Here is a 55481-nt window from a genome sequence, read left to right on the forward strand (position 1 = left end):
GGGCGCCCGGTGTTCTGCACCGGGCGCCCCCGCCCTCGTACTGCCTGCTCGTCCGCGTGGCGCGGGCCACGCGGGTCACGCGATGTGGTCCTCCTCCAGCTCCGCGAAGTGTTTTTCCTGGAAGTCCATGACCATGCGCTTGGCCTCGGCGTCCGGCAGGGTCCGGCCGTACGTCGCCTCGACGTTGGCGCCGAACTCGCGCGGAGTCGGGTAGCCGCTGCCGCTGATCGACTGTTTGAAGACCTGGTAGTAGGCCTCTTCGTCCGGGAGCGGGGCCTCCGGGGTGCCGCCGCCCTCGCCCAGCTCACGGGTGCGCCCGGGGCCGACCGGGATGGGGAAGGTGCCGGTGTCCTCCGGGGACGGCTCCTGCACCGGGGGTGCCTCCTCGAACTGCCCGCGGTACTGCTCGGCCCGCTCCTGCTCCGCCATCCACGCGGCGTACTGCGGGTCGTCGGCGGGGTCGTAGGAGGGGTCGTAGCCGCCGTGGTACTCGACGGACTGCGGGTCCCGGGCGTGCAGCCACGAGCTCTGGTCCGGGGCGGGCGGCTGCTGCTCGTACGGCGCGTTCGGGCCGTGCTGCTCGTACGGGGGCATGGACTGCGCGTCCGAGACGTCCCGGGGGTCGCGGGCGTCGCGGAAGGCCCGGGGGTCCTGGGCGTCGCGGTGGCCGCCGTCGCGGTGGTCCTCGTCGTGCGCGCCGCCGTCGTCCTCGTCACCGAAGGTGCCGTGGTTGTCGCGGCCGCCGCGGTTGCCGGGGCCGCCCGTCAGCTCGGGGCGCTGTTCGGCGGGCGGGGCCGCCTTCTGCAGGGAGAGCGCCGGTGTCCCGGTGGACGGACCGTCCACGGCGGCCCGGTGCTCGGGGGCCGGCGGGATCACCGCCGGTTCGATGCCGGCCGCCGCCAGACCCGCCGGGGCCGTCTCGGCGAGGGGGACGCCGAACTTGGCCAGGCGCAGCGGCATCAGGGACTCCACCGGGGCCTTGCGGCGCCAGCTCCGGCCGAAGCGGGAGCGCATCCGGGCCTGGTAGACGAGGCGTTCCTGCTCCAGCTTGATGACCTGCTCGTAGGACCGCAGTTCCCACAGCTTCATCCGCCGCCACAGCAGGAACGTGGGTACCGGGGAGAGCAGCCACCGGGTGAGGCGGACGCCCTCCATGTGCTTGTCCGCGGTGATGTCGGCGATCCGGCCGACCGCGTGCCGGGCGGCCTCCACGGACACCACGAACAGGATGGGGATCACACTGTGCATCCCCACGCCGAGCGGGTCCGGCCAGGCGGCCGCGCCGTTGAAGGCGATCGTCGCCGCCGTCAGCAGCCACGCCGTCTGACGCAGCAGCGGGAAGGGGATACGGATCCAGGTCAGCAGCAGATCCAGGGCCAGCAGGACGCAGATGCCCGCGTCGATGCCGATCGGGAACACGTAGCTGAAGTTCCCGAAGCCCTTCTGCAGGGCCAGTTCGCGCACGGCCGCGTAGGACCCCGCGAAGCCGATGCCGGCGATGACCACGGCTCCGGCGACGACCACGCCGATGAGAATCCGGTGCGTCCGTGTCAGCTGAATGGGCGCGGCCACCCGTACTCCCCTCCTCAAGCGTGTTGTTGCGCGCAACAGAGTGGCACATGTGTGCGGAGAACGAGTGGCCGGTTCCGTATCAGGGCTTCACCGTCCGCCTTCGGGCCCGGCTTCGGGCCCGTCGCCGTGGCCGCCGGACCTCAGTCCTCCGCCGGCGCCGAGGAGGACGCCGGCTTCGACGGCGAACCGCTCCCGGCGGCCCCGCCGGAGCTCTTGCCGCCGTCGGACTCGTCGGTCACGGTCTTCACCGCTTCCTTCGCCGCCTTCTGCGCGTCCTCCATCAGGTCGTCGGCGCTCGGCGCCTTGTCGCCGGCGAGACCCGCCCCGTTGTAGTCGAGGGTGACGACCACGTTCTCGACGCGGGCCACGACCGTCTGCTGCTTGAAGGTGCCTTCCTTCTTCTTCAGGTCGTAGCGCACGGCCGTCGCCTCGTCGCCGGTGCCCGTGACGGGTTCGGACTTCGTGCCCGTGGCGCCCTCGGCGGCCTGCACGTCCTTGACCTGCTTGTCGTAGTAGCCCTTGGCCAGTTCGTCGCCCGCGCCACGCGTGGTGTCCGACTCGAAGCGCAGCATCGACACGCTCAGCCAGCGGAACTGCGAACCGTCCACACCGTTGTTGGTGAGGCTGTCCCAGGAGCAGCCGGCGCGCGTCGAGATGTCGTCGGACAAGCTCTCCTTGCCCGGCTTCGCCTTCGGTACGAGGTCGTCCAGGGTCTTCTTCGACAGGACGTCGCACGCCTTCGGCAGGTCCTTGTACACCGCCGCCCGCACCGTCGGGGAGGGGCTCGCGGACGCGGACGCCGTCGCCGAGCTGTCGGCCGCCTTGTCCTTGCCGTCGTCGGAGCCGGAGTCCGAGGAGCAGCCGGCGACGATCAGCATCGCGGAGACGGCCGCCGCGCCGACAAGGACGCGGTGGCGGCGCTTCGCTCTCCCCCGCTGTCTGGACGGCGTGGGCGGTGCCCCCATGTCTCGCTGTGTTCGTCGCTGCATGGTTCCTTCACTCATGACGCTTGTGTTCCCTGCGGTCAAAACGGGGTCCAGGGGGTCACGGTACGCGGTGAGCCATCCGGGTGGTCTTCCTTCGGATGCTTTGCGCAGGGCTGTGAAGGAGGCGTGTACGGGACTCAGCCGCCCAGCGAATCGGCCAGCAGGGAGGCCAGTTTCCGCGCCCTGTCCTGCATTTCCCTGCTGTCGGGGACGGTGCCGACGGTCGCCGGCTGCTCCGCGTACTCGATCGTCACGATCACGTTGGACGTGCGGAACGCCACAGTCACCGAGCGCTGCTTGACGGTCGATCCGGAGCTGCTCAGCTCGTCGTCGATGAAGGCCTCGTCACCGAATTCGTCCAGGAGGCGGGGCTGGAGGTCGGTGAGCGGGGCGGACGGCGACGCGGGGGAGGACTCACCCTCGGACGGTGAGCCGGAGCCGGAGGGCTTGGTGACCGCCGCGGCGTCGGCACGGGAAGAGCCGGAGGGTGCGGAGGAACCGGAGGGGCGGGCCGAAGGGGACGAGGACGCGTCCGGATCGGTGGACGGGCTGCCGCCGTCCTTGCCGGCGTCGTCGTCCGTGTCCGCGGAACCGGACGCGGTGGCCGTCGGCTCCGGAAGGTCCGCCGCCGTCCGCTTCGTCGCGAAGAGCTCTTCGGCCTGGCTGTCGTCGCTGACGGAGTTGTCGTAGGAGACGACCCGTTCGAGGTCGATCACCAGGCGGTTGGTGGCGTCGGCCGACTCCACCTTCCAACTGCAGCCCACCTTGCGGTCGGTGTCGTAGGTGAGCGTCGCCTGGCCCACGTACGCCTTCTTCCGCTGGGCCTCGTCGGTCAACTCCCTGATGCCGGGGAGCAGTTCGTCGAGCGTCCTGGTGCCGACCGCGCCACAGGGCTCCGGGAGCGTGGCGTACCTGCCGGGCTGGGCCGCCTGCGAGGCCGCACTGGCGCTGCCCGGGCCGGAGTCGTTCGCCTGGCTCCCGTCGTCCGAACTGCCGGTGCATCCGGCCAGCAGGGCCGCGAGGAGCGCGGCGACGCCGGGTACGTAGGCCCTCCGCTGCACGGCCGGGCTCCTCTCGACGGTGGGCGCGGGCCTCGGCCCGCCGGGTCTACCAGTGTCCCCGCTGGTTAATCGCTTGCCGCACGGGGGCACCCCCGGCAGACAATGTGTATCGCACGCACTGCCGTGAACGCCGGTCCGAAGTCCCTTTCGTCGATCCTGGCGCCGGTTTTTGCGCTTTCGGACTTCTATTGCTTTTCGGGGGAATGAGGAAAATATGTCGTACGTGGAAATGCCGGGTGCGAAGGTGCCGATCCGCATGTGGGCGGACCCGGCGTCGGTGGAGGAGGTCGCCCTCCAGCAGCTGCGGAACGTGGCGACCCTGCCCTGGGTCAAGGGCCTCGCCGTGATGCCGGACGTGCACTACGGCAAGGGGGCGACGGTCGGCTCGGTCATCGCGATGCAGGGTGCGGTGTGCCCGGCGGCGGTGGGGGTCGACATCGGCTGCGGAATGTCGGCGGTGAGGACGTCCCTGACGGCGAACGACCTGCCGGGCGACCTGTCCCGGCTGCGTTCGAAGATCGAGCAGGTGATCCCGGTCGGGCGCGGGATGCACGACACCCCCGTGGACCCGGCCCGCCTGCACGGGTTCGCGACCGGCGGGTGGGACGACTTCTGGGGGCGCTTCGACGGGGTGGCGGAAGCGGTCAAGTTCCGTGAGGAGCGGGCCGGAAAGCAGATGGGAACGCTTGGGTCCGGGAATCACTTCGTCGAGGTGTGCACGGATACGACCGGTGGTGTCTGGCTGATGCTGCACTCCGGTTCCCGGAACATCGGCAAGGAACTCGCCGAGCACCACATCGGTGTGGCCCAAAAGCTCCCGCACAACCAGGGGCTGGTCGACCGCGACCTCGCCGTCTTCGTGGCGGACACCCCGCAGATGGCGGCGTACCGCAACGACCTGTTCTGGGCGCAGGAGTACGCGAAGCGGAACCGTTCGATCATGATGGCGCTGCTGAAGGACGTCGTCCGCAAGGAGTTCAAGAAGGCGAAGCCGACCTTCGGGACGGAGATCAGCGCGCACCACAACTACGTGGCTGAGGAGCGCTACGACGGCATGGACCTGCTCGTCACCCGCAAGGGCGCGATCCGCGCGGGCTCCGGCGAGTTCGGGATCATCCCGGGCTCCATGGGCACGGGTTCGTACATCGTCAAGGGCCTCGGGAACGCCGCCTCCTTCAACTCGGCGTCCCACGGTGCCGGCCGCCGGATGAGCCGCAGCGCGGCGAAGCGGCGTTTCTCGACCAAGGACCTGGAGGAGCAGACGCGGGGCGTGGAGTGCCGCAAGGACTCCGGTGTCGTGGACGAGATTCCGGGCGCGTACAAGCCGATCGAGCAGGTCATCGAGCAGCAGCGGGACCTGGTGGAGGTCGTGGCGAAGCTGAAGCAGGTCGTCTGTGTGAAGGGCTGAGCAGGTCTCGGCGCCGCCCTCACCGCTCCCGGTGGACCTTGCTGTTCGACGCCTGGGCGCGCGGGCGAACGACCAGCAGGTCGATGTTGACGTGGCTGGGGCGGGTCACCGCCCAGGTGATGGTGTCGGCGACGTCCGCCGCGGTGAGGGGCTCGGCGACACCCTCGTACACCTGGGCGGCCTTCGCCTCGTCGCCGCCGAAGCGGGTGAGGGCGAACTCGTCGGTCTTCACCATGCCGGGCGCGATCTCGATGACGCGGACGGGCCGGCCGACGATCTCCAGGCGCAGGGTCTCGGCGAGGACGTGGGCGCCGTGCTTGGCGGCGACATAGCCGGCACCGCCCTCGTAGGTGGCGTGCCCGGCGGTCGAGGACACGACGACGACCGTGCCGTCGCCGCTCGCCTCCAGCTTGGGCAGCAGGGCCTGGGTGAGGTTGAGGGTGCCGATGACGTTCGTCTCGTACATCGTGCGCCAGTCCTCCGGGTCGCCGGTCGCGACCGGGTCGGCGCCCAGCGCGCCGCCGGCGTTGTTGACCAGGACGCCGATGGTCTTGAACGCGGTGGCGAACTCGTCGACGGCCGCGCGGTCGGTGACGTCGAGCGGGTATGCGGTCGCCACGTGGCCCGCCGCGTTCAGCTCCTCGGCGAGCGCCTCGATCCGGTCCTTGCGGCGGGCGGTGAGGACGACGCGGTATCCGGCCTCGGCGAGTCCGCGTGCCGTGGCGGCGCCGATCCCGCTGCTCGCGCCGGTGACGACGGCGATACGCGACGCTGCGGACGGTGTTGCGGCGGCCATGGGGCTCCTTCGTGCGGGTGACTGCGGTGCCGGGCCCGGCCAGGATATGCGGGAGCGGGCGGTCCGCCGGGGTGGCCCCGGTCCGCGCGGGCATCGGGTGCGCGGGTGCGGGTGCGGGGGTGTGAGGCTGCGTCGGGTGTGCGGGTGCGGCTGCGTGAGGGCGGTGCGGTGCGTGCGGTGGGCCCGTGGGGTCAGCCGTGGCGTGCGGTGGGCCCGTGGGGTCAGCCGTGGCGCGGGGCCCACATGATCACGGCCATCCCGGCCAGGCAGATCAGCGCCCCGGCGATGTCCCAGCGGTCCGGGCGGTAGCCGTCCGCGACCGCGCCCCACAGGAGTGAACCGGCGACGAAGATGCCCCCGTACGCGGCGAGGACCCGGCCGAAGTGCGCGTCGGGCTGGAAGGTCGCGACGAATCCGTACGCGCCGAGCGCGAGCACACCGCCGGCCGCCCACATCCAGCCGCGCTGGTCCCGTACGCCCTGCCAGACCAACCAGGCGCCGCCGATCTCCAGGATCGCGGCGAGGACGAACAGGGCGGCGGAGCGGGCGATCAGCATGCGGGCAGCTTCGCACGCCGGTTTTCGGAATAACGGGAGCGGGGGCTCCGTTCACCGGTATAGTTGAACCGTAAACAACCTGGAAGGTGAGTGGCCATGCAGTTCGGGATCTTCAGCGTCGGCGACGTTACGCCCGACCCCACCACGGGGCGTACCCCCACCGAGCGCGAGCGGATCAAGGCCATGGTCGCCATCGCGCTGAAGGCGGAAGAGGTGGGCCTGGACGTGTTCGCCACCGGCGAGCACCACAACCCGCCGTTCGTGCCGTCCTCGCCGACGACCATGCTCGGCTACATCGCCGCGCGCACGGAGAAGCTGATCCTCTCCACGTCGACCACCCTGATCACCACCAACGACCCGGTGAAGATCGCCGAGGACTTCGCGATGCTCCAGCACCTGGCCGACGGCCGGGTGGACGTGATGATGGGGCGCGGCAACACCGGGCCGGTCTACCCCTGGTTCGGCAAGGACATCCGCGAGGGCATCAACCTCGCCATCGAGAACTACGCCCTGCTGCACCGCCTGTGGCGCGAGGACGTCGTCAACTGGGAGGGCAAGTTCCGCACCCCGCTGCAGGGCTTCACCTCCACGCCCCGCCCGCTGGACGACGTACCGCCGTTCGTCTGGCACGGGTCGATCCGCTCGCCCGAGATCGCCGAGCAGGCCGCCTACTACGGCGACGGCTTCTTCCACAACAACATCTTCTGGCCGGCCGACCACACCAAGCGGATGATCGAGCTCTACCGGGCCCGGTACGCGCACTACGGACACGGCACGCCCGAGCAGGCGATCGTCGGCCTCGGCGGGCAGGTGTTCATGCGGAAGAACTCGCAGGACGCGGTGCGCGAGTTCCGTCCGTACTTCGACGTCGCCCCCGTCTACGGGCACGGGCCCTCGCTGGAGGAGTTCACCCGGCAGACCCCGCTGACCGTGGGCTCCCCGCAGCAGGTCATCGAGAAGACGCTGTCCTTCCGCGACTACGCGGGCGACTACCAGCGCCAGCTGTTCCTCATGGACCACGCGGGCCTGCCGCTGAAGACCGTGCTCGAGCAGCTCGACCTGCTCGGCGAGGAAGTCGTGCCGGTGCTGCGCAAGGAGTTCGCCAAGGACCGCCCGGCCGACGTGCCGGACGCCCCGATCCACTCCTCGCTGCTGGCCGGCCGGGAAGTGAGCACGGTATGAGCGTCGTCGTCGTATCGGCCGGGCTGAGCGTGCCGTCGTCCACCCGGCTGCTCGGGGAGCGGCTGGCCGCCGCGGCCACCGGGCAGGCCCCGGCCGACGTACGGGTGATCGAACTGCGGGACCTCGCGGTCGACATCGCGCACAACTTCACCAGCGGCTTCCCGGCGCCGGCGCTCGCCGACGCGATGGACGCGGTGGCCGGGGCGGACGGGCTGATCGTGGTCACGCCGGTGTTCTCGGCTTCGTACAGCGGGCTGTTCAAGTCGTTCTTCGACGTGCTCGGCGTACGGGACCGGGAGGCGCTGGCCGGCAAGCCGGTGCTGATCGCCGCGACCGGGGGCACGCCCCGGCACTCGCTGGTACTGGACCACGCCCTGCGCCCCCTCTTCGCCCACCTGCGCGCGATCGTCGTCCCCACGGGGGTGTACGCCGCCTCCCAGGACTGGGGCGACAAGGGCCTGGACGCCAGGATCGAGCGGGCGGCGGGCGAGCTGGCCGCCCTGGTGGGCGCGCTGCCGGCCGCCCCCGGCGGTACGGGCGGTGGCGCGATCAGTGTCACGCGCGGGGGCGCGGCCGACGACAAGTTCGACGCGCGCAACGTGGTGCCGTTCGAGGAGCAGCTGGCCGCGCTGCGGTCAGCGGGCTGAGCGCACCAGGGCGCTGAACGCGCTGAACGCGCCGAGTGCAGAACTCCTGGCGGTCTTCCCTGGACAGTGGCCGTCGGGTGAGGCGACCGGTTCCGTCCGGTTCCGGTCGCTCGCGAGGTTCCGGTCGCGGGCGGGGACGCCTGCGACCGGACCGCGAATCGGACCGCGAATCGGACCGCGAATCGGACCGCGAATCGGATCACGGGTCGTACGGCAGTCCGGGTGAGAGGACGGCAGGAACGAGAAGGCGGCGGCGTCCGGGCCACCGGTCGTTCACCGGGGCGGCGGTGCTTGGCAGACTGGTCCCGTGCCCCCTACCGCGTCCCACACCCCCGCCGTGCTGCTCGCCGAGGACGACCGTGCCATCCGCAACGCCCTGGAGCGCGCCCTGACCCTGGAGGGCTACCGGGTCACCGCGGTCGCCGACGGCGTCGAGGCGCTGGCGCAGGCCCACCGCAGCCGGCCCGACGTCCTCGTGCTGGACGTGATGATGCCCGGCATCGACGGGCTCCAGGTGTGCCGGGTGCTGCGCGCCGAGGGCGACCGCACCCCCGTACTGATGCTGACGGCGCTGGTGGAGACCGCCGACCGGATCGCGGGGCTGGACGCGGGCGCCGACGACTACGTCGTCAAACCGTTCGACGTCGAGGAGGTTTTCGCCCGGCTGCGTGCCCTGCTGCGCCGGGCGGCACCCGAGCCCGCGCCCGAGCCCGCGCCCGCACCCGCGCCCGTCGAGTCGTCGACGCGGGAGGCGGTGCCCGAGACCCCCGGGACACCCAGGAACTCCGGGACGCCCGAGACGCCGGAGGGGCGGCCGGACGATCCGGCGGCAGGGCGGTTCGTCGACGCGGCCGGGCTGCGCATGGACCCGCGGGCGCGCCGGGCCTGGCGGGGCCGGCGGGAGCTGGAGCTGACCCGAACCGAGTTCGAGCTGCTGGAGCTGCTGATCCGTAACGCGGGCATCGTCCTCGACCACTCGACCATCTACGACCGCATCTGGGGCTACGACTTCGGCCCCGGTTCCAAGAACCTCGCCGTCTACGTCGGCTATCTGCGCCGCAAACTCGACGAACCCGGGGCGCCGCAGCTGATCCACACGGTGCGCGGGGTGGGTTACGTGCTGCGGGAGGACTGAGTGGCGCGCGGCACGGCTGACGCCCCGGGCGTCTCACGTACTCCGGATGTCTCACGTACCCCGGGCGCTTCGGGCACGTCACGTACTCCGGCCACGTCGCGCGCTCTGGGTGCCCCGGCCGGACGGCGTCGGCTGCGGCTGCTGTCGCTCGGCGCCAAGTTCGCGGTGGCGTTCGCCGCCGTGACGGCCACGGTCACCGTCCTGGTCGGCATCCTGTCGTACAGCACCGCCGCCCGGCTGCTGCGGGTGGACCAGCAGATGGTGTTCGACGAGGTCGTGCAGGACCTGCGCGGCGAGGTCCGGGCGAACCGGATGTCACCGGCCGACTTCTCCTCCGCCGCCCCCGGCCACGACCTGGTGCGGCCCGCCCGGACGGACGTCCAGGTGCTCGGGCCGGACGGCCGGATCGTCGACCCGGGCGACCCGGGGCTGCCGGTGGTCGCCGCCGACCGCGCGGTCGCGGGCGCCGCCACGGCCGGGCGGGTGGTCGAACACGCGGACGTCGACGTCGGCGACGACATCTACCGCGTCGCGACCGTCGCGCTGGGCGACGGCCGGGGCGCGGTGCAGGTCGCGCAGGAGTTCAGCGACACCGAGGACCTGCTGCGGGCCCTCCAGCGGCGCACGCTCGGCCTGATGGCGGTGGTGGTGGTCGCGGCAGGCCTGTTCGGCTGGTGGCTGGCCCGGCGGATCACCCGCCGCCTGGTCGCCCTCACCGCCGCCGCCGAGGGCGTCGCCCGCACCCGCAGGCTCGGCATCCAGGTTCCCGTCACCGGTCACGACGAGGTGGGGCGGCTCGGCCGCGCCTTCGACCGGATGCTCGGCCGGCTCGCCCAGTCCGAGGACGACCAGCGCCGGCTCGTCCAGGACGCGGGCCACGAACTGCGCACCCCGCTCACCTCCCTGCGGACCAACATCTCCCTGCTGCGCCGCATCGACGAACTCCCTCCCGGCACCCGTGAGGAACTCGTCGCCGACCTCACCCAGGAGGCCCGTGAGCTGACCGACCTGGTCAACGAACTCGTCGAACTCGCGGCCGGCCAGTCCGGCACCGAACCGCCGTGCCGGGTCGACCTCGCCGACATCGCCGAGGACGTGGCCGAACTGGCCCGGCGCCGGGGCGGACGTGAGATCACCGTCCACGCGAGCGGCGACACCACGACCGACGGACGGCCCGGAATGCTGACACGGGCGGTGTCCAACCTGGTCGAGAACGCCGTCAAGTTCGACCGGAACGGCACCGCGCCCATCGACATCACGGTCGCGGGACCCGCGCGGCCGGGCACGGTACGGGTGGAGGTCCGCGACCGGGGGCCCGGCATCGCCGCAGGCGATCTGCTCCGCGTCTTCGACCGCTTCTTCCGCGCCGCCGACGCCCGCTCCCTCCCCGGTTCGGGCCTCGGCCTGTCCATCGTCCGAGAGGTGGCCCTGGCCCACGGGGGCGCCCCCTACGCCCGCCGCCGGCCCGGCGGCGGAACGGTGATCGGCTTCACGGTGGGCGGCGGCCCGCTGACGGACCCCGACGACGAGGAACCGGGCCCCTGACGCACCGGTGCCGTGCCGTGCGGTGCCGGTGCCGTGCCAGGGCCGGAGCCAGTGCCATGCCGCCGCCCCCGCCGCCGCGTACGGACCCTCGGAGGTGAGCATGTATGCGGACGGGGCGCTGCGGACGCGTCCCGGAAGGGGAGGAGCGGCGACGTGCTGACCGATGAGGAGACCGCCGCGCTGGCGGCGATCGACGAGGCGGCCCTGGGGCGGACCCTGCTGGAGCTGATCGGTGTGCCGAGCGTGACCGGGAGCGCCGCCGAGTCCGAACTCCAGCACCAGCTGGCCGGCCGGCTGGAGTGGCTGGGGATGGAGGTCGACCTGTGGTCCATGGACCTGCCCGCGCTGCGCGCCCACCCCGGCTTCCCGGGCATGGAGGTGCCCCGCGAGGAGGCGTGGGGCCTGGTCGGGACCACCCCCGACGGCGGTGACGGGCCGACCCTGATCCTCCAGGGCCATGTCGACGTCGTACCGCCCGGCGACCTCGAAGCCTGGGGGGAAGGCGACCCGTTCGTACCGCGCGTGACCGGGGACGTCGTGCACGGGCGCGGTGCCTGCGACATGAAGGCGGGACTCGCCGCACACCTCGCCGCCCTCGCCGCGATACGGGCGGCCGGGATACGGCTGCGCGACCGGGTCGCCGCCCACTTCGTCGTCGGCGAGGAGGACGGGGGCATCGGCGCGTTCGGCACCCTGGAGCGCGGACACGGGGGCGACGCCTGCGTCATCGCCGAGCCCACCGCCGGCACCCTGATCACCGCGAACGCGGGCGCCCTGACGTTCCGGCTCGCGGTGCCCGGCAAGGCGGCGCACGGCAGTGCGCGGGAACAGGGGGTGAGCGCGGTCGACGCGTATCTGCCCCTGCACCGGGCGCTGGCCGGCCTGGAGGCCGAGCGGAACCGGAACCCGTCCCCCCTGCTCGCCGAGTACCCGATCCCGTACGCGCTGTCGGTGGGCACCGTACGGTCCGGGGACTGGGCGAGCAGCGTGCCGGACCTGCTGGTCGCCGAGGGCCGGCTCGGCGTACGCCTCGGCGAGGACCCGGCCGAGGCGCGCGCCGACCTGGAGCGGTGCGTGGCGCGGGCCTGCGCAGCCGACCCCTGGCTGCGCGACCACCCGGCGACGGTGACCTGGCCGGGCGGCCGGTTCGCGAGCGGCCGGTTGGAGGAGGGGCATCCGCTGCCGGACGTCGTCGGCGCCGCGTACACGGACGCGACGGGCGGCCCGGCCCCCCGGCAGCGCGGCGCGACGTACGGCAGCGACCTGCGGCACTACACCGGCGCGGGGATACCGACGCTGCAGTTCGGGCCGGGGGACATCGCGGTGGCGCACAGCGCGCGCGAGCAGGTGTCCCTGCGGGAGACGGTGGCGGCGGCCCGGACCCTGGTGCTCACGGTGCTGCGCACGGTGGGGACCAAGTGACGTGAATTCCCGGGACGGTGCCGCACGCCGGGTGGAGGAGGGGTGTCGCGCCAGTGGCCGTGGTGGCGGCCGATGCGCGCGCGGGTGCCGATGATGCGGAAGCCGGCCCGCCGAGGCCCGCGAGACAGGGCGGGTCCGGCCGGTAGCCGGTGGTCAACAGGGTGGTGTCCACCTCCTCGCGTAGCCCGTCCGGCCAGGTCGCCTCGGCGCCGTCGATGTCGGTGAACAGCTCCCGCCGGTCCGACGCACCCTGGGTGGGCGCGGCACGGTGACGGCCGTCGTCAGTGACCGGTCGGGCCGGCGGAGTGCGGACGGGCAGAGGCCGTTCGTCCCCGGGCGGACGCTGCCCGGGGCATGCCCTCCGCACCGACGGCGGGGTGATGCCGCGACCGGCCGGGCGGTTTGTGGTCCGCCCGGCCGGTCGCGCCGCGGTCCCCCCGGCGCGGGGCGGTCAGCCCATCTGGTCGAGCGCCTTCTGGAAGGCGGCCCCGTGCCGGGCCTCGTCCGCGCCGGTGTCGCGGAAGAAGCGGGCGGCGGCGGCGTCACCGACGGCGGTGGCCCGCTCGGCGAACCCCGGGTACACCGTGGTCGCCCCGTGGCGCTCACCGGTGACGGCCATGCGCAGGTTGTCCCTGGTGTCGCGCACCAGACCGGCCAGCACCGCCTCGCCGGCGAGGTGCTCATGCAGCTCCACCATGGCGGTGCCCTCCCACAGGCGGGCCAGCGCGGCGTTGCCGGTCTGCTTGGCGTGGGCGGCGAAGAGCATGTACTTGGCGTGCGCGAGGCCCTCGCCGTGCAGGGCGGTGTCCAGGTTGGCCTTGGTGCGGGCGGCCTTCACCTTCGGCAGCCCGGCGGGCACCGACACCATGTCGGCCTTCGGCGGTGCCGGGACGGTGCCGCGGCCGCTGGTCACGACCGCGAGGGCCGTGCGGAAGGCGTCGCGGTGACGGCCCTCGTCCGCGGCGATCTCGCTGAACAGTTTCGCGGCCTCGAGGTCCCCGTCCTGGCGGGCCTGCTCGGCGAAGCCGCGGTACATGACCTCGTGCTCGTAGGTCTCGCCCTCGATGGCCTGGCGCAGGTTGGCCGCGTTCGATCCGACGGTTCCGGCCAGGGTGGCCGCCTCGCGCAGGTGTTCGTCCAGCTCGGTCTGCGCCGTGCTGGACAAGAGCTTGCCGACGGCGGGCAGGCCCTGGCGGTCGGCCTCGGCGGCGAAGAGGCCGTAGATGGCGTGGGCGTACGCCGCGTCCCTCATCGTGGTGGTCAGGTCGGCGATGGTCTGCGCGTGCAGGGCCCGGGCGTCGGTGTGCGGCGCCGGGGGCGGTGCCCCCCCGGCCGGGGCGGCCAGGGCCGGCGCCGCCGGCGCGGTGGTGGCGGCCAGCGCGCACAGACCCACTACGAACGTACGTGTCGAATGACGGAACACGATGTCCTCCTTCGGGGGCCTCTTGGGTGACAGCGCCCCCGCCTCATACGACCCGTTCTCGTACTCCGCTGCTCCCTTGAAGTAATCCCTTCGGGTGACTTACGGAGCGTGACCGGGATTCGGCGCGGCACGCCTCGCGGGCGTGGTATGCCTGCGCCCGAAAGAACTCCGGAACAGGCACTCCTCCATGGGGACCCCTGCCGTGGGGTTGCCGCTGTTGCCCTCCGCAGCGGCCATTCGGGTGGTGAGCCGGGCAGCCCGGCGGTTCAGGCAGGGACCGGACCGAACCGGGCGCCACCAGTACCGCCGCCCCGGCCCGGGCCCTCCACCGGCACTCTGCGTGACGCCTCCGTCCGGGGCCGCGAGTGAGGCCCGCAGAGCACCATGACCCCGCAGAGCACCATGACGTGGCCGACCCGCGTCGAAGGCGACCGGGTTCTTCTGCCACGCCGGGCGACGTACGGAGCCGGGACGGTGCGAGGCGGCTGCTGGGACCCATGGCGACCGGCGCGACGGTGGTTGCGGCACTGACAGCGGCTTGCTGATCAGCCGTCGCGGTCGTCGTGCAACAGGCCGCCGCCTCGGTACCCGAGAACACGTCCCCGCGCCCGAGCCTGTTCCTGGACCTGCCGCGCGGACCGCTGTGGCCGGCCGGGGCCGCCATGTCCGTCTTCTCCTACGTCGTCCAAGACATCGCTCTGGCGTTCGGTTCGCTCGCGCTCGTGCTGCCGCCGGCGGCGAGGGACCTCGTCTTCGCCCCGCCCATGGTCGCCCGGCACCGCGAGAAGCGGCTCACCCGCAGGGTGGTTCGGCCTGCCGGTGTGCACCGCGGCACGGCTGCCTGACGACCCCTCCCGCACATGACGGAGGCGGGACCCGAAGCCCCGCCCGAAACCAGTGGAACCCCAGGTCAGGGCCACACCAGGCAATACGGCTGGTGCCCCGCCTCATGCAGCCGGTGGCTGAAGTCCTGCCACTCGTGCAGCAGCTGGTAAACGTTGAACGCGTCGCTGGGGCCGCCGCGGTCGGGGACCGTGGACCAGATGAAGGCGGCCGCGCCCACCGTCTCCTCGCCTATGTCGCGGAGGGGGTCGACAGCCGTCATCGGGAGCTTCACGACCGCGTAGTCGGGATGCAGGACGACCAGCTCCAGCGGCGGCACCTTGTGCAGGGGGACACCCTCTATGCCGGTGAGGACCATGGCGGCCATCGTCTCCGGCTTGATCTTGGTGAACATGCCGCCCATGCCGAGCTCGTCGCCGCCGAGCTCCTCGGGTCGCATCGAGATCGGGACGCGGGCGGCGGTGGCGCCGTCCGGCGCGCCGAAGTACTTGTAGGTCACCCCCACTCGACCACCATTCCTGCTCCCCGCACTCGACGGGTCGATCGACTCGGCCCCGCCCGGAGCACCGTGTGCCCGACGGGCCTCGTCCACCTCTTCCGCCTCGCGCCGGTGCCTTCCCCGCCGGGAACGTCGAGGACCGAGGTCGTCAGTCCCCTCGCCCAGTCCGCCACCGCGATGCATATCTCCACCCGACTGCTTTTCTAGGCGCGTGGCCCCGCCGCGCAACCCGATCATCGTGTCAGTGACCTCCCCCACGGCCGCCCGCCGAAACGTGCGGTGCTGCATCTGCCCGCGGGTCCTGCTCAGCGCCCGGCCTCCCCGGGCCGGGTGAGCTGTGTGCACTCCGACGCCAGTTTCGCAGATCACGGGCGATTCGGGACCGGATGCCCTTGCGGGAGGCCGAATACCCGAGTCCGTGAACGGCCGCGCGGGGCGGACCGTACGAAACAGGCGTACGAAATGGTCGTACGAATGGGTGGTACGAGCAGGTGGGGCCGGATTACTCACCCGGCCCCGCCGAGGGTTTCGGGCGAGAGCCGTCGGCCCCGCCCCGAGCCCCGGCAGTCGCCGGCCTCCGGTTCCCCGCCCGCGTCTGGCCTACCCTGAACAGGTCACTCGTAGCCCGAGTCCGAGATGTCGGAGATGCCGGAGAAGTCGCAGGTCATGAGCGAACTGCCCTACCCGTACGAAGCCCAAGCCTCGCAGGCGCTGTTCGATCGTGCCGCGGCCGTCACTCCCGGTGGCGTGAATTCGCCGGTGCGTGCCTTCGGGGCCGTCGGCGGCACGCCCCGGTTCATGGTGTCCGGCACCGGCCCGTACCTGACCGACGCCGACGGGCGGGAGTACGTCGACCTCGTCTGCTCCTGGGGGCCGATGATCCTCGGGCACGCGCACCCCGAGGTGATCGCCGCCGTGCAGGACGCCGTCGCGCGCGGTACCTCCTTCGGGACGCCCGGTGAGGGCGAGGTCGCGCTCGCCGAGGAGATGGTCGCCCGGATCGAGCCGCTGGAGCAGGTCCGGCTGGTGTCCAGCGGCACCGAGGCCACCATGTCGGCCATCCGGCTCGCCCGCGGCTTCACGCGGCGCGCCAAGGTGATCAAGTTCGCCGGGTGCTACCACGGCCACGTCGACGCGCTGCTCGCCGCCGCCGGATCGGGCGTCGCCACCTTCGCCCTGCCGGACACCCCCGGTGTCACCGGCGCCCAGGCCGGCGACACGATCGTTCTGCCCTACAACGACCTCGACGCCGTGCGTGCCGCCTTCGCCGCGCACCCCGGTGAGATCGCCTGTGTGATCACCGAGGCGTCCCCGGGCAACATGGGCGTCGTACCGCCGCTGCCCGGGTTCAACCAGGGGCTCAAGGACGCCTGCGCCGCGAACGGCGCGCTGTACATCTCCGACGAGGTCATGACCGGGTTCCGTACCAGCCGCGCCGGATGGTTCGGCGTCGACGGCGTACGGCCCGACCTCATGACCTTCGGCAAGGTGATGGGCGGCGGCTTCCCGGCCGCGGCCTTCGGCGGGCGGGCCGACGTCATGGCGCACCTCGCCCCCGCCGGGCCCGTCTACCAGGCCGGCACCCTCTCCGGGAACCCCGTCGCCACCGCCGCCGGGCTCGCCCAGCTGCGGCTGCTCGACGACGCCGCGTACGCGAAGGTCGACGCCGTCTCGGAGCGGATCCGCTCCCTCGTCACCGAGGCGCTCACCAAGGAGGGCGTCGCGCACACGCTGCAGAACGCCTCCAACATGTTCTCCGTCTTCTTCACCGACCAGCCGGTGAGGAACTACGAGGACGCCAAGGCGCAGGAGTCGTTCCGCTTCACCGCCTTCTTCCACTCCCTCCTCGAGAACGGCGTCTACCTGCCGCCCTCGTCCTTCGAGTCCTGGTTCGTGTCCACCGCGCACGACGACCGGGCCGTCCAGCGGATCGCCGACGCCCTCCCCGCGGCGGCCCGAGCGGCAGCGGAGGCGACGGCATGAGCGACGGCACGGGCAACGGCACGGGCGCGGGGAGCACGGGGAGCGGGGACCTCACCGTCGTCCACCTCATGCGGCACGGCGAAGTCCACAACCCGGAAGGTGTCCTCTACGGCCGGCTCCCCGGCTACCAGCTCTCCGAGCTGGGCCGGCGGATGGCCGACCGGGTCGGCGAGCACCTCGCCTCCCGCGACATCGTCCACGTCGGAGCCTCCCCGCTGGAGCGGGCCCAGGAGACGGCCCAGCCGATCGCCAAGGCCCACGGCCTGGACATCGCCACCGACAGCCGGCTCCTCGAGGCCGAGAACGTCTTCCAGGGCAAGACCTTCGGCGTCGGCGACGGCGCGCTGCGCCGGCCCGAGAACTGGAAGCACCTCGTCAACCCGTTCAAGCCGTCCTGGGGCGAGCCGTACGTCGAGCAGGTCGTCCGCATGATGGGCGCGCTCGACGCGGCCAGGGACGCGGCGCGCGGTCACGAGGCGGTGCTGGTCAGCCATCAGCTCCCGATCTGGATCGTGCGGTCCTACGTCGAGAAGCGGCGGCTGTGGCACGACCCGCGCAAACGGCAGTGCACCCTCGCCTCGCTGACCACCTTCACCTACCTGGGCGACAAAATCGTTTCCGTCGGCTACAGCGAGCCGGCCCGCGATCTCGTCCCCGCCCATCTCCTCGCCGGCGCCAAGCCGGTGAAGGGCAAGGGCGGTGCCCCCCAGGGCAAGGCCTTCGGGGCGTAGCCCGCCCTGTCCCGGCGTGCGGTGCGCGGCCCACCCGGGCGGGCCGCGCACCTGACGGCCCGGCACACCCTCGTGACGTTCGTTGCGGAACCTTCGCACGGGGCGGGGAACTTTTGTTCCCGTCGTGTCCTCTGAAGGAGTGGACACCAGAGGACGTGACGATCGGGGATGTCATGCGTGCGCTCACCCGCAGGGGAATGCTCGGACTCGGCGCAGGGGCCGCCGCGGCTGCCTCGCTGGCCGGCTGCGGCGGCAGCACAGGATCGGGCGGCACAGGATCGGGCGGCTCGGGGCGTACGGGCGGTTCCCGGGGCGGCGACCGCCCCGGGAAGCCCAAGCCGACGAAGACCGCCCGGCCGATCGGCGACGGCTCCACCGCCTTCACCGGCAAGCAGCCCCACCAGCCCTCCCGGCCGGTGCCGCTGGAGCCGGGTCAGACCCCGCCACAGTTCGTCGTCTTCTCCTGGGACGGAGCCGGCGAGGTCGGCAACGGGCTCTTCCCGCGCTTCCTGGACCTCGCCGAGGAACACGACGCGCACATGACGTTCTTCCTCTCCGGCGTCTACCTGCTGCCCGAGTCGAAGAAACGGCTGTACGACCCGCCGAACAACCCGCGCGGCGCCTCCGACATCGGCTACCTCACCGACGACCACATCAAGGACACGCTGAAGAACGTCCGCCGCGCCTGGCTCGAGGGCCACGAGATCGGCACCCACTTCAACGGCCACTTCTGCGCCGGTTCCGGCAGCGTCGGCAACTGGACGCCGCAGCAGTGGCGCAGCGAGATAGACCAGGCGAAGTCGTTCGTGAAGGAGTGGCGGACCAACTCCGGCTGGACGGACCTGCCGTCGCTGCCGTTCGACTACGACAAGGAACTCGTCGGCGGCCGCGCGCCCTGCCTGCTCGGCCAGGACAACCTGCTGACCGCCGCCCGCGACCTGGGCTGGCGCTACGACGCCTCCTCGCCCGGCGGCCTTCAGGTCTGGCCGTCCAAGCGCCAGGGCGTATGGGATCTGCCCCTGCAGCAGATACCGTTCCCCGGGCGGTCCTTCGAGGTCCTGTCGATGGACTACAACATCCTCGCCAACCAGTCCGTCAACTCCACCAACGCGCCCGCGCGCCACCACCCCGCCTGGCGGGAACAGGCCACCCAGGCACTCATATCGGGATTCAAGCGGGCATACGAGACGAACAGGGCGCCCTTCTTCGTCGGCAACCACTTCGAACAGTGGAACGGCGGCATCTACATGGACGCCGTCGAGGACGCCCTCAAGCACATCGCACGGGAGAAGGAGAAGGGCGCCGACGTCCGCATGGTCTCCTTCCGGCAGTTCACCGACTGGCTGGACGTGCAGAAGCCCGAGGTGCTGGAGCAGTTGCGCACGCTGGGGGTCGGGCAGGAACCGGCCGGTGGCTGGAAGGGCTTCCTGGGCGGCTCCGGCGGTACGGGCGACTCCGGCGACACCGCTGGGGCAGGGGCCGGGACGGGCGCGGGGACGGGAGCCGCGAGCGGCGCCTGATATGCGGATTTCCGCCCGCAAGGGGGGTGCCCAAGATCCCCGGAACGGACATGCGAAACTTTTCACATGAGTGCCGCCTGCCGCGCCCCCCAGCGCTCGAACCGCGCCACCGGCGTCCGTGACGCCGGCGTCCGTGACACCCGCGAGCGTGCCCCGCGCGCCCGCGCCCGCCGCCGTGCCGCCCTGACCGCCGGCGCCGCGGTGGCCGCACTGCTGCTCACCGCGTGCGGTTCCGGCGGAACGTCCGGCGGGGGCGGCAACACCAACTTCGTCACCGGCACCGACGGCATCGCCACGGCGGCCAAGGGCGAGCGCGCCGCCGCGCCCGACCTGTCCGGCAAGACCCTCGAGGGCGAACACCTCGACGTCGCCGACTTCCAGGGCAAGGTCGTCGTCCTCAACATGTGGGGCTCCTGGTGCAACCCGTGCCGCGCGGAGGCCAAGTACTTCGCCAAGGTGTCCGAGGACTACGCCGGCCAGGACGTGCAGTTCGTCGGTATCAACACCCGCGACAGCAGCACCGGCTCGGCGCTCGCCTTCGAGAAGGACTTCGGCATCACCTACCCGAGCCTGTACGACCCCACGGGCAAGCTGATGCTCCGCTTCGAGAAGGGCACACTCCACCCACAGGCGATCCCCTCCACCCTGATCCTGGACCGGGACGGGAAGATCGCCGCCCGCTCGCTCACCGCGCTCAGCGAGGAACGGCTGCTGAAGATGCTCGAGCCGGTCGTCGCGGAGAAGTGACGTGACCGTCCTCACCACGCTCGCGGCCGGGGCGGGCGCCCTCTCCGCCGGGACGGGGCACCTCGCCGCCGACCCGGCCTACAACGGCACGGTGCTCAACGGCGCCCTGCTGGTGGCGCTGCCCATCGCCCTGCTCGGCGGGCTCGTCTCCTTCTTCTCGCCCTGCGTCCTGCCGCTGGTCCCCGGTTACCTCTCCTACGTCACCGGCGTGTCCGGCACCGACCTGGCCGAGGCCCGGCGCGGCCGGATGATCGCCGGCGCCTCGCTCTTCGTCCTCGGCTTCACCGTCGTGTTCGTCTCCGGCGGGGCCTTCTTCGGCTACTTCGGGCAGACACTGCAGGAACAGTCGGGCATCCTCACCAAGGTGCTCGGCGTCCTCATGATCCTCATGGGCGTCTTCTTCATGGGGATGATGCCCTGGCTGACCCAGCGTGAGTTCCGTTTCCACAAGCGTCCGGCGGCCGGACTGGCCGGCGCGCCCGTCCTCGGCGCCCTCTTCGGCATCGGCTGGACGCCCTGCATCGGCCCCACCCTCGCCTCCGTACTGACGCTTTCCGCACAGCAGGAGAGCGCCGGACGCGGGGCCGTGCTGACCGTCGCGTACTGTCTGGGGCTGGGTCTGCCCTTCGTCCTCGCGGCCGTGGCGTTCCGCAAGGCGCTCGGCGCCTTCGGCTGGGTCAAGCGGCACTACGTCTGGGTCATGCGGATCGGCGGCACGATGATGATCGTGACCGGAGTGCTGCTGCTCACCGGCGTGTGGGACAGCCTCGTGATCGAGATGCAGACCTGGTCCAACGGCTTCACTGTGGGGATCTGACGGCGATGAGCACGACATCCGAAACCGGGCCGGGACACACCCCGGCGGGATCCGAGGGCGACGCGGCCGACCACGCCGCCCGGGAGCAGGAGCGGGAACTGGGCGAGGCGGGCTCCCAGCTGTCCACCGCGCCCAAGGAGGACCTGCCGAACCTGCCGAACCTGCCCGCCCTGGGCGTCCTCGGCTGGGCCCGCTGGTTCTGGCGGCAGCTCACCTCCATGCGGGTCGCGCTGCTGCTGCTCCTGCTGCTGTCGCTCGCCGCGATCCCCGGGTCGCTCGTCCCGCAGACCGGAGTCGACGAGACCCGGGTCGCCGACTTCCGTGAGCAGCACGAGTTCCTCGCGCCGGTCTACGACAAGCTCGGCCTGTTCAACGTCTACAGCTCGGTGTGGTTCTCGGCGATCTACATCCTGCTGTTCATCTCCCTCATCGGCTGCATCGCGCCCCGCACCCTGCAGTTCGTGGGCCAGCTGCGCGGGCGCCCGCCGGGTGCCCCCCAGCGCCTGACCCGGCTGCCCGCGTACACCACCTGGCGCACCGAGGCCGACCCCGAGCAGGTCCGTGAGGCCGCGCTCGCGCTGCTGCGCAAGCGCCGCTTCCGTGCCCACCTCGCCGGTGACGCCGTCGCCGCCGAGAAGGGCTATCTGCGAGAGGCGGGCAACCTCGCCTTCCACCTCGCCCTGATCGTGATGCTGATCGCCTTCGCCTGGGGGCAGTTGTTCAAGTCCGAGGGCAACAAGCTGATCGTCGAGGGCAACGGCTTCGCCAACACGCTCACGCAGTACGACGACTTCAAGTCCGGCAACCTCTTCGACGTCGCCGACCTGGAGCCGTTCAGCTTCGAGGTAAAGTCCTTCACCGGCACCTACGAGCGCAGCGGCCCCAACAAGGGAACACCGCGCACCTACGAGACCGAGCTCGTCTACACCCAGGGCGCGTACGGCGAGGAGAAGACGACCACCGTCAAGGTGAACGAGCCCCTGGTGATCGGCGACTCCAAGGTCTACCTCGTCAGCCACGGCTACGCGCCGGTGGTCACCGTCCGCGACGGCGACGGCAAGGTCGTCTTCAAGGACGCCGTGCCGCTGCTGCCGCTCGACGCCAACGTCACCTCCTCCGGTGTGGTCAAGGTCCTCGACGGCTACCGCAACGCCGAGGGAAAGAAGGAGCAGCTCGGCTTCAACGCCTTCTTCGTGCCCACCTTCGGAGGCTCTCAGAGCGGCACGATGCTCTCCCAGTTCCCGGGCCTCGACTATCCCGTACTCGCCCTGTCCGCCTACCACGGCGACCTGAAGGCCGACTCCGGCATTCCGCAGAGCGTGTACCAGATGGACAAGACCAAGATGAAGGAGTTCAAGGACTCCGACGGCGAGCTGTTCAAGAAGATGCTGACGCCCGGCGAGACCATGACCCTCCCGGACGGGGCCGGCTCGGTCACCTTCGAGAAGGACGTCAGGGAATGGGCCGGCTTCCAGATGGTCCAGGAGCCGGGCGGCGGCTGGGCCCTCGGCGGCGCCCTCGTCGCCATCGCCGGTCTGGCCGGCTCCCTGTTCATCCAGCGACGCCGGGTGTGGGTGCGCGCGGTCGAGGGCCCCAACGGCGTCACCGTCGTCGAGATGGCCGGGCTCGGCCGCAGCGAGTCCGCCACCGTGCCCGAGGAACTCGGTGACCTCGCCGGAACCCTCTACGACCAGGCCCCGGGCGCCCCGGAGCCGGACCCGGATCCCGACCCGGATCCCGACCCGGCCCCGGAGTCTTCCTCCGACGCGTCGGACTCCTCCGAATCCCCCGACCCTCAAGCCGTACCTGCCGAAGGGGCTGAGAAGCCGTGACTCTCGCCGCCGCAACCGACCTGGTCGCCGCCACGAGCCTGGCCGCCGCGAAGAACGAGAACCTCGCGGAGATCAGCAACGTTCTGATCTACTCCGCGATGGCGGTCTACACCCTGGCCTTCTTCGCGTACATCGCCGAATGGATCTTCGGCAGCCGCAGCAAGGTCGCCCGCACCGCCGCCGCGCTCACCTCCCGTGGGGAGGCGGCGAAGAAGGCGCCCGCCGTCACCGTGAAGCAGGAGGGCGGCACCGCCGTACTGGAGCGACCGAAGGTCGTCGTACGGGCCGCGGCCGGCGCGCGGGACGTGCCCGACGGTCCGGGAGCGCACGGCGGGGACGCGCAGGGCGACCTCTACGGGCGGATCGCCGTCTCCCTCACCGTGCTCGCCTTCCTGGTCGAGTTCGGCGGAGTGCTCACCCGGGCGCTGTCCGTGCAGCGGGCGCCCTGGGGCAACATGTACGAGTTCAACATCACCTTCACCACGGTCGCCGTCGGCGTGTACCTCCTGCTGCTGGCCCTGAAGAAGAACGTGCGCTGGCTCGGCCTGTTCCTGGCCACCACGGTCCTCCTCGACCTGGGTCTGGCCGTCACCGTCCTGTACACCGAGAGCGACCAGCTGGTCCCCGCGCTCGACTCGTACTGGCTGTACATCCACGTCTCCACCGCGATCCTGTGCGGCGCGGTCTTCTACGTCGGCGCGGTCGGCACGATCCTGTACCTGTTCAAGGACTCCTACGAGAGCAAGCTCGCGCGCGGTGGCAAGCCCGGCAGCTTCGCCACCTCGGTCCTGGAACGGCTGCCCGCCTCCGCCTCGCTCGACAAGTTCTCCTACCGCGTCAACGCGGCCGTCTTCCCGCTGTGGACGTTCACGATCATCGCGGGCGCCATCTGGGCCGGCGACGCCTGGGGCCGCTACTGGGGCTGGGACCCCAAGGAGACCTGGTCCTTCATCACCTGGGTCGCCTACGCCTGCTACCTGCACGCCCGCGCCACCGCCGGCTGGAAGGGCCGCAAGGCCGCCTACCTGGCCCTGCTCGCCTTCGGCTGCTGGCTGTTCAACTACTACGGCGTGAACATCTTCGTCTCCGGCAAGCACTCCTACGCCGATGTCGGCATGAGCGCCCTCACCGCCATCGGCTTCTGAGCGGCACAACGAGGCACCGCCCGCGAAGGCCGGTTCCCCCGCCCCGATCACCGGGCACGGGAACCGGCCTTCGTCACCTCCCGATGTCCTCGTTCCACACCTCGGGGCGCCGCGCGATGAAGTCCCGCATCATCGCGGCGCACTCGGGATCGTCCAGCAGCACGATGCCTACGCCGTGCTCGGCCAGCCAGTCGTGCCCGCCGTGGAAGGTGGCCGCCTCGCCGATCACCACCCGCGAGATGCCGAACTGCCGGATGAGCCCGGAGCAGTACCAGCACGGCGACAGGGTCGTCACCATCGTCGTCCCGCGGTACGAACGCTGCCGTCCCGCCGCCCGGAAGGCGGCCGTCTCCGCGTGCACCGACGGATCACCGTCCTGCACGCGGCGGTTGCGGCCCCGGCCGAGCAGGGTTCCGTCGGCTCCGTACAGCGCGGCGCCGACGGGGACACCGCCCTCGGCGAGACCGGCACGGGCCTCCGCGACGGCGGTGGCGAGCCAGGCACGGGCCGTTTCCGCATCGATCGACTCCATGGCAGCCAGTCTCCCCGAACCCGCTTGCTTTCCCCGGCCGGCGACGGGCCGGCCGGGCGCCGGAAGTCAATCCCCGGCAGAACCCCCGGCAGAACCCCCGGCAGAACTCCTGGCAGTGACCAATCCCAGGTAGGCGTGGAGGGCCCCAGCGCCCTCCAGCATCGCCAGGGTGCGCGCGGTGAGCGCCTCGCCGCGCGCGACGAGGGCCACCCGCAGCTCCTCGCCGCTGCCCTCCCGGCGCAGTCCGTCCAGCACCGGGAGGATCCGGTCGAACGGGTAGTGGCTGTTGCGCAGGGTGTGGACGAGCCGGGCGTCGCGGACGTCGGCGGGGCCGAACAGGCGGTACCCGGTGCCGAGTTCCCGCCGGGGCGTCAGCAGCTCGGCAGCCTCCCACACCCGCAGCGCCGACGTCCGTACGCCCAGCAGCTGGGCCACCTCGCCGATGCGCAGCGCCGGGCGGGACGACGCGGCGGGCTCGGCACCGGCCAACGCCCGCAGGGCCTCGTCCGCGGCACGCAGCGCCACCCGCTCCTCGTGCAGCGCGGCATGCGCGGCGTCGACCAGCGCCAGCGCGCCCGGCACGTCCCCGCCGTGCACGCACCGCATCACGGGCGTCGCGGTCACCGGTCCGTACCGTTCCTAGAAACTGAGCGGGAGTGAGTCCTGTTGCCAGAACTCATGCTCAGCCGAACGCCCCGAACGGTGTTGGGCGTTCTGGTCCACCGTGTTCTCGCCGCGTCCGGCACGCACGGATCGCGTCCGTGGTCCGGGAACGCGGGGACGGTTTCCCTCACGCCCCGGGGTGCCCGGTCCGGCCTGGACGGTCCGATGCCCCGCACGATCGCTCTGGTCGTGCGGGGGCGGTGCCGTCCGTCGCCGGATCGGGTGCCCCAGGGCGCGCCTGCCGATGGCGATGCTTGCCGCATCGTGGCGGGTCATCGCGCGTTTGCTGCCGGTGAGGGGCTTCTGCCAGTGCTGGGCGCCCCACTTGGATGTGTATGCCGGGTCGACGGCGACCAGGGCGAGGCCGTGTTCGGCAGCCATGTTGACCAGCCGGGCCTTGAGTCTGCCGGTGGGGATGCCAGACACGAGTTGCCGGAAGGCCCGGCGGCGGCCGTGCTTCTCCCTGGTCTTTCCGTCGGAGAAGTCGAGGTCTTCGACCGCGATCGATTTCAAGCCGCGGGCCAGGGCCCAGTGGATCATCTGGGTGAGGGCGTGGCGGAGCTGGGCGTCGCGGTGGTCGGCGCCGCCCGACAGGTCGTAGAAGAACCGGTGAGGGTTGCCGACGGGATTACCGTGCGCGTCGAGGCGGTAGACGGCCAGGTGGTCGGCGTTGAAGTCTGCTGCTGCGACGCCGCCTGCGACGGCCGCGTCGATAGGAACGGCCTGGGCAGCGGGGCGCTTCCAGGAGGCGGTCAGGTACCAGCGGGCCCGGCCGGTGTCGTAGTGGATCTCGTAGGCCACGGCTCGGCCGGCCGTGACGCGGTCGGCCCATTCCTCGCCCCGGTGCCGGAATCGCACCCGGGCGGTGAGGACGTACCGGCCGCGCGGCGCGTTGGCCAGATGTGCCAGCGGCGCCGGGAGCTTGAGGGACACATCACCGTCGGGGTCGACGCGGATCGTCTCGTTCCCGAACGTCTTCCCGCTTTCGCCGTCCGCGCTCAAAAACCAGCGCGCGGCCTCCCAGCGCGCACGCCATTCGGCCGTGGTGAGTCCGGCGTCGTCGAGGTGGTGGCGTGTGTTCGCCAGGCGCTTGCCGCCCCGCACCACGTGCACGGTGCCGGTCTGCCAGTCGGCCTCCACCGCGGCGTGCCGGTCCTGAAGGACTGCCAGGCGGCGAGACTTGTGGAACCACTCGCTGCGGGACCGGTATCCGCCCGGGGCACGCTTGGTGCCCCTTTCGCCGAGTGGCAGGGACAGGCGATGCCTCAGCATCCCGATACCGGCGTCCAGGTTCTGCAGGTGCGCAAGCTGCCCGCGGCGGGCGAGCGCGTACTGGTCGTGCGTGGCCTTCGTGACCGCACCGGCCCACCGGGACGACGACTCGGCCGTGAGGTTCCGCTTACGGGTGGCCCACTGCTCGCTGTCACGGCGGTCGAAACCGGGCGCCGTGTAGGTGCGCAGGTCGCGGGTGGCGAGCGTGCCGAGGTGCACGCCGACCGAACGCAGGACCTTCTCGTCCTGTCCGGTCAAGCCCTTGAGCCGGTCGCGGATCGCCACGCCTGTCGCATCGGCTGCGACGAACGGCGCCCGGATCGGCCGGAACGGCACCCCGGTCCTGGTCAAGACGCCGCCGCCTCCAGCGCCTTCTGTGCCCGGTTCCGTGCCGAGCGGCGCCCGTACAGGCGGGCGCAGAACGAGGTGAGCACCTCCACCATGTCCCGTACCAGGTCGTCATTGACCTCGCCGTCGTCCAACACCACCAGACGACGCCCGGACGCCGACAGGGCGGCCTCCACCAGCTCGGTGTTCATCCGCCCCAGCCGGTCCTTGTGCTCCACCACGACAGTGGTCACGTCCGGGTCCGCCAACAGGCGCCGCACCTTCACGCGGGAGCCGTTCATCCCGGAGCCGACCTCGGACTCCACCCGCACCATCCGGTGCCCGGCCTGCACCGCCCACGCCGTCAAACGCGCGGTCTGCCGCTCCAGGTCTGCCTTCTGGTCATGCGAAGACACCCGGGCATACAGGCCCACACCCCCGATGGCCTGCGGAGCCGTATGTGCCTCCACATTCACCAGGATCGTGCGCGAGCCCACACGCCGCGCAGGCACCGGCAGGGTTCCCTCACGAAACCACCGCCGCGCCGTCTGCGGATGCACACCCTGAGCTTTCGCCCACTCGGTCAGGTTCACGCCGCCGAAAGTACGGAACACTCACTCATGAACGCTAATAAACAATCATGTATCACTAGAAAGAGTGCAGTTCGAACCCCTTCGTCAGCGCCCGGAACGCCAGCAGCGCCTGCCGGTGCGCCTCCTCGACACCCGGTACCCGGACTCGGTCCGCGGGGCGGGCGGCAGCACCCCGGACTCCTCGTAGTTCCGGATCTGCTGCGTCGACAACCCCGCCAGCCGAGCCAGATCAACAGACCGAAACCGAACCTCCCCCTCACTCGAGTGGGTGAACCTCGCCGCTCGGACTGGATCTTGCACCCTCCAACTCCCTTACGCTCAGCGCATCCAGGCCCGCACGAGATGCGCCGGCCTGCGCCGCAACCGCCGAACGACTGTCGCCCGGCCCTGATCCGAACGGACACCATGGTCAGCTCTTCCCACGAGGCGATGCACCGCATCTTCCAGCACGACCCCGGCCTGTTCAGCCGCGTCTCGCACTTCCTCGGGGTGGACGTACCCACCCCCGTGAAGGCGACCGTCCTGCCGACCGACCTCACCGACACCAGGCCCGTGGAACGCAGGGTGGACACGCTGCTGCGGCTGGAGACCGCGGAGCAGGGCGCGTTCCTCCTGGCCGTGGAGGCCCAAGGCAAGAAGGTCCCGAACAAACCGGCCGACTGGGCGTACTACACCGCCCACCTGTGGACGAAGTACCGGCTGCCGACGGCCCTCCTCGTCGTCTGCCAGGACCACGCCACGGCCCGCTGGGCCCAGCAGCCGGTGTGCAGCGGGCCGCCGCAGCTGCCCACGCTCACCCTGACGCCCCTGGTCGCGGGCCCGCACAACATGCCGGTGATCACCGACCCGGAGGAGGCCCGCGCCGACCTGGTCCTGGCCAGCCTGGCGGCCATCACACACGCCGCCGATACGGCCGTCAATGAGATACTGAAGGCTCTTTCCACAGCACTGCGGGGCATTCCCGAAGACATCGCGGACCCCATCGTCGAATTCACCGCACAAGGGCTGGGCAACGGCCCGGCCGAGCATCTCTGGAGGAATCTGGTGGCCGTGGACCTCTCCTTCTACAAGTCCTCCATCTCCGAGGAAATCCGGGACGAAGGGCGTGCACAGGGGCTCGAGCAGGGGCTCGAGCAGGGGCACGTGCAGCGGGCAGCCGAAGACGTGCTGCTCGTGCTCGAGCAGCGCGGGCTTGAGGTCTCCGACGAGGTGCGCGGGCGAATCACCGGATGCGGTGACGCGGAGCTCCTCCGAGCGTGGCTCGTCCGGGCGGTCGTCGTGTCGGAGGCGGAGGAGATCTTCGAAGGCGAGTGACCCCAGCCCTCACAGGTTCGGACCGGCCCGCCCCTGCCGGCGTACGGTCCGCCCGTCGGACGGGGGACGAGCGGGCTGCCGGCGGTGCAGTGGCCAGGCGGCCGGCCGGCCGCTGGTGAAGTGATCGATCGGGCCGGACCAGCCCTCCGTCCCGTCCCTCAGTCGGTCTCGGGCTTCTCGTCCCGTTCCTTGCCCTTGTCCTTGCCCGGGTCCAGGTCGGTGTTCTTCTCCCCGGACCCGTCCTTCTCCTCGCCCAGCGACTTCAGGAACTCGGGGTTGTCGTCCGGCGCCACCCACTGCTGCCGGCCGCCGCCCCGGCTCCAGGCGGAGCCGCCGCCGCCGGCGCCCACGGGGTGCCGCTTCTTGCCGGCGATGATCCACGAGATCGAACCGACGAGCGGGAACAGCAGCACGAGGATCGCCCACAGCGGCTTGGGCATGTGACGAATGTCCTCGTCCGTCGTGCTGATGCAGTCGATGAACGCGTAGACGCTCAGCGCGAGGGGGATGAGGAACATCAGCACCCGGAGCATGGGCCTCTCCAGAGAAGGGGTCGTCGGGGACGTCGGCTCGGCCACAGCCCCCAGGTACAGGGCAAGGGTAGCCGCTCGGGGATACTTGACCTCATGGCTTACGACGATCTTCGCTCCCTGCTGAGGGCTCTGGACCGCGAGGGCGACCTCAAGCGAGTCAAGACCGAGGTCGACCCGTACCTCGAGGTCGGTGAGATCGTCGACCGGGTGCAGAAGGCCGGCGGCCCCGCGCTGCTCTTCGAGAACGTGCGCGGTTCGAGCATGCCCCTCGCGATGAACGTGTACGGCACCGACCGCCGTCTGCTGAAGGCGCTCGGCCTGAAGTCGTACGCCGAGATCAGCGAGAAGATCGGCGGTCTGCTCAAGCCCGAGCTGCCGAACGGCTTCGTGGGCATGCGCGAGGCGTTCGGCAAGCTCGGCTCGATGACCCACGTACCGCCGAAGAAGGTGAAGGACGCACCGGTGCACGAGGTCGTCCTCCAGGGTGACGACGTGGACCTCGAACAGCTCCCCGCCCTGTTCACCTGGCCCAAGGACGGCGGCTCCTTCTTCAACCTGGGCCTCACCCACACCAAGCATCCCGAGACGGGCATCCGCAACCTCGGCCTGTACCGGCTCCAGCGCCACGACAAGCGCACCATCGGCATGCACTGGCAGATCCACAAGGACAGCCGGAACCACTACCAGGTGGCCGCCCGGCGCGGTGAGCGACTGCCGGTCGCCATCGCCTTCGGCTGCCCGCCCGCCGTGACGTACGCCTCCACCGCGCCGCTCCCCGGCGACATCGACGAATACCTCTTCGCCGGGTTCCTGCAGGGCAAGCGGATCGAGATGGTCGACTGCAAGACGGTCCCGCTCCAGGTCCCGGCGCACGCCGAGGTCGTCATCGAGGGCTGGCTGGAGCCGGGCGAGATGCTGCCCGAGGGCCCGTTCGGCGACCACACCGGGTTCTACACCCCGCAGGAACCGTTCCCCGCACTGACGATCGACTGCGTCACCATGCGCAAGCGTCCGCTGCTCCAGTCGATCGTCGTCGGCCGTCCGCCGACCGAGGACGGGCCGCTGGGCCGTGCCACCGAGCGCTTCTTCCTCCCGCTCCTCAAGATCATCATTCCGGACATCGTGGACTACCACCTCCCCGAGGCCGGCGGCTTCCACAACTGCGCGATCCTCTCGATCGACAAGAAGTACCCCAAGCACGCGCAGAAGGTGATGCACGCGGTCTGGGGCGCCCACATGATGTCGCTGACCAAGCTGATCGTGGTCGTCGACTCCGACTGCGACGTCCACGACCTGCACGAAGTCGCCTGGCGGGCCCTCGGCAACACCGACTACGCCCGCGACCTCAGCATCGTCGAAGGCCCGGTCGACCACCTCGACCACTCCTCCTACCAGCAGTTCTGGGGCGGCAAGGCGGGCATCGACGCGACGAAGAAGTGGCCCGAGGAGGGGTACACGCGCGACGGCGGCTGGCCCGACATGGTCGAGTCCGACCCGGCCACGGCCGCGCTGGTCGACCGCCGCTGGAAGGAGTACGGACTGTGAGTCCCGTCGCCGTGGGCGGTCCGGCCCTCTTCATCGGCACCGACACCGACTACGTGGCCCTCGTGCGCCCCGAGCTGGACCCGGCCGACCCCGGAGTCCGGCAGGCCGCCGAGCAGGCGGGCGTCACACCGGAGGAGTTCGCGGGCCCCGGTGACACCTGGGCGGTCCTGATCGAGCACGGCGGCGAGGGCGGCGGCTTCGAACTGCCCGGGGTGCGCGATGCGGAACCCGCCGACTTCGCCGAGCGGCTGCGCGCCGAGCTCGCCGCCGCGACGGGCGGGCCGTTCACGGTCGACGGCGGCGCGCTGCTGCGGCTGGACGCCCGCCCGGCCGGCACGACGACGGACGCGGACGCGGGCGGAACGGGCGGGGATGCGTACGTCTTCACCGCGCACGTCACCCCGCCCGACGATCCGTCCGACGACGACGCCGGGACGCCGCTCACGGTGGAGACGGGGCCGCTGTCCGTCGCCGGGCTGCTGGCCGACCTCGACACGTTCCTCGGGAGCCTCGCATGATGACCACCGCCGACGGGATCGTGGACTCGGGCGCGGCACCGCGGCCGACCGGCAGGGTGAAGGCCTTCCTGCGCCTGGTGATGATCGAGCACTCCGTGTTCGCGCTGCCCTTCGCCTACATCGCCACCCTCACCGCGATGTACGAGTGGGACGAGAACATCCACTGGGGCCGGCTGCTCCTGGTCACGGTCGCCATGGTCGGCCTGCGCACCTTCGCGATGGCCGCCAACCGGATCATCGACCGCGAGATCGACGCCCGTAACCCGCGCACCGCCCACCGCGAGCTGGTCACCGGCGCGATGTCGGTCAGGCACGCGTGGACCGGCGCGCTCATCGCCCTGGTGGTGTTCCTGGGCGCGGCGGCGCTGCTCAATCCGCTCTGCCTGGTCCTCGCGCCGGTCGCGGTGATCCCGATGGTGGTCTATCCGTACGGCAAGCGGTTCACCAACTTCCCGCAGGCCATCCTCGGACTCGCCCAGGCCATGGGCCCGGTCGGCGGCTGGCTGGCCATCACCGGTTCCTGGTCCTGGGACGCGGTCGTCCTCGGTCTCGCGGTCGGCATCTGGATCGGCGGTTTCGACCTCATCTACGCCTGCCAGGACGTGGAGACCGACCGCGAGGTCGGCGTGAAGTCGGTCCCGGCCCGCTTCGGCATCCCCGCCGCCATCCGGGGCGCCCGCGTCTGCCACGCCGTGACGACGGCCCTGTTCGTCTGGTACGCGGTGCTCACCGGCGTCGGCGCGTTCTTCTGGCTCGGCCTGCTGATCGTCTCGGCGGCCTTCGTCTACGAGCACACCATCGTCCGCCCGAACGACCTGACCCGCCTGAACCGCGCCTTCTTCAGCGTCAACGGCTTCATCGGCATCGCGCTGTTCGTCTGCGCACTGCTGGACCTTCTGGTACGCGGTCTGACGGTCTGAGGCCCCGTCGTCCTCTCGTGCGACGGGGTCCCTGACCTGGACAGCCGGACCTCTGTTCAGCCCGCGTGAGCCTCGGTGTTCGCCGTACCGCAGTTCTTCCCAGGCCTCCCTGAGGACGGGTCACGTCTTGTCCGTGACCGTAAGGCCGGGAGGGGATGCCTTACTGAAAAGCGTGAGCAGTCGGCGGACGAATGACATATACGCGCTCACATGAGCGGCATGTGGACGGTGGCGGCCGGAGTGCTCACGCCTTTTTTTTGGGCTTTCCTGCCGCAGGTATGAGTGCCCTGACCTGCATGGTCGACCACGACAGTGGCCGGGTGGTGTGGATGGCCGAGGCACACGGCAAGACCGTCCTGGACCGCTTCTTCGACGACCTCGGCCCCGACCGCGCGGTCCGTCTCACCCACATCAGTGCCGATGGCGTCGGTTGGATCGCCGAGGTGACCGCCCGCAGGGCCCCGGACGCGATCCGGGTCATGGACCCCTTCCGCGTGGTCGCCTGGGCCACCGAGGCCCTGGACGCCGAGCGGCGTGCCTCGTGGAACCGGGTCCGGCGCGAGGTCGGTGACCGCGAGCGGGCGCGGGCGCTGCAGGACTCCCGCTTCGCGCTGTGGAAGAACGCCGGCGATCTCACCGACCGCCAGGCGGCCAAACTGGCCTGGATCGCCGCCATCGATCCCGCCTGCACCGCGCCTATCTCCTCAAGGAAGCCCTGCGGAGCGTGTTCGCCCTCCCTGGCCAAGTCCCGCCCCGCCGCCGCGCTGAAAGCCCTGGACCGCTGGATCGGCTGGGCCAGACGCTGCTGGATCGACGCTTGCGTCGACCTCCAGCGCAAGATCGTGCGGCACTACGATGCCATCCGCACCGCGCTGACCACCGGCATGTCCAACGGGCTGGTCGAATCGACAAACACCAAGACCAGCCTGACCATCCGACGAGGCTTCGGCTTCCACTCCGCCGACGCGATCATCGCCCTCGTCATGCTCAGCCTCTCCGGAGACGAACCCACTTTCCCCGGCCGCCGACTCGCGATCGCCTGATCGCCATACATGCAGCAGGAGAGCCTGAATTCGCACGCCTGCCCGATAGGGGCCGCCTAGGGTATGCGACATGACGCTGCAACTTGTTCAGGTGAACTTCAAGGCCCGGGACGACTCGGCGCTCGGCCAGTTCTGGGCGGAGGCGCTCGGCTGGGGGGTTTCCAGCGAAGGGCCCGGCGTCACCAACCTGGAACCCGTGGGCTTCGACTGGCCGGACCCGTCCGCCGTCTGCATCGATCTCGTCCGGGTCCCGGATCCGGAGACGGTGAAGTACCGCGTGCACATCGAGCTCGCCACCACCTCCGACGCCCATCAGGCGGAGTTGGTCGCACGTCTGAAGGAGCTCGGGGCGACGCCCGTCGATGTGGGTCAGGGCGACGCGCCGTGGACGGTGATGGCCGACCCGGAGGGCAACGTGTTCAGCGTCCTGGAGCCCCGGGAGCTCTACCGGGACACCGGGCCGATAGCCGCCGTGGTCGTCGACTGCACCGACCCACGGGCCATGGTCCGGTTCTGGGGCGAGGCGATCGACTGGACCGTCCACGAGCTGACCGACGACCGCGCTCTGCTGCGCTCCGTCAAGAGCGTCGGGCCGTACCTGGAGTTCCGCCGCACGCCCGACGACGAGGTCGTGTGGAACCGCGTCCATCTCGACATGATGTCCGACCCCGTCGAGGATCAGGCGAAGGAGGTCGCCCGGCTCGAAGGTCTCGGCGCGATACGGACCGACGTGGGTCAGGGTGACGTCTCCTGGGTCGTCCTGGCCGACCCGGCGGGCAACGAGTTCTGCGTCCTCGGCCGGGGCTGACGCGGAACTCCGCCCGCTCCCTCATGGCGGTGCGGCAGTGCGCGGCGCCGGGCCCCGCCCTCCCCGGCCGCCAACTCACGACAGCCTGACCCACACATACGGCAGGAGAGCCCCTTTTTGGGCAGGTGTCATTCCTGGGACACCATCCCGCCCGGCTGCGTCGTCGTCCCGGGCGACCGACATCCGAGGCCAGGCCCACGAGGCACGGCTCCCGGACGACTGGCGGCGCAGTCCGAACGTCAGGTGGTTTCTTCCTTGGCGCGGGCGTTCCTGATGATGTCCAAGGCGTCGCGGGCGACGAAAGAGCCCAGGCCGGGTTCGGTGTAGATGAGCCCTTCCTTCTTCAGGTTCTGGTTCACCTTCTGGGCTGTGGCCGATGCGATGCCGAACTCGGCGATGATCTGGATGACTGAGGGGACGCGCGTACGCGGCGCGTAGGTGCCGTCTTCGATGCGGCTGCGGATGACGGCGGCCACCTGCCGCCAACGGGGAACATCGGGCTCGAACTTCATCACCAGGACATAGTGCGGTCCGCTAAGACACCTGTGCGACCCACGAGACGCCTAGCATGCTAGGCGTGCCTCTGTTAGCGTGATCGAATCCATGGACCCCGGCGGCGATGGCACTCGCCCCGGGGCACGGCACCAGCTGAAAAGGAGCTGACGCGTGTCCGAGCCTATCCCTGCCCTCCTGCCCTGTGCGGCCCTCTTCCTCGCATCCGCCGCGGTCCTGCTCACCCTCGCCCGTACGGTCCTGCCCGCTCCGCCCGAACCGGCGGCCGGACGGCACAGGCGTACCGTGCGGCCTCTCACGTACCGAACCGTCGCCCGCTCCCGCTGCCCGGAGCGGCCGCTCGCCGGCGAGGCCACCCGCACGGTCCGCCCGTACGTCGTCGCCGCCGAGCGGGCGGCCCGGCGGTGGGAGCGGGAGCTCGCGGCGCTGGGGCCGGACGGGTCCGGCCCGTACGTGATGCACGGGGTGGAGGTCGCATGACGTGCGAGTCGGCGTCCGGAGAGAGCCACGAGCCGCGCCCTCTGCCCTGGCCCGGTTCTGACGGCAAGCGCGCCTACGTCATCGCCGATCCGGCGCGGCCCGGACCGGTCTCTCGTCGCGCGAACGCGGTGGAGGCCGCCCAGCTGGAGATGGCGGCCGTTCTGCTGGGGCATGCCCGGCAGTTGGTGGATGAAGCAGGTCCGGAGGAACTGCGGTATCTCGTGGCCGAGCTGACGCGGACGCTCGCCGACACCTTGCGTATCGCGCTGAGAGTGAAGTCCTGAGGAAACCGGCACACACGGCCGCACGCGTCCGTAGCGTGCGGCCTACCATCGGGGACAGGACACCAGGGAGGTTCCCGTGACCGTCTCGGACCTTGACCGCCTGCACTCGCAGCTCAGCAGGCTGGAGGACCTGTTCCCCGGCTATCACACGGAGATCGTCGAGGGCAGCATCATGATGAACCCGGTCAGGCCGTTCCACGGGAAGACGATCACGCGACTGTGGACCGAGCTCGAGCCCCAGCTGCCCTCCGCCTGGGCTCTGGTCACGGACGTGGCCTTTCCGTTCGACGACGACAACGAGTTCTGCCCCGACCTGGCGGTCATCCCGGCTGAGGCGGAGGAGAAGAACAGCGGCGCGTACCAGCCCGACCTGATCGAGTTCGTGGCCGAGGTGGTGTCGCCGAGCAGCGTCCGCCGCGACTACGAGGTGAAACCCCGCTGGTACGCCTCCCGCGGCATCGCCAACTATCTGGTCTTCGACCCGCTCCGGGGCCACGTCGTCACTTTCTGGAACCCGGGCCCGGACGGCTACAGGGGTCGCGACACCCTCGCCTACGGCCCCGACCTCACGGTTGACTCCCCGCTCGGCAAGCTGACGATCGCCACTGCCGCTCTCCCCGTGGATCCCAAGGCCCCCAGCCGGTCCTGACCGCCCGCAGGGACCCCGCACTGGCCTGTGCGCGCCCCTCCGCGCCACGACACGGCCTCACGCGGTGAGCGCGCCCCGGCGGTCGGGGCCGCGCCGGAACAGGAAGGCCGAGGCCACGCCGGCCAGCAGGCCGATGAGGTGGCCCTGCCAGCTGACGCCGGCCTGACCGGGGGCGATGCCCGCGAGGATCGAGCCGCCCCAGACCGCGCCGACCAGCACGGCGACGACGACGCCCATCGGCCGGCGCTCCACGAAGCCGCTGCACAGCAGGAAGCCGAAGAGGCCGAAGACCAGGCCGGAGGCGCCCGCCGTGTTGGTGTGCGCCGGGGCTATGAGCCACACCCCCAGACCGTCGCAGACGATGATCAGCGCGCACACGGCGGCGAACCGGCGCAGGCCGCTGAGGGCGGCGAGGAAACCGAGCACCAGCAGCGGCACACTGTTCGCCGCGACATGGGCGAAGCCGAAGTGGATGAAGGCGGAGGGAACGACGTCGACCAGCTCCGAGGCCGTGCGCGGCACGACGCCGAAGTCGTCCAGGGCGTGACCGGAGGCCGCGTCGGCCACTTCCAGCAGCCACAGCAGTGCCACCCATGCCGCCATCACCACGGTCGCCGTCTTCGCCCGCTCGCGCCCCGACCACCGCACATCCGTGTTGGACACGGCAACCCCCTCGCTTTGATCGTCCCCCGGAAACGGACCGATCGTCCGCTCGGCGTCCGCCCGAGAGACGGATCGATCGTCCGCCTGGGAAACGGACCGGACCCTTGGCCGGTTCCCCTCCCACGATGCCGGATAGGCTCGGTGTCGTGAACCATCTCAAGCCAGGGGAGACGACGCGAACGCCTTGGATCCTGGGGGTGTCCGGCGCTTCCGGCACGCCATATGCGGCAGCCGTCCTCCGTGCGCTCCTCCAGGCGGGGGAGAGCGTCGACCTCGTCGTCAGCCGTGCCTCGCGGCTCACCCTGCTGGACGAGACCGGCATCTCCTTCCGGGACGCCCACTGGCGCGACGACCTGCGGGAATGGCTGTCCCGTGGAGCGGACGGCGAGCCGGACACCTTCACCGTGGACCTCGACGGCGTACGGCACTGGGCCGCCGGTGACCTCGCCGCGGGCCCCTCCTCCGGCTCGTATCCGAGCAAGGGCATGCTGATCGTGCCCGCCTCCACGGCCTGCGTGGCCGGGGTGGCGCTCGGGCTGTCCAAGGACCTGCTGCAACGGGCGGCGAGCGTGACCCTCAAGGAGGGGCGCACCCTGGTCGTGGCCGTACGGGAGACCCCGCTGAACGGCCAGACCCTGCGGCACCTGGTCTCCCTCGACGACGCGGGCGCGACCGTGGTGCCCGCCTCACCGGCCTTCTACGCGGGCGCGACGCACATCCAGGACCTGGTGGACTTCGTCGCCGGCCGCGTCCTCGACGCGGCGGGTGTCGAGCACCGGCTGTACCGCCGCTGGAAGGGCGAGCTCGGGGGTGGATCACCATCGTCCCGTACCGCCTGAGCAGTACCCGCACCCCCGGTGCACCCTCCGTGCGCCCCAGCACACCCCGAAGCACCACTCACCGATTCTCAATCACGTGCAGACCTCTTCAGCGGAAGGCTTCGATCGCATGGACGCGGTGGACAGGCAGCTCATCCAGGCCCTGAGAGAGAACGGCCGGGCCTCCTACGCCGAGCTGGGGCGCCTCGTCGGCCTGTCGGGGCCCAGCGTCACCGACCGGATCAACCGGCTGGAGGCGGCCGGCGTCATCACCGGTTACCGCGCCACCGTGGACGCCGCCTCGCTCGGCCTCGGGGTGACCGCCCTGATCGGCATCTCGCTCTCCGACGCCGCCGACCACGAGGACGTGGCGCAGCGGCTGAAGGACCTGAGCGAGATCGAGGACTGCTGGTTCATCGCCGGCGACGACTCCTTCATGCTCAAGGTGCGGGCGGCCGACGTGGACGGACTGGAGCGGATCATCCGCCGGCTGTCCGGCACCAAGGGCGTCTCCCGGACCCGTACCACCATCGTGCTCTCCACGAAGTGGGAGAACCGCGTCGGTGAGCTGCCCGAAGAGGTCCAGTAGCCGGGGCGTTACGGTTGGCGGAGTCTGTCTCAGGAAAGAGGTATCGGCATGGACGTCGGGCTCAAGCGCGAGCTGGAGGAGAAGGTCCGCTCCGGCGAGCGGCTGTCCCGCGAGGACGGCATCGCGCTGTACGAGTCGGACGACCTGGCCTGGTTGGGCGGGCTGGCGCACGAGGTGCGGACGCGGAAGAACGGCGACGTCGTCCATTTCAACGTCAACCGCCACCTCAACATGACGAACGTGTGCACCGCTTCCTGCGCGTACTGCTCCTTCCAGCGCAAGCCGGGGGAGAAGGACGCGTACACGATGCGGATCGAGGAGGCGGTGAAGCTCGCGAAGGCGATGGAGGCGGAGAACCTCACCGAGCTGCACATCGTCAACGGGCTTCACCCCAACCTGCCCTGGCGCTACTACCCGCGCTCCCTGCGCGAACTGAAGGCCGCGCTGCCGAACGTGTCGTTGAAGGCGTTCACCGCCACCGAGATCCACCACTTCGAGACCATCTCCGGGATGTCCGCGTCCGAGATCCTCGACGAGCTGATCGACGCCGGGCTCGAGTCCCTCACCGGCGGCGGCGCGGAGATCTTCGACTGGGAGGTCCGGCAGCACATCGTCGACCACCGCACCCACTGGGAGGACTGGTCGCGGATCCACCGGCTGGCGCACGAGAAGGGGCTGAAGACCCCCTGCACCATGCTCTACGGTCACATCGAGGAGCCCCGCCACCGCGTCGACCACGTGCTGCGGCTGCGTGAGCTCCAGGACGAGACCGGCGGCTTCCAGGTCTTCATCCCGCTGCGCTACCAGCACGACTTCGTGGACATGAAGGACGGCAAGATCCGCAACCGCCTTCAGTCCAGGACGCAGATGGCGACCGGCGCCGAGGCGCTGAAGACGTTCGCCGTCTCCCGTCTCCTCTTCGACAACGTCCCGCACGTCAAGGTCTTCTGGGTGATGCACGGCGTCAACACCGCCCAGCTGGCCCTCCAGCACGGCGCGGACGACATGGACGGCTCGGTCGTCGAGTACAAGATCACGCACGACGCGGACGACTTCGGCACGCCGAACAAGCTCACCCGCGACGACCTGTTGGACCTGATCCGCGACGCCGGTTTCCGCCCGGTGGAGCGCAACACGCGGTATGAAATCATCCGAGAGTACGACGCCGCCGACCCCGCCCGCCGCGAGTCCCCGCAGCCGATGCGGGTCTGAGGGAGAACCCCCGTCCCATGCCGCTGACCTTCATACTGGATCCGCCTGTCACTCCCGAACTCCGTGACGGCATCCTGGAGTTGTGGGTGGACGTCACCGACGCGGGCGGAGCCGTCGGCTTCGTGCCGCCGGTGACACGGGAGGACGTCCGGCCGGAGCTGGTACGGCAGTTCGTGGCGATGGAGGAGCAACGGTCCCGGCTGCTCGTCGGGTTCGACGGGGAGGGGCGGGTCGCCGCGACGGCGTTCCTCACCCTCAACACCCACCGCCTGATGACGCACTGGATCTGGCTGTACACGGTGATGGTCCACCCCCGCCACCAGGGCAAGGGGTACGGCCGTGACCTGCTCGCCGCCGCCGAGCGGGCCGCCCGCGCCCTGCCCGGCATCGAGGCGATCCGGCTCACCTGCCGCGGCGGCCTCGGCCTGGAGCGCTTCTACGGTTCCTGCGGCTACAAGGAGGTGGGCCGGGTCCCCGGCGCGATCCGGGTGGCCCCGGGCGACGACCGGGACGACGTCGTCATGCTGCTGCCGCTGGCCTGATCCCGGGCTCGGGTCGGGGGCCAGGTCGGGGGAGATTGTCATGTGCGCGCCCGCGCGTGGACCCCGCCGAGGGCGTACGGGGGCGGGCGTGCTTCACTGGGGGTGTCCCATTGGGAACCCCTTGGGATACGTTCTGGCCGTTCGTCCGGGAGAGTGGAAGAAGATGCTCCGCTACACGTTGATGCGCTTCGGGATCTTCGTGGGCTGCCTCCTGGTCGTCTGGTGCCTCGTCTACTCAGGCCTCGCCCCGCGCGGCCTGGGCGAATCCAACGGGCTGTGGGTCATCCTGCTGGCCCTGGTGTTCTCGGCGCCGATCAGCTTCGTCGTGCTGCGCAAACAGCGGGACCTGGCCTCCGAGAACATCGTGCGCCGGGTCGACCGGGCGAAGGCCAACCTGGAGGCCAACCGCAGCCAGGAGGACGACGCCGACGACGACGCCCGCGGCACGCGGGCGCAGGGCCAGGCGCAGGAGCAGGCGAAGGCCTCGTAGGGCCGCGGGGGCATGTGCCCGGTTCGGACGGGGCGGGTTTCCCGCGCGGACGGGCGAGGGTGCCGCCGCCCCGTAGGCTGATCCGTATGGGTGCCGTGAAGAGCAAGCGGATGCCGCGTGCGGTCCGCGAACAGCAGATGCTGGACGCCGCCGTGCAGACCTTCGGCCAGCGCGGATACATGGCCGCGTCGATGGACGAGATCGCCGAACTGGCGGGCGTGTCGAAGCCGTTGGTCTACCTGTATCTGAACTCCAAGGAAGACCTGTTCATCGCGTGCATCCGCCGTGAGGCGAAGGCTCTCGTCGAGGCGGTGCGCGCCGGTGTCCGTCCCGTGCTCCCCGCGGACCGCCAGCTCTGGGCGGGGCTGACGGCGTTCTTCACCCACACCGCGCGGCACCCGGACGGCTGGGCCGTGCTGCATCTCCAGGCCCGTACGCACGGCGAGGTGTTCGCCGCCGAAGTCGCCGCGATGCGCGCGGACATCGTGACGTTCGTGACCGAGCTGATCCTCGCCGCCGCCCGAGAAGCACTCCCCCAAGCTCTCGGCTGTGCTCGAGCAGGGGGGACCCCCATGGACCCCCACCTCCCCAGCGGCGAGGTGGCCGGGCTCGCGGAGGCACTGGTCGGCGCCGCCGAGGCGCTCGCGGACTGGGCCAACAACGCCCCGGGCGTCACTGCCCGACAGGCGTCGGCCACCCTGATGAACTTCGCCTGGGCGGGACTGGGCGACCTGATGGCGGGCCGCCCCTGGTCGCCGCCCGACGGCGAAGCCTTGGACGTCGGTGCCGGGGTCGGTGCCGGAGACGCCGGGGCCGGCGCGGTCGTTCACGCCGGGCGGACCTGCCCGGTGAGGTGAAGGCGGTCGCCAGGGCCGCGCAGCCCGAAGTGCCCGTACCGTGCCCCGTACGTCACCGTGCCCGGCAGCAGGACCGGCGCTTCGAAGCCGGCCCGGACCGTCACCGCTTCCGGGGCGCCGCGCGCGGCGAGGCAGCGGGCCACGGTCCACATGCCGTGCGCGATCGCGCGGGGGAAGCCGAAGAGCCGTGCGGTGAGCGGGTGCCGATGGACCGGGTTGCGGTCGCCGGCCGCGGCACCGTACCGCCGCCCCGTGTCCCCGGCCGGCAGCCACGCGTCGACGACGGACAGCGGCTGCGCCGTCGCTGATTCCTCCTCCGGACGCGGGGCGGGCCGGCCGGAGGCGGGCGGACCGGAAGCGCGGTGCCGGGCCGGATACGTGCTCCGCGACTCCCGTACGAGGTCACCGCCGGGCGACCGCAGCCCGGTGACCACGGCGGCCTCCGTACCGCGCCGGTGCGGTGCCGGCCCCTCGATGCGCACACTCGGTCCGTGCGTCCCGGCGACGGGCACGGTCCGGTGCCGGGTGATCTCCCTCGACGTGTGGACCAGCCCCAGCAGCGACAGCGGGAAGCCCGGGCCGCTCATCAGCCGCATGGCCGCAGGGAAGTCCCGGACTCCGACCTGATCGAGGTCCACGAGGCCCTCGCGTCCCGGGCACTCGCCACCCCGGCCGCCAGGGAGAAGCGGGGCCTGAGCCCGGTCGACCGCGCCCGGATGAACGTGGCCGGCTCCTCCCCGGTGACGGGCCACCCCTTCGCCGCCACCGGTGCCCGCATCATCGCGCCCCTCGCGAGACTCCCGGCCGGACGGGACGCCCCCGCCCGCGGCCTGATCTCCGTCTGCGCGGCGGGCGGGCAGGGAGTGACGGCCATTCCGGAACGAACCTGAATCACCCTCATGCATCTCCCGACGCTGCACATCCCCGGCTCCGGACCCTCTCCGAACCCGCACGAACCCACCATGTGGAGCCCGTACGATCCCGAGTCCGAACCGGTGACGACTCCGTGACGCCTGTCCTCCGAGGACGCCGGAGGGCGCCGGTGAACGCCTCGGCGTGCGAGGCACGTACGTCATCGCAGCAAGCAGGTCCACTGCACGCCCCAGGAGCCGCCCGTGTCCGCAGTCCCGTCCTCACCCGTCCCCTCCTACGACTCGTACGACTCCTACGGCGGCTCGGCCGCCGTCCCGTCGCGTGCCGTTCCGCCGACCGCCTCGCCCGCTGTCCCGACCGTCGTCCATTCCACCGCCGCCATGAGCGACGCCTCCGGCGAGCCGGTCCTGGCCGAGCCCGAGACACGGCGGCTGGACGGGGTCGTACGGGAGGCGGCCGTACCGCCGCTCGCGCGGCCGGTGCGGCACGGATCGCTCGCCGACCTGCCCTTCGACAACGCGAACGCGGCACCGGACACGGTGGTCCTGAGCCGCCGCCCCAAAGGCCCGGGCGACGACAGGGACGGCGGGGGCGGTAGGGGCGCCAGAACTACCGAGGCCGGTGGGAACAGCGGGAACGGCAGGAACGGCGGTTGGACGGATGTGACGGCCGCCGAGTTCGCCGCCCAGGTGATGGCCGTGGCGAAGGGGCTCATCGCCGAGGGCCTGACCCCGGGCGACCGGATCGCCGTGATGGCCCGCACCCTCTACGAGTGGACGCTCCTCGACTTCGCCGCCTGGGCGGCGGGACTGGTCACCGTCCCCGTCTACCCGACCTCCTCCGTCTACCAGGCCCGCTGGATCCTGCACGACTCGGGCGCGGTCGCCCTGGTCGCGGAAACGGCCGCCCAGGCCGCCGCCCTCGGCCCCGAACTGGGGCACCTCACCGACCTCCGGCACGTCTGGGTCGTGGAGAAGGGCCATGTCGAACGGCTCGCGGAGGCCGGCACCCACCTCCCGGACCAGGAGGTGGAGGTACGCCGCGGGGTCCTCGGCCCGGACACCCTCGCCACCCTCGTCTACACCTCCGGCACCACCGGCCGCCCCAAGGGCTGCGCCCTCACCCACGGCAACTTCTTCGCCGAGGTGGACAACGCCATCGAGCTGCTCTACCCGATCTTCAAGGCCCGGACCAGCGAGGAGGCCTCCGTCCTCCTCTTTCTCCCCATGTCCCACGTCTTCGGCCGGATGGTCGCCGTCGCCTGCGTCCGGGCCCGGGTACGGCTCGGCCACGCGCCGAGCCTGAAACCCGAGGAACTGCTCCCGGACCTGGCGAGCTTCCGGCCCACGTGCCTGCTGGCCATCCCGTACATGCTGGAGAAGATCTTCAACACCGCGCGCGCCAAGGCGGAGTCGGGCGGACGGGCGGCCGCCTTCGACCGCGCCGCCTCGGTGGCCCGCCGCTACGGCGAGGCCGTCGATGCCCGCCACACCGGTACGGGCCCTGGCCCGAGCGGGTCCCTGAAGATCGCCCGCGCCTTCTACGACCCCCTGGTCTACCGCCGTATCCGCAACGCCATGGGCGGCAGGGTCCGCTACGCCATCTGCGGCGGCTCCCCGCTCGGCCGCGACCTGAGCGCTTTCTACGCCGGTGCCGGCATCGAGATCTTCGAGGGCTACGGCCTCACGGAGACCACCGCCGCGTCGACGGTGACGCCCCCGCTGAGGCCCCGGCTCGGCACGGTGGGCCGGCCGCTGCCCGGTACCCGGATCCGTATCGCGGCGGACGGCGAGATCCTCGTCGCGGGCGAGCACGTACTGCGCGGCTACTGGGACCCCCAGGCCGGCGGAGTCGTCCCCGCTGCCCCCGGCGGCTGGCTCGCGACCGGTGACATCGGCGAACTGGACGACGAGGGCTACCTGACCATCACGGGCCGCAAGAAGGAGATGCTGATCACGGCGGGCGGCAAGAGCGTCGCCCCGGCCCCGCTGGAGAACTGGCTCCGCTCGCACCCTCTGATCTCCCAGTGCATGATTCTGGGCGACCGCCGCCCCTACGTCTCCGCCCTGATCACCCTCGACCTCGACGGCATCACCCACTGGCGCCGGATGAACGGCAAGCACCCGGTCCCGGCCGAGCTCCTGGTCGACGACGAGGACCTGCGCGCGATCCTGCAACGCGCCCTCGACGAGGTCAACAAGACGCTCTCCCGCCCCGAGTCCATCCGCCGCTTCGCCGTCCTCCCCCTCGACTTCAGGGAGGACGCGGGCCATCTGACGCCGTCCATGAAGCTGCGCCGCGAAGCGATCCTCCGCGACTTCGCGGAGGAGGTGGAGGGGCTGTACCCGGGCTCATGAGGGGTGGGCCGTGTGGCGGTCGGCCGAGCGGGCGATGTGCGGTGTGCGGGCGATGAGGAACGCCTGGGGGGTCGACTCGCCCTGTTCGTCGTCCGCGGCCCGCTCGGAGCGCAGGACGAGTGCGAACCCGGCCGCTTCAAGGGCCTCGGCCATCCGGTCCGGGCGGCGCCGCTGGAAGTCCAGGGCGACCGGGTGACCGAACGGATGTTCCAGGTGGAGGGCTTCTTCGCCCGCCTGGAAGGCGAGGAGGAGATGGCCCCCGGGCGCCAGGAGCCGACGGAAACCGGCGAAGAGCGCCGGTAGCTCGTCCTGCGGGGTGTGGATGCTCGAGTACCACGAGACGATGCCGGCCAGCGTGCCGTCCGGGATGCCCGGCTCCAGCATCGACCCCTGCTCGAACCGCAGGCCCGGGTTCTCGCGGCGGGCGATCCCGAGCATGGATTCCGACAGGTCGAGGCCGAAGGCGTCCAGGCCGCAGGAGGCCAGGTGGGCCGTCACCCATCCGGGACCGCACCCGAGGTCGGCGACCTCGCCACCGGCGCCGCTCGCTTTGACGAGCCCGGCGAATCCGGCCAGCAGCGCCAGCTCCAGGGACTGGGCGGCGAAGACGTCGCGGAAGCGGTCGGCGTAGTCCTCGGCCACGGCGTCGTAGAAGGCGCGGGTGGCGACGATGTGATCCGGGTCCGGGTTCGGGGCTGGGGCCGGGGCGGTGGCGGCGTCCGTCATGGGCGGGAGCCTAGCCGTGCTCACGCCGTTCCGTGGCGGGTTCCCGTGAGGGGAAAAGGCAGGAGCCCCTTTCGCCTGACGGCGGGGGGCTCCTTGGGTACTACTGGTCGTTCCCGGATCGGAGAGGATCAGACCGGGGTGACGTTCTCCGCCTGCGGGCCCTTGGGACCCTGCGTGACGTCGAAGGACACCTGCTGGTTTTCCTCGAGGGAGCGGAAGCCGCTCGCATTGATCGCGGAGTAGTGGACGAAGACGTCGGGGCCGCCGCCTTCCTGGGCGATGAAACCAAAGCCCTTTTCGGCGTTGAACCACTTCACGGTTCCGGTAGCCATAAGCCCTCCTTGGGCCCAAAGGGTTGCCCTGCTCCAGAACCCAGCAAGTGTGAAGACCAATTCTGCACAATCGCATCCGTCTGAGAACGACGAGAGCCCGCGGTCACATGCTCCGCAGGCTCTGTACTGCAAGGGAAACCAAACTGCAACTTGCGGACGAGCCTAGCATGTGACCGCCCGCACGCAATAGAGGTCAAGATCACGTCACCCGAAAGTTTGAACGTCGCTTCCGCCATGTGCTCCGACGCCACAGCCGGGCTGATGCCAGGGCCCGGAGAGCCCGTCCCGCGGCACGAGGGCTAGCCTCGCGATGTGGACAATCCTCGCACCCGGCCGCGCGTCGGACACATTCAGTTCCTGAACTGCATGCCCCTCTACTGGGGGCTTGCGAGAACGGGCACTCTCCTCGACTTCGAGCTGTCGAAGGACACCCCCGAGAAGCTCAGCGAGAAACTCGTGCAGGGAGATCTCGACATCGGGCCGATCACCCTGGTCGAGTTCCTCAAGCACGCCGACCAGCTCGTCGCCTTTCCCGACATCGCCGTCGGCTGCGACGGCCCGGTGATGTCGTGCGTCATCGTCTCGCAGGTCCCGCTGGACCGGCTGGACGGCGCCCGGGTCGCCCTCGGGTCGACCTCGCGCACCTCCGTACGCCTCGCCCAGCTCCTGCTCGCCGAGCGGTACGGCGTACAGCCCGACTACTACACGTGCCCGCCCGACCTCAGCCTGATGATGCAGGAGGCCGACGCGGCCGTCCTCATCGGCGACGCGGCCCTGCGCGCGACCATGATCGACGGACCTCGCTTCGGGCTCGACGTGTACGACCTGGGCGCGCTGTGGAAGGAATGGACAGAGCTGCCGTTCGTCTTCGCCGTCTGGGCGGCACGCCGCGACTACCTGGAGCGCGAGCCGGTCATCACCCGGAAGGTGCACGAGGCGTTCCTGGCCTCCCGCGACCTCTCCCTGGAGGAGGTCGGCAAGGTCGCCGAGCAGGCGTCCCGCTGGGAGGCCTTCGACGAGAAGACGCTGGCCAGGTACTTCACCACGCTCGACTTCAGCTTCGGCCCGCCGCAACTGGCGGCGGTCGCGGAGTTCGCGCGCAGGGTGGGACCGACGACGGGCTTCGCGGCGGACGTGAAGGTCGACCTGCTGCAGCCGTGAAGGCCGACCTGTTCCGGCCGTGACGGACGCCGCCGTGGAGGCCGCCGGGCGCCCGCCGCGGCTGTGAGGACGCGGAAACCGCCCCTGCGCAGGGCCTCCCACCACCCTGCCGGCAGACGCCCGCGTACGGGTGGGACGGGGGAGGGGCGGACGGGGTGGACTCCATGCGGCCGCTCGACGTCGACGAGCCCGTGACGGTGGGGCCGTACCGGCTGCTGGGCAGGCTCGGTGCCGCCGGCATGGGCCGGGTCTACCTGGGTCGCAGCGCCGGCGGCCGCACGGGCGCGGTGAAGATCGTGCATCCGCACTTCGCGCTGGACGAAAAGTTCCGCGCCCTCCCCCAAGCTCTTGACGAGCAGGGAGGACCCCCAGCGGCGCGAGGCCGCGTGCCGGGTGGGCGGTGCCTGGACGGCCCCGGTCCTGGACACCGACCCCGAGGCGCGCGTGCCATGGGTCGCCACGGTCTACGCGGCGGGCCCGTCCCTCACAGCGGCGGTCACACACGGCGGCCTCCTGCCCGCCCACACCGTAAGGGCGTCGGGCGCGGGCCTGACCGAGGCGCTGACGGCGGTGCACGCACTGGGACTGGTGCACAGGGACGTGAAGCCGTCGAACGTCCTCCGCATCCTCGGCGGCCCGCTGTTGATCGACTTCGGTATCACCCGCGCGATGGACGGCGGCATCGTGGCCCTGGACGTCAAGACGGGCAAGCTCCGTTGGACCTACAGCGACAGCAAGGCCGTCGGCGAGCCGTGGCAGGTCACCGCCTTCGGAAACCGGCTGCTGGTAACGCACGGGCCGGAGGTCTACGCGCTGCCGGCGGTCTGAGGCACGAGTGGCCGAACTCGCGGTCGGAGACTGACAGTAGTCTCCGTTGTCGGAGCAACGAATACGGTCACAGAGGCCGACGGGGGAGGAAGACCACCATGCGGATGCTGGTCACGATCGTCAGCGAGAGCGGTGAGCCACACGACGTCGTCGTCACCGCCGACGACACCGCGACGGCCGGCGACGTCGCGGAGGCGCTGTCGACGGAACTGGGCCGAAGCGGCGCCCCGAGGGGCATGCCGGCGAACGTCAGGGTCCTGCCCGTCATGGCGCCGCCCCCGCTCCCTGGTTACGGGACCGGCGGGCCGTCCCTGTGGGTCGACGGCGTGCTCTGCAACCCGGCGGCACCCGTGGCCCAGGTGCTGCAGGACGGCATGCGGGTCACCGTGGACGACTCCATGGGCCCGTTGCTGCGCAAGGGCGAGCCGGTCGGACAGTACGAACTGAGGGTGGCCGGTGGTCCTGCCTCCGGGCGAGTGGTCCGGCTGGGAATCGGAGCGGCCACGGTCGGTGCCGCACCCACGTGTTCGCTGCCTCTGACGGACACGTCGCTGCCGCCGGTCGCCCTGAGGATCACGATCGACATGAAGGGCGGCACCACGCTCGTCCCCGAGAGCGGCGCCGAGGTCCTGCTCGACGACCAGCCGGTGACGTCCGGTACGCCATGGCCGCTCGGCGATGTCGTCCGGGTCGGCGATTCGCTGCTCGTGCTCGACCGGGTGGCCGAGCCGGACGCCCACCTGTCCGCGATGAGCGAGGGCGGCCTCGCCTACAACCGGCCGCCCCGCCTGTCCCCGCTGAGGCCCCGGCGGCGGCTGGTCGTACCCGTACCACCCGCCAAAGGGGACCGGGCACGCTTCCAGTTCATCATGGCGTTCATGCCCATGCTCTTCGGTATCGGCATGTACTTCCTCACCAAGCAGATCTACATGCTGCTCTTCTGCCTGATGAGCCCGCTGATGATGGCCGCTCAGTGGATCAGCGAGAACCGGGATGGAAAGAAGAAGCACAAGACCTCCGTCAAGCAGTACAGGAAGGACCGTGCCGCTCACGAGGCCGAACTCGCCGTGCTCGGAAAGGAGGAGCAGCGCACCCGTCGCGCGGACAGCCCCGACCCGGCCGAGATCCTGCTGTTCGCCACGGGACCGCGCCGCCGTCTGTGGGAGCGTCGCCTCACCGATCCCGACGCCCTGCATCTGAGGGTCGGCTCCGGCAGCCTTCCGTCCGACGTCGAACTCGTCCTGGGCCGCGGCGGTTCCCTGTACGAGGAGGAGCGTCCCGAGCCCCCCGTCCTGCCGGACGTTCCCGTCACCCTGCCCTTCACCGAGCTCGGTGTGATCGGCATCGCCGGGGACCGGGCACGTGCGCTGGCCACCGCCCGCTGGCTCGGCGTACAGGCAGCGGTGTTGCACAGCCCGCGGGACCTTTCCCTCGTGACGCTCGGTTCTACCCCGAACGTTGGCGCCGACTGGCACTGGGCGCACTGGCTGCCCCACACCAGCCCCGACCAGGGACAGGACTGCGTCGCGCTGGTCGGCTTCGACTCCGAGGGAATCACCCGCCGTGTCAACGAGCTGCTCAACGAGCTGGCCCGGCGCAAGGCGTCCCGTGAGCAGAACAACATGACGGGCCGGCTGTACCCGGACCCCAACGTCCTGCTGATCCTCGACGGGGCCCGCCTGCTGCGCCGCGTACCCGGCGTGCCACAGCTGCTCGCCGAAGGCCCCCAGTACGGCATTCTCGCCCTGTGCGTCGACGAGGACGAGCGCCTCCTGCCGGAGGAGTGCAAAGCGGTCGTCGCATGGTCTCCCGACTCCGCGCACCACGTCCGGGTCCGCGGCCACGGGCTGGAGGCCGCGGGGGACGTGCTGGCCGACCAGGTCACCTCCCAGTGGTGCGAGCTGCTCGCCCGTTCCCTCGCCCCCGTCCGGGACGTCAGCAGAGACGACGCCGGGAGCGCACTGCCCACTTCGGCCAGACTGCTGACACTTCTGGGCATGCCGGATCCGACCGGGGCCGATGTGAAGCGAATCTGGCGCGCGGGCGGTTCCACCACGGCGGCGCCCGTCGGCATCGCCGCGGACGGTCCCTTCGTCCTGGACATCCGGCGGGACGGACCGCACGCGCTGGTCGCGGGAACCACGGGTGCCGGTAAGTCGGAGCTCCTGCAGACGATCATCACCTCGCTGGCCGTCGCCAACAAGCCGGACGCACTGAACTACGTACTGATCGACTACAAGGGCGGCAGCGCCTTCATGGACTGCGCCCGCCTGCCGCACACGGTCGGTATGGTCAGTGACCTCGACGCCCATCTGACCGAGCGGGCCCTCGCCTCGCTCGCGGCCGAGCTGCACCGCCGGGAGAAGATCCTCTTCGACGCCGCCGCCAAGGACATCGAGGACTACAACGACACGCGCAAGCTCCGTCCGGAACTGGAGCCGATGCCCCGACTCGTCCTGGTCATCGACGAGTTCGCCTCCCTGGTCGCCGAACTCCCCGACTTCGTCGCGGGCCTGGTGGACATCGCCCGCCGCGGCCGTTCCCTGGGCGTGCACCTGATCCTGGCCACCCAGCGGCCCGCCGGCGTCGTCAGCGCGGACATCCGCGCCAACACCAACTTGCGCATCGCGCTGAGGGTGACGGACGCCTCGGAGTCCATCGACGTCATCGAAGCCCCCGACTCGGGTGCGATCGCCAAGTCGACCCCTGGTCGTATGTACGTGCGCTCCGGTGCACAGTCCCTGGTCGGTGTACAGTCCGCCCGCATCGGTGGCCGCCGTCCCGCGACGGGCGGGGCCGGCCCGAAGGCGACGCTGCTGCCGCTGCCGTGGAACGCCTACGGCCGCCCGCTGCCCAAGCGGGCCGAGGCCGAGGACGACGGCACCATGGTCACCGACCTGGCCGTTCTCGTCGACGCGGTGCGGGACGGCGCCCGGCTCATGGGCTTCGGCGAACAGCGCAGTCCCTGGCTGCCGCCCCTGGCCGAGCGGGTCGCACTGGACGAACTCACCGCATACGAAGTCGAGTCGGCCGCTGATCGGCCATCCGACGTGGCTCCCATCCCGTACGGCCTGATCGACCTGCCGGCGAAGCAGTCCCGTACGCCGCTGTCCCTGGACCTGGTGCACGGCGAGCACACCATGCTGCTCGGCGGTGCCCGCTCCGGCCGCTCGACCGCCCTGCGGACGCTGGCGGGCTCGCTGGCCCGCACCACCTCCCCGCACGACGTGCACCTCTACGGCATCGACTGCGGCTCCAACGCGCTGCTGCCCCTGATGCGGCTGCCACATGTCGGTGCCGTGGTGACGCGCGACGAGCCGGACCGGGTACGGCGTCTCATCGAGCGCCTGCTGGCGGAGATCGCCCGCCGTCAGCAGTTGCTTGCCATGGAAGGCGCTTCCAGCGCGGCCGAACAGCGCGCGACGGCCGCACCGGAGGAGCGTCTCCCCTGGATGGTGCTCCTGCTGGACAGCTGGGAGGGCTTCGCCTCCGCCTTCGAGAACTACAACTACGGCCAACTGCTCGAGGCGGCTCAGCGCATCTTCCGTGAGGGTTCCGCGGTGGGCCTCAAGGTCATCATGACCGCTGACCGCAGTGGACTGAGCGGTCACGTCTCGTCCGCCTTCGCCGACCGTCTGGTGCTGCGCTTCGCCGACCCGAACGACTACTCCACGGCGGGGCTCCAGGCCCGCGAGGTCCCGAAGAACATGCCTCCGGGACGAGCGCTGCGCATCACGGACACGGGTGTGGACGAAACCCAGATCGGCCTGCTCGCGGACGATCCCGCCGGTCAGGCACAAGTGAGGGCCCTGCGTGAGATCGCCGAGGAGGCGGCAGACCGCCACGGCCGGGTACCGGCCGGCCGACGCCCCATGCGGGTGGATGCACTGCCGTCGCGCATCACGGTGTCGGAGGCGCTCGCCCTCGACCCGGACTTCACACCGTCGTCCCCGCTCTGGGCGCTGATCGGCGTCGGCGGCGACGAGCTCCAGCCGATCGGCATCGACCTGGAGGAGAACGGCCCCGGCTTCGTCATCGCGGGCCCGCCGAAGTCCGGCCGTTCCACGCTCCTGGTGGCCGCCACGGAGACGCTGCTGCGCTCCGGCACACCGGTGGTGCTGGTCGCCCCGCGCCGTTCGCCTCTGCGCGAGTTGGAGGGACGCGACGGTGTGCTGGGCCTGTTGAACGCCGACAGTAGGGAGGACGACTTGGAGGAGCTGGTGGACAAGGCGTCCGGCGGCTCGTACGTCGTGGTCGTCGACGACGCCGAACTCCTCTACGACACCAGCCTTGACGAGGCCCTGGAGACCGTCGTCCGCAAGGGCGCCGACGGCGGCATCGGCCTCATCGCAGCCGGCTCCACCGACAGCCTCTCGGGTCAGTACCGCGGCTTCGCCGTCGAGGCCCGCAAGTCCCGCAACGGCCTGCTCCTGACACCCCAGAGCCCGTCGGAGGGCGAACTCTTCGGCATCCGACTCCCGTCCAACAGCGGCGGCGGCCCCGCGGGCAGCGGCCTGTTCGTGGCCGGCGGGTCGTTCATGCCGGTTCAGGCGGTGATGAACGGCTGACGTGGGTACGGAGGATTCGGCGGCGGAGCGTCACAACGACTGTTCCAGTCAGGAAGAAGGCAGTGAGGGCGGAGGTGCCGTACGCAGGCACATTGAAGGGAGGATCGATTACCCAGCTGTGGTAGAGGCTGCGAGACGGGTCTTTGGGGTCGTACGTGACCAACATTGTGTCGCCGGTCTGAGCGTCGGGGTACATCCCAGCGTAGTCCCCCAGCTTGACTTCGGTTCCTGAATTGGGGCCCTGGACGAGTCTGACCTTTACATACTTGGGTTTGTTGTCGAATCCGGTTACCACGGCAGCGACGGTGATCCCGCGAGCGCGCAGGTCATGCAACAGGAAGCGCGGAGGAAGCCATAGGGCTAGGGATAAGACGAAACCCAGCAAGGACATGCCGAAGATACCGAGGATCAGGCGGCGTTGAGGTAGTTCTGGACGAGGCATCCACGCGGCGCGCATGGCAGCCAGCCTTTGTCCTTTCGCGACATGGGGTGGCAACTGGTATTGATCTGCGGGGTGCTTCTTCTTAGCCATCGTTGATCCACCTCACGAGAACCACCCGCTCACCGTTTTTTTGACGCTAGACGTTGTGTTACTGATTGCCTCACCCGTTTCTTTTACTGCATCCGTGACAACATTTACCGCCTCCCTGCCAATTGGGCTCTTGATCACGTAAGAAGTGCCGTAGCCAATTCCGAAGCCAGCCACCACTCCGGCCGCGATGCTCCATCCGACGGGGCCCCCGACCAGCGCCATCGCTCCCAGGGTGGCGCCAGCCCCGGCAGCCATCCCACCGACGTTGGCCGCCACGGCGACGTCCTTCTCCTCCCCGTGACCGATGTCCCACCCGATGGCCCCGACGGTGAGGACCGTACCCACCAGTGGCAGCTTGCCGCCTGCGTGGAGTGCACGGCCGAAGAGAGTTGTCGAGCTGGGGGGTCTGAGACCGGGAACCTTGCCGATCAGCCAGCTGCCGCCATCGGCGATGGAGACCTCCAACAACCGGGAGAACGAGCCCATACCGTACTTGGCGAGAATGCGTTCAGCCTCGCGAGCGGACTGTCTGGCGGCTCGAGCCGCTCGCCTGGTGTCCTTCTTGAACTTTCTCCGATCTTCCGGGCTCATGCTGTTGATGCGCTGCTGGTACAGCCGACTCGCTTCGTCGGAGAACTTCTGCGACCGCTCCCAGAGGTGACCGGCGTACTTCGCCTGCATACCTATGACGGAGGCCAGCAACCCTGCTGTGTCGGACCACGTGTCCGCCGGGTCGCCGAGCTTTGTCACAGCGATCTTCGTGTGCTTCCAGGCGATCGCCCAAAGGTCGGTGTCGTCACCTTGCATGAGCGCCCGGTTGAACACGGCCGTGGGCTCGTCCTTGCCGATGTCGCCGTGGAACAGGGCTGTTGTCCTGTCGAAGCCGGGTGCGGGGGAAGCGGCCTTGACGGCGGTGGTGAACGCGGAACCGAAGACCTTGACGTCGTTCTCGGAGGAAGGCGCGCTGGCGGTGGCCACTGTCACCGGCAGGATCTTGAGCAGCTGCGGTTTCATCCTGGCGTAGAACGCCGAAGTGAAATCGGGGTCCCCTTCGTGCTTGGCCAGCTCCACCGCGATCCGGTGGAATTCCGCGCCGGCCTTGCTCGGGTCGAGGTCAGCTGCCTTGTTGATCTCCTCGGCGAGCTTCTTTCCGTTCTTCCGTGCCTCGCCGACCCCCGGGACGGGCTCACGCAACTGGACCATGGTCCCGCGCTCGAGCCCTCCTGGGTCCGTCTCCATGGCCGCTGCCAGAGCCTGCCTCCGACGCAGTATGGGAAGTTCGTCATCCACCCAGCCGGCGATCTTCCCGATCTCCGTCAGGTCCGCCGTGTCCAGGCCGAACTTCTGGAACCTGGAGAGATAAGAGGTTTTCGCGCTGTGCAGCGTCTTGCTGCTGGATTCCATGTTCTTGATGGTCCGCAGCAGGTTGTCCGGGTTGATTCCGGAAAAGTTCGGGTCGGCCACCGGTGGATTCCTATTCGCATTCCTGTGCCGAGCCGACGGCGAGCCGGGGATCGACCAGGACGGCCCGGGCGCCCGATCCCTTCAGGGCCCCCTTGGCTTCTCCGGTGGGGGCGACGCCCCGGAATTGCTGCTCTCCCATCGCCTCGACCAGCGGGCGAACCGAGGTGAACGCGAGTGCGACAAGCTGCTCCTGACCGTCGGCCGCGGCTACGGGAACGAGGGTCACCTCAATGGAGCTGTCGCCAAGAGGGGAGCCGTCAGATGGCTGCCGCACCTTGCTCATGGTGGGCGGGACGAGGTATTCAGGATTGCTCTCGGGCGTACCGCTGGAGGCCATTGGCTTAGATTATGAGGCGCTGAGAGCAAGGGCAATTCCGGACATGAAATAGAATTCAGAAGATAATATCAATAGCGGGATTCGAATCGAACGCACCCCATCCCGGAAAGGCAGACCCGCAGAAGCCGCACAGTGAGCTCGTCGAGGAGGCGGAGAATCTCAGGCGGGCCCTCAAGGAGTCGGCCGAGGACGTCGGAGGCGACGAGGCGACGAGGCCTGGGTGGGGAAGAACGCCCGAGCCTGGCATCAAGAGCCGGGCGAACAGGTGGGCAAGCTGCTGCCGGTCATCGACGCGGCCCTCCGCTGCGAGCCCGAGAAGGTGGCGGCGGCGGAGGCCCGTTCGTACCACGACAGAGCCTGACGCCGGATCTCGTACGAACGCCGACGGGGCACCGGGACCAAGCCTGGACGGGTTGTGGTCCCGGCGCCCCGGCCGGTTGCGCGCTCCGCGTGATTCGCCCTGGAATCAGGTGGCGCGCTCGATGTTGTCGGCGCTGGTGTTCGCGGCCTTGCTGGCGTCGTTCAGCGTGTCGACCCACTTGTCGAAGGTCGGCTTCACATCGCGCCAGTCGTCCCGGAACCGGTCGGCCTTTGGGCCCTTCCAGTAGCCGGAGCTGTCCGCCGTGCCCGACTGCAGATCCTTGATCAGGAGCTGCAGGTCGTGGGCCTTGCGGGCGTACAGCTTCGACAGTTCCCGGAGCCGTGCGAGATCTGCACCGCGATCCATGGGCATTCCTCCCCGTGTCAACAAAGGCAAGCGGACTGTCCGTTCGCAACAGTGGACGCTACAACACCAACAGCAGTTCCCGTCCAATGCTGTTGCAGACGGGATCTTCTGGTGAACAACCGGTGTGCACGGTCGTCCTGACCGGCGTCGGCCGGGCGCTCAGCCGGGACCGGACCCCCGCTACGCGCTCGTGCGGGTGAGCTGGACGGCCTGTTCCGTCAGCGTCGAGACCTCGAACAGCACCCCCGCGAACTCCACCGTCTCCCCGACCCGTACGTCCTTGTAACCGGCGACCGGGATCGCGGCGCAGTTCGCGTCGACGCCGGCTGTTCCGGCGGCGGGGTCGATGTAGGAGACAGTGATGGACAGGCCCGTGGGGAAGCGCTGCACTCCGCCGTTGTCGAGCAGCGAGAGCGTGTTGCCCTCGGCCGGGAAGCCCTTGGCGGCGGCGGCCAGGACGGTGCGGTCGGTGGTGAAGCAGAGGCCGTCGTCGGCCGGTCCCTGCCGGGGCTCCAGCGACTCGGGCGCGGCGGCGAGCGCGGCCTTGTCGTCGGCGGACT

General features: G+C 70.7%; 54 protein-coding genes and 4 pseudogenes (1 of these 58 running past the window's edge). 35 read left to right on the plus strand and 23 right to left on the minus strand.

Going from position 1 to position 55481, the window contains the following annotated elements:
• Positions 1-75: 75 nt before the first annotated feature.
• The 3 genes from ACFP2V_RS34975 to ACFP2V_RS34985 form a co-directional block, all read right to left on the minus strand.
• The gene (locus ACFP2V_RS34975; protein WP_381219467.1) at positions 76-1572 is read right to left on the minus strand and encodes a DUF2637 domain-containing protein; all 1497 of its coding nucleotides are present in this window, start codon (positions 1570-1572) and stop codon (positions 76-78) included.
• A gap of 140 nt (positions 1573-1712) precedes the next feature.
• Positions 1713-2561 (minus strand): DUF3558 family protein, encoded by an 849-nt coding sequence (locus ACFP2V_RS34980; RefSeq protein WP_381219469.1) that lies wholly within the window; start codon positions 2559-2561, stop codon positions 1713-1715.
• Positions 2562-2695: 134 nt separating this feature from the next.
• Positions 2696-3619, minus strand: coding sequence for a DUF3558 domain-containing protein (locus ACFP2V_RS34985; protein ID WP_381219471.1), 924 nt, complete (start codon positions 3617-3619; stop codon positions 2696-2698).
• 214 nt (positions 3620-3833) lie between these two features.
• Here ACFP2V_RS34985 and ACFP2V_RS34990 point away from each other — a divergent pair, with 214 nt between their 5' ends.
• Entirely contained in the window at positions 3834-5027 is a 1194-nt protein-coding gene (locus tag ACFP2V_RS34990) for an RtcB family protein (RefSeq protein ID WP_381219473.1), read from the plus strand.
• 19 nt (positions 5028-5046) lie between these two features.
• On the opposite strand, the gene ACFP2V_RS34995 is transcribed toward ACFP2V_RS34990, so the two are convergent.
• Together ACFP2V_RS34995 and ACFP2V_RS35000 are read right to left on the minus strand one after the other, a co-directional pair.
• Entirely contained in the window at positions 5047-5823 is a 777-nt protein-coding gene (locus tag ACFP2V_RS34995; RefSeq protein WP_381219475.1) for an SDR family NAD(P)-dependent oxidoreductase, read from the minus strand.
• A 221-nt stretch (positions 5824-6044) separates the two neighbouring features.
• Positions 6045-6380 (minus strand): YnfA family protein, encoded by a 336-nt coding sequence (locus tag ACFP2V_RS35000; RefSeq protein WP_326754108.1) that lies wholly within the window; start codon positions 6378-6380, stop codon positions 6045-6047.
• 96 nt (positions 6381-6476) lie between these two features.
• Here ACFP2V_RS35000 and ACFP2V_RS35005 point away from each other — a divergent pair, with 96 nt between their 5' ends.
• The 5 genes from ACFP2V_RS35005 (at position 6477) to ACFP2V_RS35025 (ending at position 12311) form a co-directional block, all read left to right on the plus strand.
• Positions 6477-7562 (plus strand): LLM class flavin-dependent oxidoreductase, encoded by a 1086-nt coding sequence (locus tag ACFP2V_RS35005; protein ID WP_381219479.1) that lies wholly within the window; start codon positions 6477-6479, stop codon positions 7560-7562.
• Positions 7559-8209, plus strand: coding sequence for a CE1759 family FMN reductase (locus ACFP2V_RS35010; RefSeq protein WP_381219482.1), 651 nt, complete (start codon positions 7559-7561; stop codon positions 8207-8209). The genes ACFP2V_RS35005 and ACFP2V_RS35010 overlap by 4 nt, the downstream gene beginning before the upstream one ends.
• Before the next feature lie 337 nt (positions 8210-8546).
• Positions 8547-9344 (plus strand): response regulator transcription factor, encoded by a 798-nt coding sequence (locus ACFP2V_RS35015; RefSeq protein ID WP_381219593.1) that lies wholly within the window; start codon positions 8547-8549, stop codon positions 9342-9344.
• A gap of 105 nt (positions 9345-9449) precedes the next feature.
• Complete coding sequence (locus ACFP2V_RS35020) at positions 9450-10889, plus strand: HAMP domain-containing sensor histidine kinase (RefSeq protein WP_381219596.1); 1440 nt, start codon at positions 9450-9452, stop codon at positions 10887-10889.
• Positions 10890-11042: 153 nt separating this feature from the next.
• Entirely contained in the window at positions 11043-12311 is a 1269-nt protein-coding gene (locus tag ACFP2V_RS35025; RefSeq protein WP_381219485.1) for an ArgE/DapE family deacylase, read from the plus strand.
• A 451-nt stretch (positions 12312-12762) separates the two neighbouring features.
• Here ACFP2V_RS35025 and ACFP2V_RS35030 read toward each other — a convergent pair whose 3' ends face one another.
• Positions 12763-13734 (minus strand): ferritin family protein, encoded by a 972-nt coding sequence (locus tag ACFP2V_RS35030; RefSeq protein WP_381219488.1) that lies wholly within the window; start codon positions 13732-13734, stop codon positions 12763-12765.
• Positions 13735-14297: 563 nt separating this feature from the next.
• On the opposite strand from ACFP2V_RS35030, the gene ACFP2V_RS35035 reads away from it, so the two are divergent.
• Positions 14298-14579, plus strand: coding sequence for a DMT family protein (locus ACFP2V_RS35035; RefSeq protein WP_381219491.1), 282 nt, complete (start codon positions 14298-14300; stop codon positions 14577-14579).
• 65 nt (positions 14580-14644) lie between these two features.
• On the opposite strand, the gene ACFP2V_RS35040 is transcribed toward ACFP2V_RS35035, so the two are convergent.
• On the minus strand, positions 14645-15259 hold the full coding sequence (locus ACFP2V_RS35040; RefSeq protein ID WP_381219494.1) for a hypothetical protein: 615 nt from the start codon (positions 15257-15259) through the stop codon (positions 14645-14647).
• Between the two features lie 483 nt (positions 15260-15742).
• Here ACFP2V_RS35040 and hemL point away from each other — a divergent pair, with 483 nt between their 5' ends.
• The 7 genes from hemL (at position 15743) to ccsB (ending at position 23851) form a co-directional block, all read left to right on the plus strand.
• Positions 15743-17059: a glutamate-1-semialdehyde 2,1-aminomutase gene (gene hemL, locus ACFP2V_RS35045; protein ID WP_381219599.1), complete on the plus strand. Its 1317-nt coding sequence runs from the start codon at positions 15743-15745 to the stop codon at positions 17057-17059.
• Positions 17056-17790 (plus strand): histidine phosphatase family protein, encoded by a 735-nt coding sequence (locus ACFP2V_RS35050; RefSeq protein ID WP_381219497.1) that lies wholly within the window; start codon positions 17056-17058, stop codon positions 17788-17790. Before hemL ends, ACFP2V_RS35050 begins: the two co-directional genes overlap by 4 nt.
• 197 nt (positions 17791-17987) lie before the next feature.
• Positions 17988-19310: a polysaccharide deacetylase family protein gene (locus ACFP2V_RS35055; RefSeq protein WP_381219602.1), complete on the plus strand. Its 1323-nt coding sequence runs from the start codon at positions 17988-17990 to the stop codon at positions 19308-19310.
• 66 nt (positions 19311-19376) lie between these two features.
• Positions 19377-20057, plus strand: a complete 681-nt coding sequence (locus tag ACFP2V_RS35060; RefSeq protein WP_381219499.1) for a TlpA family protein disulfide reductase — start codon at positions 19377-19379, stop codon at positions 20055-20057.
• A gap of 91 nt (positions 20058-20148) precedes the next feature.
• Positions 20149-20874 (plus strand): cytochrome c biogenesis CcdA family protein, encoded by a 726-nt coding sequence (locus tag ACFP2V_RS35065; protein WP_381219605.1) that lies wholly within the window; start codon positions 20149-20151, stop codon positions 20872-20874.
• A gap of 5 nt (positions 20875-20879) precedes the next feature.
• Positions 20880-22706 (plus strand): cytochrome c biogenesis protein ResB, encoded by a 1827-nt coding sequence (gene resB / locus ACFP2V_RS35070; protein WP_381219502.1) that lies wholly within the window; start codon positions 20880-20882, stop codon positions 22704-22706.
• Positions 22703-23851, plus strand: coding sequence for a c-type cytochrome biogenesis protein CcsB (ccsB, locus tag ACFP2V_RS35075; protein WP_381219505.1), 1149 nt, complete (start codon positions 22703-22705; stop codon positions 23849-23851). Before resB ends, ccsB begins: the two co-directional genes overlap by 4 nt.
• 73 nt (positions 23852-23924) lie before the next feature.
• Here the strand turns inward: ccsB and ACFP2V_RS35080 are convergent, their stop codons facing one another.
• The 5 genes and pseudogenes from ACFP2V_RS35080 to ACFP2V_RS35100 all read right to left on the minus strand — a co-directional run.
• The gene (locus tag ACFP2V_RS35080) at positions 23925-24383 is read right to left on the minus strand and encodes a nucleoside deaminase (RefSeq protein WP_381219508.1); all 459 of its coding nucleotides are present in this window, start codon (positions 24381-24383) and stop codon (positions 23925-23927) included.
• A 66-nt stretch (positions 24384-24449) separates the two neighbouring features.
• A pseudogene (locus ACFP2V_RS35085) lies at positions 24450-25016 on the minus strand (MerR family transcriptional regulator); the annotation flags it as partial.
• Between the two features lie 6 nt (positions 25017-25022).
• The gene (locus ACFP2V_RS35090; protein ID WP_381219511.1) at positions 25023-26669 is read right to left on the minus strand and encodes an IS200/IS605 family accessory protein TnpB-related protein; all 1647 of its coding nucleotides are present in this window, start codon (positions 26667-26669) and stop codon (positions 25023-25025) included.
• Positions 26666-27238 (minus strand): IS607 family transposase, encoded by a 573-nt coding sequence (locus tag ACFP2V_RS35095; RefSeq protein WP_381219514.1) that lies wholly within the window; start codon positions 27236-27238, stop codon positions 26666-26668. Before ACFP2V_RS35095 ends, ACFP2V_RS35090 begins: the two co-directional genes overlap by 4 nt.
• 73 nt (positions 27239-27311) lie before the next feature.
• Positions 27312-27538 (minus strand): annotated as a pseudogene (locus ACFP2V_RS35100) (MerR family DNA-binding transcriptional regulator); the annotation flags it as partial.
• A gap of 105 nt (positions 27539-27643) precedes the next feature.
• On the opposite strand from ACFP2V_RS35100, the gene ACFP2V_RS35105 reads away from it, so the two are divergent.
• Entirely contained in the window at positions 27644-28552 is a 909-nt protein-coding gene (locus tag ACFP2V_RS35105; RefSeq protein WP_381219517.1) for an RpnC/YadD family protein, read from the plus strand.
• 158 nt (positions 28553-28710) lie between these two features.
• Here the strand turns inward: ACFP2V_RS35105 and ACFP2V_RS35110 are convergent, their stop codons facing one another.
• Positions 28711-29085, minus strand: coding sequence for a PLD nuclease N-terminal domain-containing protein (locus ACFP2V_RS35110; protein WP_381219520.1), 375 nt, complete (start codon positions 29083-29085; stop codon positions 28711-28713).
• A gap of 93 nt (positions 29086-29178) precedes the next feature.
• Between ACFP2V_RS35110 and ACFP2V_RS35115 the strand changes: the two genes are divergently transcribed.
• From ACFP2V_RS35115 to ACFP2V_RS35135, 5 genes are all read left to right on the plus strand, one after another.
• Positions 29179-30630, plus strand: a complete 1452-nt coding sequence (locus ACFP2V_RS35115; RefSeq protein WP_381219523.1) for a menaquinone biosynthesis decarboxylase — start codon at positions 29179-29181, stop codon at positions 30628-30630.
• Complete coding sequence (locus ACFP2V_RS35120; RefSeq protein WP_381219526.1) at positions 30627-31148, plus strand: hypothetical protein; 522 nt, start codon at positions 30627-30629, stop codon at positions 31146-31148. Before ACFP2V_RS35115 ends, ACFP2V_RS35120 begins: the two co-directional genes overlap by 4 nt.
• Positions 31145-32068, plus strand: a complete 924-nt coding sequence (gene mqnP / locus ACFP2V_RS35125; protein ID WP_381219529.1) for a menaquinone biosynthesis prenyltransferase MqnP — start codon at positions 31145-31147, stop codon at positions 32066-32068. Before ACFP2V_RS35120 ends, mqnP begins: the two co-directional genes overlap by 4 nt.
• Before the next feature lie 278 nt (positions 32069-32346).
• On the plus strand, positions 32347-33111 hold the full coding sequence (locus ACFP2V_RS35130; protein ID WP_381219532.1) for a transposase: 765 nt from the start codon (positions 32347-32349) through the stop codon (positions 33109-33111).
• A gap of 70 nt (positions 33112-33181) precedes the next feature.
• Entirely contained in the window at positions 33182-33919 is a 738-nt protein-coding gene (locus ACFP2V_RS35135) for a VOC family protein (RefSeq protein WP_381219535.1), read from the plus strand.
• Between the two features lie 239 nt (positions 33920-34158).
• On the opposite strand, the gene ACFP2V_RS35140 is transcribed toward ACFP2V_RS35135, so the two are convergent.
• Positions 34159-34431 (minus strand): GntR family transcriptional regulator, encoded by a 273-nt coding sequence (locus ACFP2V_RS35140; RefSeq protein WP_381219608.1) that lies wholly within the window; start codon positions 34429-34431, stop codon positions 34159-34161.
• A gap of 154 nt (positions 34432-34585) precedes the next feature.
• On the opposite strand from ACFP2V_RS35140, the gene ACFP2V_RS35145 reads away from it, so the two are divergent.
• The 3 genes from ACFP2V_RS35145 to ACFP2V_RS35155 all read left to right on the plus strand — a co-directional run bounded on the left by ACFP2V_RS35145 (position 34586) and on the right by ACFP2V_RS35155 (position 35845).
• Positions 34586-34912 carry a hypothetical protein gene (locus ACFP2V_RS35145; protein ID WP_381219538.1) on the plus strand — a complete coding sequence of 109 codons (327 nt, stop codon included), beginning with the start codon at positions 34586-34588 and terminating at the stop codon, positions 34910-34912.
• Positions 34909-35196, plus strand: coding sequence for a hypothetical protein (locus ACFP2V_RS35150; protein WP_381219541.1), 288 nt, complete (start codon positions 34909-34911; stop codon positions 35194-35196). The genes ACFP2V_RS35145 and ACFP2V_RS35150 overlap by 4 nt, the downstream gene beginning before the upstream one ends.
• Positions 35197-35272: 76 nt before the next feature.
• Entirely contained in the window at positions 35273-35845 is a 573-nt protein-coding gene (locus ACFP2V_RS35155) for a Uma2 family endonuclease (RefSeq protein WP_381219544.1), read from the plus strand.
• Between the two features lie 57 nt (positions 35846-35902).
• Here the strand turns inward: ACFP2V_RS35155 and ACFP2V_RS35160 are convergent, their stop codons facing one another.
• Positions 35903-36448 (minus strand): rhomboid family intramembrane serine protease, encoded by a 546-nt coding sequence (locus ACFP2V_RS35160; RefSeq protein WP_381219611.1) that lies wholly within the window; start codon positions 36446-36448, stop codon positions 35903-35905.
• Between the two features lie 185 nt (positions 36449-36633).
• Here ACFP2V_RS35160 and ACFP2V_RS35165 point away from each other — a divergent pair, with 185 nt between their 5' ends.
• From ACFP2V_RS35165 to ACFP2V_RS35190, 6 genes are all read left to right on the plus strand, one after another.
• Positions 36634-37347, plus strand: coding sequence for a UbiX family flavin prenyltransferase (locus tag ACFP2V_RS35165; protein WP_381219546.1), 714 nt, complete (start codon positions 36634-36636; stop codon positions 37345-37347).
• A 109-nt stretch (positions 37348-37456) separates the two neighbouring features.
• A complete protein-coding gene (locus ACFP2V_RS35170) occupies positions 37457-37915 on the plus strand; it encodes an Lrp/AsnC family transcriptional regulator (protein ID WP_055595914.1) in 459 nt (152 codons plus the stop codon).
• A gap of 48 nt (positions 37916-37963) precedes the next feature.
• Positions 37964-39127, plus strand: a complete 1164-nt coding sequence (gene mqnE / locus ACFP2V_RS35175) for an aminofutalosine synthase MqnE (RefSeq protein ID WP_326754161.1) — start codon at positions 37964-37966, stop codon at positions 39125-39127.
• A gap of 17 nt (positions 39128-39144) precedes the next feature.
• Entirely contained in the window at positions 39145-39669 is a 525-nt protein-coding gene (locus ACFP2V_RS35180) for a GNAT family N-acetyltransferase (protein ID WP_381219551.1), read from the plus strand.
• A gap of 163 nt (positions 39670-39832) precedes the next feature.
• Entirely contained in the window at positions 39833-40159 is a 327-nt protein-coding gene (locus ACFP2V_RS35185) for a DUF4229 domain-containing protein (RefSeq protein ID WP_381219615.1), read from the plus strand.
• A gap of 86 nt (positions 40160-40245) precedes the next feature.
• Positions 40246-41016: a TetR/AcrR family transcriptional regulator gene (locus tag ACFP2V_RS35190; protein ID WP_381219554.1), complete on the plus strand. Its 771-nt coding sequence runs from the start codon at positions 40246-40248 to the stop codon at positions 41014-41016.
• On the opposite strand, the gene ACFP2V_RS35195 is transcribed toward ACFP2V_RS35190, so the two are convergent.
• Positions 40986-41768, minus strand: coding sequence for a MaoC/PaaZ C-terminal domain-containing protein (locus ACFP2V_RS35195; RefSeq protein ID WP_381219557.1), 783 nt, complete (start codon positions 41766-41768; stop codon positions 40986-40988). The two genes, ACFP2V_RS35190 and ACFP2V_RS35195, sit on opposite strands and share 31 nt — an antisense overlap.
• On the opposite strand from ACFP2V_RS35195, the pseudogene ACFP2V_RS35200 reads away from it, so the two are divergent.
• Both ACFP2V_RS35200 and ACFP2V_RS35205 read left to right on the plus strand, forming a co-directional pair.
• A pseudogene (locus ACFP2V_RS35200) lies at positions 41685-41906 on the plus strand (acetyl-CoA C-acetyltransferase); the annotation flags it as partial. The gene ACFP2V_RS35195 and the pseudogene ACFP2V_RS35200 overlap by 84 nt on opposite strands.
• Before the next feature lie 363 nt (positions 41907-42269).
• On the plus strand, positions 42270-44246 hold the full coding sequence (locus tag ACFP2V_RS35205) for an AMP-dependent synthetase/ligase (RefSeq protein ID WP_381219619.1): 1977 nt from the start codon (positions 42270-42272) through the stop codon (positions 44244-44246).
• Here ACFP2V_RS35205 and ACFP2V_RS35210 read toward each other — a convergent pair.
• Together ACFP2V_RS35210 and ACFP2V_RS35215 are read right to left on the minus strand one after the other, a co-directional pair.
• Positions 44241-44972, minus strand: a complete 732-nt coding sequence (locus tag ACFP2V_RS35210) for a class I SAM-dependent DNA methyltransferase (RefSeq protein WP_381219560.1) — start codon at positions 44970-44972, stop codon at positions 44241-44243. The two genes, ACFP2V_RS35205 and ACFP2V_RS35210, sit on opposite strands and share 6 nt — an antisense overlap.
• Positions 44973-45100: 128 nt before the next feature.
• Positions 45101-45304, minus strand: a complete 204-nt coding sequence (locus tag ACFP2V_RS35215; RefSeq protein WP_003992177.1) for a cold-shock protein — start codon at positions 45302-45304, stop codon at positions 45101-45103.
• 312 nt (positions 45305-45616) lie between these two features.
• Between ACFP2V_RS35215 and ACFP2V_RS35220 the strand changes: the two genes are divergently transcribed.
• The 3 genes and pseudogenes from ACFP2V_RS35220 to ACFP2V_RS35230 all read left to right on the plus strand — a co-directional run bounded on the left by ACFP2V_RS35220 (position 45617) and on the right by ACFP2V_RS35230 (position 51861).
• Positions 45617-46465 carry a menaquinone biosynthetic enzyme MqnA/MqnD family protein gene (locus tag ACFP2V_RS35220; protein WP_381219563.1) on the plus strand — a complete coding sequence of 283 codons (849 nt, stop codon included), beginning with the start codon at positions 45617-45619 and terminating at the stop codon, positions 46463-46465.
• 164 nt (positions 46466-46629) lie between these two features.
• Positions 46630-47290, plus strand: a pseudogene (locus tag ACFP2V_RS35225) (protein kinase domain-containing protein); the annotation flags it as partial.
• A 101-nt stretch (positions 47291-47391) separates the two neighbouring features.
• The gene (locus ACFP2V_RS35230) at positions 47392-51861 is read left to right on the plus strand and encodes an FtsK/SpoIIIE domain-containing protein (RefSeq protein WP_381219566.1); all 4470 of its coding nucleotides are present in this window, start codon (positions 47392-47394) and stop codon (positions 51859-51861) included.
• On the opposite strand, the gene ACFP2V_RS35235 is transcribed toward ACFP2V_RS35230, so the two are convergent.
• The 3 genes from ACFP2V_RS35235 to ACFP2V_RS35245 are packed head-to-tail and all read right to left on the minus strand — an operon-like array spanning position 51830 to position 54194.
• Positions 51830-52393: a hypothetical protein gene (locus ACFP2V_RS35235; protein ID WP_381219569.1), complete on the minus strand. Its 564-nt coding sequence runs from the start codon at positions 52391-52393 to the stop codon at positions 51830-51832. The two genes, ACFP2V_RS35230 and ACFP2V_RS35235, sit on opposite strands and share 32 nt — an antisense overlap.
• A 12-nt stretch (positions 52394-52405) precedes the next feature.
• Entirely contained in the window at positions 52406-53857 is a 1452-nt protein-coding gene (locus tag ACFP2V_RS35240) for a hypothetical protein (RefSeq protein ID WP_381219572.1), read from the minus strand.
• Between the two features lie 10 nt (positions 53858-53867).
• Positions 53868-54194, minus strand: coding sequence for a hypothetical protein (locus ACFP2V_RS35245; RefSeq protein ID WP_381219575.1), 327 nt, complete (start codon positions 54192-54194; stop codon positions 53868-53870).
• Positions 54195-54414: 220 nt separating this feature from the next.
• Here ACFP2V_RS35245 and ACFP2V_RS35250 point away from each other — a divergent pair, with 220 nt between their 5' ends.
• Positions 54415-54555, plus strand: coding sequence for a hypothetical protein (locus ACFP2V_RS35250; RefSeq protein ID WP_381219578.1), 141 nt, complete (start codon positions 54415-54417; stop codon positions 54553-54555).
• Positions 54556-54660: 105 nt separating this feature from the next.
• Here ACFP2V_RS35250 and ACFP2V_RS35255 read toward each other — a convergent pair whose 3' ends face one another.
• Positions 54661-54921, minus strand: a complete 261-nt coding sequence (locus ACFP2V_RS35255) for a WXG100 family type VII secretion target (protein ID WP_381219581.1) — start codon at positions 54919-54921, stop codon at positions 54661-54663.
• A gap of 180 nt (positions 54922-55101) precedes the next feature.
• A protein-coding gene (locus ACFP2V_RS35260) for a hypothetical protein (protein ID WP_381219622.1) crosses the window boundary here: on the minus strand, positions 55102-55481 show its final stretch. It continues 391 nt past the right edge of the window; only the last 380 of its 771 coding nucleotides appear in the window; its start codon lies beyond the right edge, outside the window; its stop codon occupies positions 55102-55104.

The organism is Streptomyces incanus (assembly GCF_042656345.1).
GTDB classification, from domain to species: Bacteria; Actinomycetota; Actinomycetes; order Streptomycetales; family Streptomycetaceae; genus Streptomyces; species Streptomyces incanus.

Bases quoted from the DNA above. Each gene is read 5' to 3' on its own strand.
- ACFP2V_RS34980 (WP_381219469.1), bottom strand. From the start codon at position 2,561: ATGCAGCGACGAACACAGCGAGACATGGGGGCACCGCCCACGCCGTCC.
- ACFP2V_RS34990 (WP_381219473.1), top strand. From the start codon at position 3,834: ATGTCGTACGTGGAAATGCCGGGTGCGAAGGTGCCGATCCGCATGTGG.
- ACFP2V_RS34995 (WP_381219475.1), bottom strand. From the start codon at position 5,823: ATGGCCGCCGCAACACCGTCCGCAGCGTCGCGTATCGCCGTCGTCACC.
- ACFP2V_RS35000 (WP_326754108.1), bottom strand. From the start codon at position 6,380: ATGCTGATCGCCCGCTCCGCCGCCCTGTTCGTCCTCGCCGCGATCCTG.
- ACFP2V_RS35005 (WP_381219479.1), top strand. From the start codon at position 6,477: ATGCAGTTCGGGATCTTCAGCGTCGGCGACGTTACGCCCGACCCCACC.
- ACFP2V_RS35010 (WP_381219482.1), top strand. From the start codon at position 7,559: ATGAGCGTCGTCGTCGTATCGGCCGGGCTGAGCGTGCCGTCGTCCACC.
- ACFP2V_RS35040 (WP_381219494.1), bottom strand. From the start codon at position 15,259: ATGCATCGCGGTGGCGGACTGGGCGAGGGGACTGACGACCTCGGTCCT.
- hemL (WP_381219599.1), top strand. From the start codon at position 15,743: ATGAGCGAACTGCCCTACCCGTACGAAGCCCAAGCCTCGCAGGCGCTG.
- ACFP2V_RS35050 (WP_381219497.1), top strand. From the start codon at position 17,056: ATGAGCGACGGCACGGGCAACGGCACGGGCGCGGGGAGCACGGGGAGC.
- ACFP2V_RS35055 (WP_381219602.1), top strand. From the start codon at position 17,988: ATGCTCGGACTCGGCGCAGGGGCCGCCGCGGCTGCCTCGCTGGCCGGC.
- ACFP2V_RS35060 (WP_381219499.1), top strand. From the start codon at position 19,377: ATGAGTGCCGCCTGCCGCGCCCCCCAGCGCTCGAACCGCGCCACCGGC.
- resB (WP_381219502.1), top strand. From the start codon at position 20,880: ATGAGCACGACATCCGAAACCGGGCCGGGACACACCCCGGCGGGATCC.
- ACFP2V_RS35080 (WP_381219508.1), bottom strand. From the start codon at position 24,383: ATGGAGTCGATCGATGCGGAAACGGCCCGTGCCTGGCTCGCCACCGCC.
- ACFP2V_RS35105 (WP_381219517.1), top strand. From the start codon at position 27,644: ATGGTCAGCTCTTCCCACGAGGCGATGCACCGCATCTTCCAGCACGAC.
- ACFP2V_RS35110 (WP_381219520.1), bottom strand. From the start codon at position 29,085: ATGCTCCGGGTGCTGATGTTCCTCATCCCCCTCGCGCTGAGCGTCTAC.
- ACFP2V_RS35115 (WP_381219523.1), top strand. From the start codon at position 29,179: ATGGCTTACGACGATCTTCGCTCCCTGCTGAGGGCTCTGGACCGCGAG.
- mqnP (WP_381219529.1), top strand. From the start codon at position 31,145: ATGATGACCACCGCCGACGGGATCGTGGACTCGGGCGCGGCACCGCGG.
- ACFP2V_RS35130 (WP_381219532.1), top strand. From the start codon at position 32,347: ATGAGTGCCCTGACCTGCATGGTCGACCACGACAGTGGCCGGGTGGTG.
- ACFP2V_RS35135 (WP_381219535.1), top strand. From the start codon at position 33,182: ATGACGCTGCAACTTGTTCAGGTGAACTTCAAGGCCCGGGACGACTCG.
- ACFP2V_RS35140 (WP_381219608.1), bottom strand. From the start codon at position 34,431: ATGAAGTTCGAGCCCGATGTTCCCCGTTGGCGGCAGGTGGCCGCCGTC.
- ACFP2V_RS35150 (WP_381219541.1), top strand. From the start codon at position 34,909: ATGACGTGCGAGTCGGCGTCCGGAGAGAGCCACGAGCCGCGCCCTCTG.
- ACFP2V_RS35160 (WP_381219611.1), bottom strand. From the start codon at position 36,448: ATGGCGGCATGGGTGGCACTGCTGTGGCTGCTGGAAGTGGCCGACGCG.
- ACFP2V_RS35165 (WP_381219546.1), top strand. From the start codon at position 36,634: ATGCCGGATAGGCTCGGTGTCGTGAACCATCTCAAGCCAGGGGAGACG.
- ACFP2V_RS35170 (WP_055595914.1), top strand. From the start codon at position 37,457: ATGGACGCGGTGGACAGGCAGCTCATCCAGGCCCTGAGAGAGAACGGC.
- mqnE (WP_326754161.1), top strand. From the start codon at position 37,964: ATGGACGTCGGGCTCAAGCGCGAGCTGGAGGAGAAGGTCCGCTCCGGC.
- ACFP2V_RS35180 (WP_381219551.1), top strand. From the start codon at position 39,145: ATGCCGCTGACCTTCATACTGGATCCGCCTGTCACTCCCGAACTCCGT.
- ACFP2V_RS35185 (WP_381219615.1), top strand. From the start codon at position 39,833: ATGCTCCGCTACACGTTGATGCGCTTCGGGATCTTCGTGGGCTGCCTC.
- ACFP2V_RS35190 (WP_381219554.1), top strand. From the start codon at position 40,246: ATGGGTGCCGTGAAGAGCAAGCGGATGCCGCGTGCGGTCCGCGAACAG.
- ACFP2V_RS35205 (WP_381219619.1), top strand. From the start codon at position 42,270: ATGAGCGACGCCTCCGGCGAGCCGGTCCTGGCCGAGCCCGAGACACGG.
- ACFP2V_RS35210 (WP_381219560.1), bottom strand. From the start codon at position 44,972: ATGACGGACGCCGCCACCGCCCCGGCCCCAGCCCCGAACCCGGACCCG.
- ACFP2V_RS35215 (WP_003992177.1), bottom strand. From the start codon at position 45,304: ATGGCTACCGGAACCGTGAAGTGGTTCAACGCCGAAAAGGGCTTTGGT.
- ACFP2V_RS35230 (WP_381219566.1), top strand. From the start codon at position 47,392: ATGCGGATGCTGGTCACGATCGTCAGCGAGAGCGGTGAGCCACACGAC.
- ACFP2V_RS35235 (WP_381219569.1), bottom strand. From the start codon at position 52,393: ATGGCTAAGAAGAAGCACCCCGCAGATCAATACCAGTTGCCACCCCAT.
- ACFP2V_RS35245 (WP_381219575.1), bottom strand. From the start codon at position 54,194: ATGGCCTCCAGCGGTACGCCCGAGAGCAATCCTGAATACCTCGTCCCG.
- ACFP2V_RS35255 (WP_381219581.1), bottom strand. From the start codon at position 54,921: ATGGATCGCGGTGCAGATCTCGCACGGCTCCGGGAACTGTCGAAGCTG.